Origin of the sequence: Brevibacillus sp. RS1.1 (genome assembly GCF_013284365.1) — a bacterium.
In the GTDB taxonomy this organism is placed as follows: Bacteria; Bacillota; Bacilli; order Brevibacillales; family Brevibacillaceae; genus Brevibacillus; species Brevibacillus brevis_D.
This window is the reverse complement of the sequence record NZ_JABSVA010000015.1, coordinates 1-54,672: the sequence shown is the minus strand read 5'-3', so window position 1 is coordinate 54,672 and position 54,672 is coordinate 1. Positions and strand designations below refer to the sequence as shown.

73 protein-coding genes and 2 other annotated features (1 of these 75 only partly in view) are annotated in these 54,672 nt (G+C 47.5%); of the genes, 69 read left to right on the top strand and 4 right to left on the bottom strand.

Annotation, left to right across the window (positions count from 1 at the left end; genetic code table 11):
- Both disA and pssA read left to right on the top strand, forming a co-directional pair.
- Window positions 1-597, top strand: the 3' portion of a protein-coding gene (gene disA, locus HP570_RS27255) for a DNA integrity scanning diadenylate cyclase DisA (RefSeq protein ID WP_012683959.1). It extends 480 nt beyond the left edge of the window; 597 of the gene's 1,077 nt are visible here — the last part of the coding sequence; the start codon falls outside the window, past its left edge; the stop codon is at window positions 595-597.
- A 114-nt stretch (window positions 598-711) separates the two neighbouring features.
- Window positions 712-1,440 carry a CDP-diacylglycerol--serine O-phosphatidyltransferase gene (gene pssA / locus HP570_RS27250; RefSeq protein ID WP_016742861.1) on the top strand — a complete coding sequence of 243 codons (729 nt, stop codon included), beginning with the start codon at window positions 712-714 and terminating at the stop codon, window positions 1,438-1,440.
- A gap of 95 nt (window positions 1,441-1,535) precedes the next feature.
- On the opposite strand, the gene HP570_RS27245 is transcribed toward pssA, so the two are convergent.
- Complete coding sequence (locus HP570_RS27245) at window positions 1,536-1,931, bottom strand: nucleoside triphosphate pyrophosphohydrolase family protein (protein WP_173627753.1); 396 nt, start codon at window positions 1,929-1,931, stop codon at window positions 1,536-1,538.
- Between the two features lie 286 nt (window positions 1,932-2,217).
- Between HP570_RS27245 and HP570_RS27240 the strand changes: the two genes are divergently transcribed.
- From HP570_RS27240 to HP570_RS27120, 26 genes are all read left to right on the top strand, one after another.
- Entirely contained in the window at window positions 2,218-3,306 is a 1,089-nt protein-coding gene (locus HP570_RS27240) for a PIN/TRAM domain-containing protein (RefSeq protein ID WP_012683961.1), read from the top strand.
- A 27-nt stretch (window positions 3,307-3,333) separates the two neighbouring features.
- Window positions 3,334-4,020 (top strand): 2-C-methyl-D-erythritol 4-phosphate cytidylyltransferase, encoded by a 687-nt coding sequence (gene ispD, locus HP570_RS29380; RefSeq protein WP_234126151.1) that lies wholly within the window; start codon window positions 3,334-3,336, stop codon window positions 4,018-4,020.
- A gap of 3 nt (window positions 4,021-4,023) precedes the next feature.
- Window positions 4,024-4,497 (top strand): 2-C-methyl-D-erythritol 2,4-cyclodiphosphate synthase, encoded by a 474-nt coding sequence (ispF, locus tag HP570_RS29375; RefSeq protein WP_048035642.1) that lies wholly within the window; start codon window positions 4,024-4,026, stop codon window positions 4,495-4,497.
- Between the two features lie 87 nt (window positions 4,498-4,584).
- A complete protein-coding gene (gltX, locus tag HP570_RS27230; RefSeq protein WP_012683964.1) occupies window positions 4,585-6,051 on the top strand; it encodes a glutamate--tRNA ligase in 1,467 nt (488 codons plus the stop codon).
- Window positions 6,052-6,078: 27 nt separating this feature from the next.
- Window positions 6,079-6,338 (top strand) — a binding site (T-box leader).
- Between the two features lie 90 nt (window positions 6,339-6,428).
- Window positions 6,429-7,094, top strand: coding sequence for a serine O-acetyltransferase (cysE, locus tag HP570_RS27225; protein WP_064202937.1), 666 nt, complete (start codon window positions 6,429-6,431; stop codon window positions 7,092-7,094).
- A complete protein-coding gene (cysS, locus tag HP570_RS27220) occupies window positions 7,075-8,481 on the top strand; it encodes a cysteine--tRNA ligase (RefSeq protein ID WP_173627752.1) in 1,407 nt (468 codons plus the stop codon). The genes cysE and cysS overlap by 20 nt, the downstream gene beginning before the upstream one ends.
- Before the next feature lie 17 nt (window positions 8,482-8,498).
- Window positions 8,499-8,903, top strand: coding sequence for a Mini-ribonuclease 3 (locus tag HP570_RS27215; RefSeq protein ID WP_007716204.1), 405 nt, complete (start codon window positions 8,499-8,501; stop codon window positions 8,901-8,903).
- 1 nt (window position 8,904) lies between these two features.
- The gene (gene rlmB / locus HP570_RS27210) at window positions 8,905-9,660 is read left to right on the top strand and encodes a 23S rRNA (guanosine(2251)-2'-O)-methyltransferase RlmB (RefSeq protein ID WP_012683967.1); all 756 of its coding nucleotides are present in this window, start codon (window positions 8,905-8,907) and stop codon (window positions 9,658-9,660) included.
- A gap of 1 nt (window position 9,661) precedes the next feature.
- Complete coding sequence (locus HP570_RS27205) at window positions 9,662-10,186, top strand: NYN domain-containing protein (protein ID WP_173627751.1); 525 nt, start codon at window positions 9,662-9,664, stop codon at window positions 10,184-10,186.
- A gap of 83 nt (window positions 10,187-10,269) precedes the next feature.
- A complete protein-coding gene (gene sigH / locus HP570_RS27200; RefSeq protein WP_005828894.1) occupies window positions 10,270-10,920 on the top strand; it encodes an RNA polymerase sporulation sigma factor SigH in 651 nt (216 codons plus the stop codon).
- A gap of 237 nt (window positions 10,921-11,157) precedes the next feature.
- Window positions 11,158-11,307 carry a 50S ribosomal protein L33 gene (gene rpmG / locus HP570_RS27195; protein ID WP_003392018.1) on the top strand — a complete coding sequence of 50 codons (150 nt, stop codon included), beginning with the start codon at window positions 11,158-11,160 and terminating at the stop codon, window positions 11,305-11,307.
- The gene (secE, locus tag HP570_RS27190) at window positions 11,307-11,555 is read left to right on the top strand and encodes a preprotein translocase subunit SecE (RefSeq protein WP_012683970.1); all 249 of its coding nucleotides are present in this window, start codon (window positions 11,307-11,309) and stop codon (window positions 11,553-11,555) included. The genes rpmG and secE overlap by 1 nt, the downstream gene beginning before the upstream one ends.
- A gap of 45 nt (window positions 11,556-11,600) precedes the next feature.
- A complete protein-coding gene (nusG, locus tag HP570_RS27185) occupies window positions 11,601-12,137 on the top strand; it encodes a transcription termination/antitermination protein NusG (protein ID WP_012683971.1) in 537 nt (178 codons plus the stop codon).
- A 187-nt stretch (window positions 12,138-12,324) separates the two neighbouring features.
- The gene (gene rplK, locus HP570_RS27180; RefSeq protein ID WP_005828886.1) at window positions 12,325-12,750 is read left to right on the top strand and encodes a 50S ribosomal protein L11; all 426 of its coding nucleotides are present in this window, start codon (window positions 12,325-12,327) and stop codon (window positions 12,748-12,750) included.
- 89 nt (window positions 12,751-12,839) lie between these two features.
- Window positions 12,840-13,523 carry a 50S ribosomal protein L1 gene (rplA, locus tag HP570_RS27175; RefSeq protein WP_012683972.1) on the top strand — a complete coding sequence of 228 codons (684 nt, stop codon included), beginning with the start codon at window positions 12,840-12,842 and terminating at the stop codon, window positions 13,521-13,523.
- A gap of 42 nt (window positions 13,524-13,565) precedes the next feature.
- Window positions 13,566-13,729 (top strand) — a sequence feature (ribosomal protein L10 leader region).
- Window positions 13,730-13,753: 24 nt separating this feature from the next.
- Window positions 13,754-14,269, top strand: a complete 516-nt coding sequence (gene rplJ / locus HP570_RS27170; protein WP_012683973.1) for a 50S ribosomal protein L10 — start codon at window positions 13,754-13,756, stop codon at window positions 14,267-14,269.
- 55 nt (window positions 14,270-14,324) lie between these two features.
- The gene (rplL, locus tag HP570_RS27165; protein ID WP_007716218.1) at window positions 14,325-14,687 is read left to right on the top strand and encodes a 50S ribosomal protein L7/L12; all 363 of its coding nucleotides are present in this window, start codon (window positions 14,325-14,327) and stop codon (window positions 14,685-14,687) included.
- 102 nt (window positions 14,688-14,789) lie between these two features.
- A complete protein-coding gene (locus HP570_RS27160; RefSeq protein ID WP_173606576.1) occupies window positions 14,790-15,386 on the top strand; it encodes a class I SAM-dependent methyltransferase in 597 nt (198 codons plus the stop codon).
- Window positions 15,387-15,695: 309 nt separating this feature from the next.
- Complete coding sequence (rpoB, locus tag HP570_RS27155) at window positions 15,696-19,235, top strand: DNA-directed RNA polymerase subunit beta (RefSeq protein WP_172143225.1); 3,540 nt, start codon at window positions 15,696-15,698, stop codon at window positions 19,233-19,235.
- 29 nt (window positions 19,236-19,264) lie between these two features.
- Entirely contained in the window at window positions 19,265-22,891 is a 3,627-nt protein-coding gene (rpoC, locus tag HP570_RS27150) for a DNA-directed RNA polymerase subunit beta' (protein ID WP_173606575.1), read from the top strand.
- A 138-nt stretch (window positions 22,892-23,029) separates the two neighbouring features.
- Window positions 23,030-23,284, top strand: coding sequence for a 50S ribosomal protein L7ae-like protein (locus tag HP570_RS27145; RefSeq protein ID WP_012683977.1), 255 nt, complete (start codon window positions 23,030-23,032; stop codon window positions 23,282-23,284).
- Window positions 23,285-23,407: 123 nt separating this feature from the next.
- On the top strand, window positions 23,408-23,842 hold the full coding sequence (rpsL, locus tag HP570_RS27140; protein WP_012683978.1) for a 30S ribosomal protein S12: 435 nt from the start codon (window positions 23,408-23,410) through the stop codon (window positions 23,840-23,842).
- 56 nt (window positions 23,843-23,898) lie between these two features.
- Window positions 23,899-24,369 (top strand): 30S ribosomal protein S7, encoded by a 471-nt coding sequence (gene rpsG, locus HP570_RS27135; RefSeq protein WP_007716226.1) that lies wholly within the window; start codon window positions 23,899-23,901, stop codon window positions 24,367-24,369.
- 69 nt (window positions 24,370-24,438) lie between these two features.
- Window positions 24,439-26,517: an elongation factor G gene (gene fusA / locus HP570_RS27130; protein ID WP_012683979.1), complete on the top strand. Its 2,079-nt coding sequence runs from the start codon at window positions 24,439-24,441 to the stop codon at window positions 26,515-26,517.
- 120 nt (window positions 26,518-26,637) lie between these two features.
- Window positions 26,638-27,828, top strand: coding sequence for an elongation factor Tu (tuf, locus tag HP570_RS27125; protein WP_012683980.1), 1,191 nt, complete (start codon window positions 26,638-26,640; stop codon window positions 27,826-27,828).
- A gap of 153 nt (window positions 27,829-27,981) precedes the next feature.
- Window positions 27,982-28,917: a DMT family transporter gene (locus HP570_RS27120; protein ID WP_012683981.1), complete on the top strand. Its 936-nt coding sequence runs from the start codon at window positions 27,982-27,984 to the stop codon at window positions 28,915-28,917.
- A gap of 26 nt (window positions 28,918-28,943) precedes the next feature.
- Here the strand turns inward: HP570_RS27120 and HP570_RS27115 are convergent, their stop codons facing one another.
- Window positions 28,944-29,330 (bottom strand): globin domain-containing protein, encoded by a 387-nt coding sequence (locus HP570_RS27115; protein WP_173627750.1) that lies wholly within the window; start codon window positions 29,328-29,330, stop codon window positions 28,944-28,946.
- Window positions 29,331-29,686: 356 nt separating this feature from the next.
- On the opposite strand from HP570_RS27115, the gene rpsJ reads away from it, so the two are divergent.
- The 38 genes from rpsJ to HP570_RS26925 all read left to right on the top strand — a co-directional run bounded on the left by rpsJ (window position 29,687) and on the right by HP570_RS26925 (window position 51,123).
- The gene (gene rpsJ, locus HP570_RS27110) at window positions 29,687-29,995 is read left to right on the top strand and encodes a 30S ribosomal protein S10 (RefSeq protein ID WP_005828858.1); all 309 of its coding nucleotides are present in this window, start codon (window positions 29,687-29,689) and stop codon (window positions 29,993-29,995) included.
- A gap of 150 nt (window positions 29,996-30,145) precedes the next feature.
- The gene (gene rplC / locus HP570_RS27105; RefSeq protein ID WP_012683983.1) at window positions 30,146-30,775 is read left to right on the top strand and encodes a 50S ribosomal protein L3; all 630 of its coding nucleotides are present in this window, start codon (window positions 30,146-30,148) and stop codon (window positions 30,773-30,775) included.
- Window positions 30,776-30,795: 20 nt separating this feature from the next.
- Window positions 30,796-31,419, top strand: coding sequence for a 50S ribosomal protein L4 (gene rplD, locus HP570_RS27100; RefSeq protein WP_173627749.1), 624 nt, complete (start codon window positions 30,796-30,798; stop codon window positions 31,417-31,419).
- Window positions 31,419-31,709 carry a 50S ribosomal protein L23 gene (gene rplW, locus HP570_RS27095; protein WP_007716243.1) on the top strand — a complete coding sequence of 97 codons (291 nt, stop codon included), beginning with the start codon at window positions 31,419-31,421 and terminating at the stop codon, window positions 31,707-31,709. The genes rplD and rplW overlap by 1 nt, the downstream gene beginning before the upstream one ends.
- A 32-nt stretch (window positions 31,710-31,741) precedes the next feature.
- On the top strand, window positions 31,742-32,572 hold the full coding sequence (rplB, locus tag HP570_RS27090) for a 50S ribosomal protein L2 (RefSeq protein ID WP_012683985.1): 831 nt from the start codon (window positions 31,742-31,744) through the stop codon (window positions 32,570-32,572).
- Between the two features lie 49 nt (window positions 32,573-32,621).
- Window positions 32,622-32,903 (top strand): 30S ribosomal protein S19, encoded by a 282-nt coding sequence (gene rpsS, locus HP570_RS27085; RefSeq protein ID WP_007716246.1) that lies wholly within the window; start codon window positions 32,622-32,624, stop codon window positions 32,901-32,903.
- A gap of 29 nt (window positions 32,904-32,932) precedes the next feature.
- On the top strand, window positions 32,933-33,265 hold the full coding sequence (gene rplV, locus HP570_RS27080; protein ID WP_012683986.1) for a 50S ribosomal protein L22: 333 nt from the start codon (window positions 32,933-32,935) through the stop codon (window positions 33,263-33,265).
- Window positions 33,266-33,278: 13 nt separating this feature from the next.
- A complete protein-coding gene (gene rpsC, locus HP570_RS27075) occupies window positions 33,279-33,941 on the top strand; it encodes a 30S ribosomal protein S3 (RefSeq protein ID WP_012683987.1) in 663 nt (220 codons plus the stop codon).
- 2 nt (window positions 33,942-33,943) lie between these two features.
- Window positions 33,944-34,378, top strand: coding sequence for a 50S ribosomal protein L16 (gene rplP, locus HP570_RS27070; protein ID WP_007716249.1), 435 nt, complete (start codon window positions 33,944-33,946; stop codon window positions 34,376-34,378).
- Window positions 34,368-34,565, top strand: a complete 198-nt coding sequence (gene rpmC / locus HP570_RS27065; RefSeq protein ID WP_012683988.1) for a 50S ribosomal protein L29 — start codon at window positions 34,368-34,370, stop codon at window positions 34,563-34,565. Before rplP ends, rpmC begins: the two co-directional genes overlap by 11 nt.
- A 22-nt stretch (window positions 34,566-34,587) precedes the next feature.
- Window positions 34,588-34,854, top strand: coding sequence for a 30S ribosomal protein S17 (gene rpsQ / locus HP570_RS27060; protein ID WP_012683989.1), 267 nt, complete (start codon window positions 34,588-34,590; stop codon window positions 34,852-34,854).
- Window positions 34,855-34,895: 41 nt separating this feature from the next.
- The gene (gene rplN, locus HP570_RS27055) at window positions 34,896-35,264 is read left to right on the top strand and encodes a 50S ribosomal protein L14 (protein ID WP_012683990.1); all 369 of its coding nucleotides are present in this window, start codon (window positions 34,896-34,898) and stop codon (window positions 35,262-35,264) included.
- Between the two features lie 49 nt (window positions 35,265-35,313).
- Window positions 35,314-35,628: a 50S ribosomal protein L24 gene (gene rplX / locus HP570_RS27050; RefSeq protein WP_007716253.1), complete on the top strand. Its 315-nt coding sequence runs from the start codon at window positions 35,314-35,316 to the stop codon at window positions 35,626-35,628.
- Between the two features lie 26 nt (window positions 35,629-35,654).
- Window positions 35,655-36,197 carry a 50S ribosomal protein L5 gene (rplE, locus tag HP570_RS27045; protein WP_047074703.1) on the top strand — a complete coding sequence of 181 codons (543 nt, stop codon included), beginning with the start codon at window positions 35,655-35,657 and terminating at the stop codon, window positions 36,195-36,197.
- A 24-nt stretch (window positions 36,198-36,221) separates the two neighbouring features.
- Window positions 36,222-36,407: a type Z 30S ribosomal protein S14 gene (locus tag HP570_RS27040; RefSeq protein WP_007716256.1), complete on the top strand. Its 186-nt coding sequence runs from the start codon at window positions 36,222-36,224 to the stop codon at window positions 36,405-36,407.
- A 27-nt stretch (window positions 36,408-36,434) separates the two neighbouring features.
- Window positions 36,435-36,833 (top strand): 30S ribosomal protein S8, encoded by a 399-nt coding sequence (gene rpsH, locus HP570_RS27035; RefSeq protein ID WP_012683992.1) that lies wholly within the window; start codon window positions 36,435-36,437, stop codon window positions 36,831-36,833.
- Window positions 36,834-36,868: 35 nt separating this feature from the next.
- Window positions 36,869-37,405 (top strand): 50S ribosomal protein L6, encoded by a 537-nt coding sequence (gene rplF / locus HP570_RS27030; RefSeq protein WP_012683993.1) that lies wholly within the window; start codon window positions 36,869-36,871, stop codon window positions 37,403-37,405.
- Between the two features lie 32 nt (window positions 37,406-37,437).
- Window positions 37,438-37,800: a 50S ribosomal protein L18 gene (gene rplR, locus HP570_RS27025; protein ID WP_017247053.1), complete on the top strand. Its 363-nt coding sequence runs from the start codon at window positions 37,438-37,440 to the stop codon at window positions 37,798-37,800.
- An 18-nt stretch (window positions 37,801-37,818) separates the two neighbouring features.
- The gene (rpsE, locus tag HP570_RS27020) at window positions 37,819-38,316 is read left to right on the top strand and encodes a 30S ribosomal protein S5 (RefSeq protein WP_007716268.1); all 498 of its coding nucleotides are present in this window, start codon (window positions 37,819-37,821) and stop codon (window positions 38,314-38,316) included.
- A 16-nt stretch (window positions 38,317-38,332) separates the two neighbouring features.
- On the top strand, window positions 38,333-38,518 hold the full coding sequence (gene rpmD / locus HP570_RS27015) for a 50S ribosomal protein L30 (protein ID WP_012683995.1): 186 nt from the start codon (window positions 38,333-38,335) through the stop codon (window positions 38,516-38,518).
- Between the two features lie 33 nt (window positions 38,519-38,551).
- Window positions 38,552-38,992 (top strand): 50S ribosomal protein L15, encoded by a 441-nt coding sequence (rplO, locus tag HP570_RS27010; RefSeq protein WP_007716272.1) that lies wholly within the window; start codon window positions 38,552-38,554, stop codon window positions 38,990-38,992.
- Window positions 38,992-40,287, top strand: a complete 1,296-nt coding sequence (gene secY, locus HP570_RS27005; RefSeq protein ID WP_012683996.1) for a preprotein translocase subunit SecY — start codon at window positions 38,992-38,994, stop codon at window positions 40,285-40,287. The genes rplO and secY overlap by 1 nt, the downstream gene beginning before the upstream one ends.
- A 60-nt stretch (window positions 40,288-40,347) precedes the next feature.
- Window positions 40,348-40,992 carry an adenylate kinase gene (locus HP570_RS27000; protein WP_012683997.1) on the top strand — a complete coding sequence of 215 codons (645 nt, stop codon included), beginning with the start codon at window positions 40,348-40,350 and terminating at the stop codon, window positions 40,990-40,992.
- Between the two features lie 6 nt (window positions 40,993-40,998).
- Entirely contained in the window at window positions 40,999-41,745 is a 747-nt protein-coding gene (map, locus tag HP570_RS26995) for a type I methionyl aminopeptidase (protein ID WP_012683998.1), read from the top strand.
- 118 nt (window positions 41,746-41,863) lie between these two features.
- Window positions 41,864-42,082, top strand: a complete 219-nt coding sequence (infA, locus tag HP570_RS26990; protein ID WP_003333772.1) for a translation initiation factor IF-1 — start codon at window positions 41,864-41,866, stop codon at window positions 42,080-42,082.
- Window positions 42,083-42,116: 34 nt separating this feature from the next.
- Complete coding sequence (gene rpmJ, locus HP570_RS26985; RefSeq protein ID WP_003333770.1) at window positions 42,117-42,230, top strand: 50S ribosomal protein L36; 114 nt, start codon at window positions 42,117-42,119, stop codon at window positions 42,228-42,230.
- Window positions 42,231-42,251: 21 nt separating this feature from the next.
- A complete protein-coding gene (gene rpsM, locus HP570_RS26980; RefSeq protein WP_012683999.1) occupies window positions 42,252-42,620 on the top strand; it encodes a 30S ribosomal protein S13 in 369 nt (122 codons plus the stop codon).
- Between the two features lie 16 nt (window positions 42,621-42,636).
- Window positions 42,637-43,038 (top strand): 30S ribosomal protein S11, encoded by a 402-nt coding sequence (gene rpsK, locus HP570_RS26975; RefSeq protein WP_005828803.1) that lies wholly within the window; start codon window positions 42,637-42,639, stop codon window positions 43,036-43,038.
- 156 nt (window positions 43,039-43,194) lie between these two features.
- On the top strand, window positions 43,195-44,139 hold the full coding sequence (locus HP570_RS26970; protein WP_005828801.1) for a DNA-directed RNA polymerase subunit alpha: 945 nt from the start codon (window positions 43,195-43,197) through the stop codon (window positions 44,137-44,139).
- Between the two features lie 56 nt (window positions 44,140-44,195).
- Window positions 44,196-44,555: a 50S ribosomal protein L17 gene (gene rplQ / locus HP570_RS26965; RefSeq protein WP_012684000.1), complete on the top strand. Its 360-nt coding sequence runs from the start codon at window positions 44,196-44,198 to the stop codon at window positions 44,553-44,555.
- A 168-nt stretch (window positions 44,556-44,723) separates the two neighbouring features.
- Window positions 44,724-45,575: an energy-coupling factor transporter ATPase gene (locus tag HP570_RS26960; RefSeq protein ID WP_173627748.1), complete on the top strand. Its 852-nt coding sequence runs from the start codon at window positions 44,724-44,726 to the stop codon at window positions 45,573-45,575.
- Window positions 45,551-46,423, top strand: a complete 873-nt coding sequence (locus tag HP570_RS26955; RefSeq protein WP_173627747.1) for an energy-coupling factor transporter ATPase — start codon at window positions 45,551-45,553, stop codon at window positions 46,421-46,423. The genes HP570_RS26960 and HP570_RS26955 overlap by 25 nt, the downstream gene beginning before the upstream one ends.
- 2 nt (window positions 46,424-46,425) lie before the next feature.
- Window positions 46,426-47,223, top strand: coding sequence for an energy-coupling factor transporter transmembrane component T family protein (locus HP570_RS26950; protein ID WP_012684003.1), 798 nt, complete (start codon window positions 46,426-46,428; stop codon window positions 47,221-47,223).
- Window positions 47,220-47,954, top strand: coding sequence for a tRNA pseudouridine(38-40) synthase TruA (truA, locus tag HP570_RS26945; RefSeq protein WP_172143219.1), 735 nt, complete (start codon window positions 47,220-47,222; stop codon window positions 47,952-47,954). Before HP570_RS26950 ends, truA begins: the two co-directional genes overlap by 4 nt.
- Window positions 47,955-48,206: 252 nt before the next feature.
- Window positions 48,207-48,644 (top strand): 50S ribosomal protein L13, encoded by a 438-nt coding sequence (gene rplM / locus HP570_RS26940; protein WP_012684005.1) that lies wholly within the window; start codon window positions 48,207-48,209, stop codon window positions 48,642-48,644.
- A gap of 20 nt (window positions 48,645-48,664) precedes the next feature.
- Window positions 48,665-49,057: a 30S ribosomal protein S9 gene (gene rpsI / locus HP570_RS26935; RefSeq protein WP_005828788.1), complete on the top strand. Its 393-nt coding sequence runs from the start codon at window positions 48,665-48,667 to the stop codon at window positions 49,055-49,057.
- Window positions 49,058-49,182: 125 nt separating this feature from the next.
- On the top strand, window positions 49,183-49,899 hold the full coding sequence (gene cwlD / locus HP570_RS26930) for an N-acetylmuramoyl-L-alanine amidase CwlD (protein ID WP_137031380.1): 717 nt from the start codon (window positions 49,183-49,185) through the stop codon (window positions 49,897-49,899).
- A 111-nt stretch (window positions 49,900-50,010) separates the two neighbouring features.
- Window positions 50,011-51,123: a P-loop NTPase gene (locus HP570_RS26925; RefSeq protein WP_173627746.1), complete on the top strand. Its 1,113-nt coding sequence runs from the start codon at window positions 50,011-50,013 to the stop codon at window positions 51,121-51,123.
- A gap of 52 nt (window positions 51,124-51,175) precedes the next feature.
- Here the strand turns inward: HP570_RS26925 and gerD are convergent, their stop codons facing one another.
- Window positions 51,176-51,832: a spore germination lipoprotein GerD gene (gene gerD, locus HP570_RS26920; protein WP_012684008.1), complete on the bottom strand. Its 657-nt coding sequence runs from the start codon at window positions 51,830-51,832 to the stop codon at window positions 51,176-51,178.
- A 125-nt stretch (window positions 51,833-51,957) separates the two neighbouring features.
- On the opposite strand from gerD, the gene HP570_RS26915 reads away from it, so the two are divergent.
- Window positions 51,958-52,545 (top strand): KinB-signaling pathway activation protein, encoded by a 588-nt coding sequence (locus tag HP570_RS26915; RefSeq protein ID WP_172143217.1) that lies wholly within the window; start codon window positions 51,958-51,960, stop codon window positions 52,543-52,545.
- Between the two features lie 26 nt (window positions 52,546-52,571).
- Here HP570_RS26915 and pdaB read toward each other — a convergent pair whose 3' ends face one another.
- Window positions 52,572-53,342 carry a polysaccharide deacetylase family sporulation protein PdaB gene (pdaB, locus tag HP570_RS26910; protein WP_173627745.1) on the bottom strand — a complete coding sequence of 257 codons (771 nt, stop codon included), beginning with the start codon at window positions 53,340-53,342 and terminating at the stop codon, window positions 52,572-52,574.
- Between the two features lie 124 nt (window positions 53,343-53,466).
- Between pdaB and HP570_RS26905 the strand changes: the two genes are divergently transcribed.
- Entirely contained in the window at window positions 53,467-54,120 is a 654-nt protein-coding gene (locus HP570_RS26905) for a stage II sporulation protein M (RefSeq protein WP_087351544.1), read from the top strand.
- 115 nt (window positions 54,121-54,235) lie between these two features.
- The gene (locus tag HP570_RS26900; protein WP_012684012.1) at window positions 54,236-54,469 is read left to right on the top strand and encodes a hypothetical protein; all 234 of its coding nucleotides are present in this window, start codon (window positions 54,236-54,238) and stop codon (window positions 54,467-54,469) included.
- Window positions 54,470-54,672: the final 203 nt, after the last annotated feature.

Sequence of the window (54,672 nt, the reverse complement as noted above, 5' to 3'; positions counted from 1 at the left end):
GAGAAATACAAGGCCGTCCTTGATCAAACTTTGACGAATCTCGGTGCGTTAGAATTTGAGGAGCTCGTTACTTTGCATGAGGTTGCCTCGGTTTTGCAACGGATTGAGATGGTGTTACGTATTAAGACAGAGGTCTCCAAGTACATATGTGAGCTAGGGGTAGAAGGAAGGCTCGTCAGTATGCAGTTGGAGGAGCTGGTTTCAAACATTGAGGAAGAGGCCCATATGCTTATTCGGGATTATTCCCGAGATCCATCCTATTCACCTGATCTTGTACTGCGGGACATGAAAAAATTGAACTCGGAGGAAATGCTGGAGCTCACTTCTTTTTTGCGAACGCTGGGGTATTCCTCCAATGCCAGTATGCTCGATGAATCCGTTTCCCCTAGAGGTTATCGGATCCTGTACAAGATCAGGCGTCTGCCCGTTACAATCATCTCGAATCTGGTAGAGCATTTTCATCATCTGCCACGAATCATGATGGCAACGATTCAGGAATTAGACGAAGTGGAAGGCATTGGTGAGGTTCGAGCGAGAGCGATTAAAGAGGGATTGAAACGGATTCAAGAACAAGTGTTCATTGACAGGCACATTTAAAGTAGAATAGGATAAAGGCATTATTTGTATTCAGCATTTGCCTAAGGGACTTGGATAATAACAAGGTCAACAGGATAACCTGCTCCTTACGCAAAAGAAATCAGGAGGTAGTCTATGTTCGTGAAATCGTTACCGAACATACTAACCGTAAGCAACTTGTTTCTGGGAGTTTTAGCAATTATTCTTGCGTTTCGAGGCGATCAATACGTCGAATATGCAGCGATCACAGTGATCATTGGTATGCTGGCAGACGGGCTGGATGGACGTGTAGCTCGTATGTTGAACGCCCAAAGTGAGTTCGGGAAGGAATTGGATTCCCTTTCTGACGTTATTACTTTTGGGATTGCGCCGGCGTTCATTATGTATGTTGTCGTCTTGCAACACTTTGATTTGCTTGGGATTCTCATTACAGCCATTTTTCCGATCTGTGGTGCGCTTCGTTTGGCGCGTTTTAACGTACAGGCCGGGGTTCCGGGGTATTTCATCGGTTTGCCGATTACGGCAGCGGGGGGCGTACTGGCTACGCTCGCACTCTATCACCAAGTATTCACTCCGGTATTGCTTGCCGTAAGTATGTTGCTGCTTGCCTTTTTGATGGTATCAAAGGTCAAGTATCCTAACTTTAAAAAAGTGGGGATTCCAAAGTCTGCTTACTGGATCACACCCATTATCATCGCGATTGTGGTTATTGTAGCGATTAAGTATCCGCAGCAGTTTCCAAAAATTGTCTTCTTGCCACTTGCTTTTTATGCACTGTACGGAATAAAAAAAAACGTTGACTTTCTCGTCAAAAAATTACGTAAGCGTAAAAACAAAGAGGAAGAATCCGTTCCGTTTGAATAGTTTTGGCATAAAAAAACCCACACTTCAATGTGCGGGTTTTTCTTTTTTGTATGCAACTTTTTTTAGGGTTCATTCGTAATACGAGTAGCGGACTTTTAAGACAGATTGAAGACACCCAAAGTATTTAATCGGTTGGATTCCTTCTGAAGGACATCTTCTAGCTTAATGTCAGTAATATTGCACAAGGCAGTGAGGTAAAAGAGGTTCTTGCCAAGCTCAGCAGTAACTACATCGCGACAATGCTCGCACAGCGGTCCGTTAAAGTGGGTGTCCAAATGGGACTTGTTGTCCTCCAGGTTCTTGTTTGAATCGTATGTCTGTTTTTTGGCAACCACTTCGACACAGCCGCATTCGGTGATGGCTTTTGTCAGTGAACGGTTAATGCGGGATGCCGTTTCCTGAACTTTGGACATGACGTCCAGTACGCTACGATGTCTGATCAAAAGCTCGGATACTTGCGTTTGAAAGTCGTCTATGCTTCGATTGTCCATCTGGTTCACCTCTGCTTTAGGCTGTTGGTATCGTCATAATTTTCTCTCATTACGATACTGACATTATAAGAAGGGAGTCAGCTCCCTGTCAATTTAACATCGAAGGAAACTAGTGTTCCCGGGTTGACGAGAAAATGACAACTATGTTAAAATTTTTGGCTATTTGACATGGCAAAATCTTTTTTGCTATAGTGAGGGAAAGTAAGATGAAGCATTATAATGATTTGGAAAAAAATAGGTTTTTACTCTTGGGCTTCTGTCTATATTAGTAAAAGGAGGTGAAGGCATGTTACGCCGAGTAGGAAAATTCATTTTTGTTTTGATTGGTGCCGGATTGGGGTATCGATTTGGTGACGAATTGTTCTCGTTGCTCGACCCACTGTTAAACTTTGGTGTAGTAGCCGGATCGCAATATATTGGGGCTGTACTAGGTGCCATCTTGTTTTTCTTTTTAGCGAATTGGGTTGTGGATTATGTTCTGCGCATCGTTCGATGGGGTGAAGAGACACTCGTCAAAATGCCGGTTGTCGATGTGATGTTCGGAGCGATGGGGTTGATTAGTGGTCTTATTGTTGCATTCTTATTATTCCTGCCCATCAGTAAAATTCCGATTCCATTTGTAGGAGATCTTTTGCCGTTAATTGTTTCCGGGTTGCTCGGTTATTTGGGCTTCCAGGTAGGGTTTCGCAAGCGGGACGAGATTATGTCGGTATTTTCGATTGGACGTAAGGATAAGAAAAAGGATAGCGCAACAACTACCGTTAACCTGGAAAATAAAATCCTCGATACCAGTGTCATTATTGACGGACGCATCGCAGATATTTGCCGTACCGGCTTTCTGGAAGGGGTTCTGGTCATTCCGGGATTTGTGTTAGAGGAGTTGCAGCATATCGCCGATTCCTCCGATGTACTGAAGAGAAACCGCGGTCGTCGGGGTCTGGATATCTTGAACAAGATTCAAAAAGAAATGAAGGTAAAGGTTCAGATTTGGGAAGGCGATTTTGAAGAAGTATCCGAGGTGGACAGCAAGCTGATCAAGCTCGCAAAGCTCATTAACGGAAAGGTCGTAACAAACGACTTCAACCTGAACAAGGTATGTGAGCTGCAAGGTGTTGCGGTATTGAACATCAATGATTTAGCGAATGCAGTCAAGCCCGTAGTTTTACCTGGAGAAGAGATGAACGTCCAAGTCATCAAGGATGGGAAAGAGCACGGTCAGGGTGTCGCTTACCTGGACGATGGCACGATGATTGTTGTAGAGGGCGGACGAGAATACATCGGAAACGACGTCGATGTTCTCGTAACGAGTGTGCTACAAACTTCAGCAGGACGAATGATCTTCGCCAAACCAAAGTTGCTGGAACGAGCGTTATAGAAAAGACAACAGGAGAGGGATGAATCAGTGAGTACGGGTGTCGTGATCGTTGCAGCCGGTTCGGGTAAACGAATGGGTGGGCAACGGAACAAGTTGTGGTTACCGCTTGCGGGCGAGCCGATCCTGGCTCATACGGTACGTCTATTTGCTACTCATCCCGACATTGATGAAGTCGTGCTGGTGGTGAGTGAAGCAGACCACGCAGAAGTAATGACCTTGATCTCGGCTGAAAAGCTGACGGTTGTGGTTACTATGGGTGGAGCAGAGCGACAGGACAGTGTGAGAAATGGCTTGGCTTCCCTATCCGCAAATTGCGATTACGTACTGGTTCACGATGCTGCCCGTCCTTTCGTCACTCGCAAACAGATCAGTGACATGATCAAACAGGTGCAACAAGATCAGGCAACGATCATGGCAGTACCTGTCAAAGATACGATTAAAGTGGTGGGGGTAAATGGACTTGTAGAGTCAACCCCGGCACGGGAAAGCTTGTGGGCGGTTCAAACCCCACAAGCTTTTCGTATGTCTTTACTGCGAGAGGCACATCAGGCAGCAGGGGAAGCAGGGAAGCTGGGTACGGATGATGCGATGCTGGTTGAGTGGCTGGGTCATCCGGTATCGATTATGCAGGGAAGCTATGAGAACATTAAGATTACGACGCCAGACGATCTGTGGTTTGGTGAAGAGATATTGCGGAAACGAAAGGGAGAGTAGCTCATGCGTATTGGACAAGGTTTTGACGTGCATCAATTAGTAGAGGGGCGCCCATGCATTATTGGAGGCGTCACCATCCCGTATGAAAAAGGCTTGCTAGGGCATTCTGACGCGGATGTTCTCCTCCATGCGATTAGTGACGCGATTCTTGGAGCGATTGGTGAGGGGGATATTGGCCGTCATTTTCCGGATACAGACCCGGCTTTTAAGGATGCCGATAGCGTAAAGCTGCTGGAGCATGTATGGAAGTTGGTTCGGGAGCGCGGCTACCGATTAGGTAACGTAGATGCAACGATCATTGCTCAAGCGCCGAAAATGGCACCGTACATTCCGCAAATGTGTGAAGTCATTGCACGCGTGCTGGAGGCAGACGATCTCTCGCAAGTGAATGTGAAGGCGACGACATCCGAGAAACTCGGTTTTACAGGCAGAGGGGAAGGAATCGCTGCGCAGGCGGTATGCTTGCTTGTCAAGTAGAGGGGCAAGGTGTAACATAAAGCCTTAGATACGTTTTTACTTAGGTCAAGGTTATAGCCTTTTACATTCATAAGGATGGTGCTACCAATGGCGAAAGAAATTCGCACTCGTTACGCGCCGAGTCCTACGGGGCATTTACACATCGGCGGTGCGCGAACAGCGCTCTTTAATTATCTTTTTGCGAAACATCACGGTGGTTCGTTCATCGTTCGGATTGAAGATACGGACCAAACGCGCAATAAGGAAAATGCGGACGAAGAGCAAATGAAAAACCTGAAATGGCTCGGCGTAACATGGGAAGAAGGTACAGACGTTGGGGGACCATATGGACCGTACCGTCAAACAGAGCGCCTGGACATTTATCGGAAATATATCGATCAACTGCTAGCAGAAGGCAAAGCATACTACTGCTACGCGACAAAAGAAGAGCTGGATGCAGAACGTGAAGAACAGCTCGCGCGTGGAGAAACACCACGCATTCTGGAAAAGCACCGCCATGTAACGGACGAGCAGCGGGCTCAGTACGAAGCAGAAGGTCGAGTGCCATCCATTCACTTCCTCGTTCAGGATGATCGCGAATATGTCGTGAACGACCTGATTCGCGGCCAGGTAACATTCAACTCCAACGAGATGGGCGATTTCGTTATTTGCCGACCGGATGGGATTCCTACATACAACTTCGCTGTTGTAGTGGACGACTATTTGATGAAAATTAGCCACGTCATTCGTGGAGAAGAGCATCTGTCCAACACGCCTCGTCAATTGATGATTTACGAAGCGTTTGGGTGGGAAGCGCCTGACTTTGCTCACTTGGCACTGATCCTCAACCAAGATGGCAAAAAGATGTCCAAGCGCGATGAGAGCATTCTTCAGTTCATTGAACAGTACCGTGACCTGGGCTTCTTGCCAGAAGCAATCGTGAACTTCCTTGTTCTCTTGGGATGGTCTCCAGGTGGCGAAGAAGAGATTTTCTTAATGGAAGATCTGATCAAGCTGTTCTCAATGGATCGCGTGAACAAGTCTCCAGCTGTGTTTGATGCAACGAAGATGAACTGGATGAACAACTTCTATTTGAAGCGTCAACCGCTGGATATGATTACAGACATGTGTATCCCGCATCTGCAAAAAGCTGGCTTCATCGAAGAGACTTTGTCTGCTGAGAAGCGCGAATGGGTTCGCAGTATCGTAGGTCTGTACCAAGAGCAAATGTCCTACTGTGCGCAAATCGTTCCGTTGGCAGCCCTTTTCTTCCTCGACGAAGTGGTGTACGATGAAGAAGCAACTCTGGTGCTGAAAGAACCGCAATTGCCGGAAGTACTTGCTTCCTTTGTGAAACACCTTTCTGCCCAGGATGCATATAATGTGGATGTTATTAAAGCGGTACTCAAGGACGTGCAAAAGGAAACGGGTCACAAAGGCAAGGCGTTGTTTATGCCGGTTCGCGTAGGAGCAACTGGCCAGGCGCATGGTCGTGATTTGGCAGAGACGTTGTATCTGCTTGGACGCGACAAGGTGATTGCACGTGCACAACAAGTAATTGCAAACGGTCAGTAAGTATTGGCTGGCTATCTTTTATAAATAAGGAATGCGACGATCAGGAGAAGTACAACAGTCTGCACATCTACAGAGAGGATGGATAGGTGAGAGCCATCTGATGTGTCCTGTATGGAAATGCCCCTGTGAGCAATGAGCTGAACCTATCTTTTTGAAAAGATATCAGTAGGCGTCATCGGCCTCCCGCCGTTATCGGGATATGAGCGAGATCGTTCGAGGTTGTTTGTTATGTCTTTGCAGCCAAGACGATCTAAGCAGAGTGGAACCACGGTAAACCCGTCTCTGTCCCTTCGAATTGGAGGGGATAGGGACGTTTTTTTATTTTAGAGGAAGTTGAACACTCGGCAGGTAAATCAGGCAGGAGGTGCCACCCAAAAATGTTAGCACAGATGAGAGATGACATTCATGCTGTTTTTGAACGAGACCCGGCTGCGCGCAGTACGCTGGAAGTCGTCATGACCTATTCCGGATTGCACGCGATATGGGGGCACCGGATTGCCCACAGGCTCTGGAAAGCTGAGCTGTGTACACTCGCCCGAATTGTCTCTCAACTATCCCGCTTTTTCACGGGAATTGAGATTCACCCGGGCGCGACAATTGGCCGCGGCCTGTTTATTGACCATGGCATGGGTGTTGTGATCGGAGAGACGTGCGAAATCGGAGACAATGTAACGATTTATCAAGGGGTTACACTCGGGGGAACAGGTAAAGAAAAAGGAAAGCGTCACCCTACGATCGGCAATGATGTCATTATTGCAACGGGAGCAAAGGTGTTGGGCTCCTTCAAAATTGGCGATAATTCAAAGATAGGGGCTGGTGCCGTTGTTTTGCAAGAGGTACCGCCGAACTCGACCGTAGTAGGAATCAAGGGGCGTATCGTGATCCAGGATGGCAAGCGGGTCAAAAACGATCTGGACCATGTAAACATGCCAGACCCGGTAGCGGATACGATTCGTATGATGCAAAAGGAAATTGATCAATTACGCAAAGAATTGGAGCTTTTGAGGGAGGATAAAAAGAACGATGGGCATTCAGCTAACTAACACGATGACGCGGCGAAAGGAACCGTTTCACACATTGGAGCCAGGAAAGGTAAAAATGTACGTGTGCGGCCCGACCGTGTACAATTACATTCACATTGGAAATGCGCGCCCTGCCATTGTATTTGATACACTGCGTCGTTACTTGAAATATCGTGGCTACGAAGTGACATTCGTGCAAAACATTACGGACGTAGATGACAAACTGATTCGTGTGGCGAATCAGGAAGGTGTCACCGTCAAAGAAGTGGCGGATCGATACACAGATGCGTACAATGCTGATCTGAAATCACTGAACGTATCGCCTCCAGATATTCAACCGCGAGTGATGCAGACCATTCCGGAGATCATTGAATTCGTGCAAGGGCTGATTGAAAAAGGCTTTGCCTACGAGAGTGAAGGTGACGTCTATTTCCGCACGGGGCGTTTTCAGGAATACGGAAAGCTTTCGCATCAACCGTTGGATGATTTGCAGGCAGGTGCTCGTGTAGAAATCAACGAGAAAAAGGAACATCCCCTGGACTTTGTGCTTTGGAAAGCGGCCAAGACTAGAGAAGTTACTTGGGATAGTCCGTGGGGCGAAGGAAGACCGGGGTGGCATATTGAGTGCTCGGCAATGGCCCTGAAGTTTTTAGGGGAGGAAATCGATATTCATGCGGGCGGAACAGACCTTGTGTTCCCTCACCACGAGAACGAAATTGCCCAGTCGGAGTGCTTTACGGGTAAAGTTTTTGCTCGCTACTGGCTGCACAACGGCATGCTAAATATCGATAACGAAAAAATGTCAAAATCCCTCGGGAATTTCTTGCTTGCACGCGATCTTTCGGAGAAATTCGGCGGTCAATTAATTCGCTTCTTTATGCTTCAGGGACACTATCGCAACCCGATCAATTTTAGCGAAGAGTTGATCGAACAAGCGGCCAATGGTTTGGATCGAATCACGACGGCGTATACGAATCTTTCCCATCGTCTGGATACCGCCCGAGCAGAAGAGCCGAATGATCAGGCACAGGAGCAGGCACGAATCATTGGAGAGCTTCGAGAGCGCTTCATTGCCGAGATGGATGATGATATCAATACAGCGAATGCTATTACCGTTATTTTTGATGTGGTGAAGGAAGCCAACCTTTATTTGCGTCATCAAAATGTAGGCGAAACCGAAGTTCGTGCATACATGGATTTGTTGGTGGAGTTGACGGAGGTTCTTGGTCTTGACATTGCAGAAGAGCAGGAGCTGTTGGATAGTGAGATTGATGCGTTGATCGAAGAGCGCACAGAAGCTCGCAAAGCAAGAAACTTTGCGCGTTCTGACGAAATCCGCGATCTGCTCGCTGCAAAAGGAATCGTGCTTGAGGACACGCCACAAGGTGTTCGCTGGCGTCGAAAATAAGGGGCCGAAGAAAATAAATGCAAAAAGAAGAACTGACCCGAGATCCTAATCTGACAAATCCACTCGTGCTTGCCTTCCTCGGGGATGCTACCTATTCGCATTGTGTCAGGTATCATTTGATCGCCAAGGGGCTGGTTAAACCAAACCAGCTCCACAAGGCGGCCAACCGCTATGTTTCAGCGAAAGCACAGGCCAATGTGTTGTTGACGTTAATGCCCACATTGCCGGAGGAAGAATTGAATGTAGTGAAGCGGGGGCGGAATGCCAAATCCGGCTCCAGTGCCAAAAACGCCGATATTATCGACTACCGTCATGCAACGGCTTTTGAAGCATTGATCGGGTACCTGTACTTGAGTGGAAAAGAAGAGCGGATCGCTGAAATTGTGCAGCAGGCTTTTGCCATAGTGGAAGGAGAATCTTGAAATGAGTGAAGAATGGATTCTGGGGAAAAACCCCGTCATCGAGGCTTTGCGATCAGGCCGTACGATCAATAAGATTTGGGTTGCAGAGGGAACGAATAAAAATCTGATGGGACCTGTCTTTGCCTTGGCAAAAGAACAGGGTGTCATTGTGACGACAGCGAACCGCAAAAAGCTGGATCAGCTTGTTTCGACGGACAACCACCAGGGTGTAGTGGCTTCTGTTGCTGCTTACGATTACGTAGAAGTAGACGATATTTTGAAGCGGGCAGAGGAGAAAAACGAGGCGCCGTTTATTTTGCTGCTGGACGAGCTGGAGGATCCGCATAACCTCGGTTCCATCATGCGGACAGCCGATGCAGTCGGGGCTCATGGTGTCATCATTCCAAAACGACGTTCAGTCAGTCTTACAGCAACAGTGGCAAAAGCTTCGGCAGGGGCAATCAACTACGTACCGGTAGCACGAGTGACGAACTTGGTTCGTACCATGGAAGAGCTCAAAGAACGCGGTGTTTGGATCGCGGGAACAGACGCGAGTGCCAAGCAAGATTTCCGCCAGGGTGATTATACGATGCCGCTTGCAATTGTCATTGGCAGCGAAGGAAAAGGCATGAGTCGTCTCGTCCGGGAAAACTGTGATTTTCTGTACAGCCTTCCGATGGCGGGCAATGTTACCTCTCTCAATGCTTCTGTAGCAGCTGCCTTGTTGATGTATGAAGTCTATCGCTCCAGGAGTCCAATTCCGACGCGGGTGAAATGACATGTCGAAACGAAAAGCCAAGCAGCTGTTGATCGTAGATGGATACAATATCATCGGCGCCTGGCCCGATCTGCGCCTGCTGAAGGATCAAGAGCGGATGGACGAGGCGCGTGATCAATTAATCGCAAAAATGGCTGAATACCAGAGCTACACTGGTGTGAAGGTCATCATTGTCTTTGATGCGTACAACGTACCTGGTATTGGCCGTCAAATGGAAGACTTCCAGGTTGAAGTTTATTTCACGAAAAAAAAGGAGACGGCAGACGAGAAAATTGAGCAATTAGTCTCCCAATTTCACAATAAAAATCGACAAATTTATGTAGCAACTTCTGACTATACCTCTCAACGTGTCATATTTGGGCAGGGGGCTTTGCGCAAATCAGCGCGGGAGTTGTTGCTCGATATGGAAAATGCGGGCAAGGAAATCAAGAAACAAGTCGAAAAAACGCAAGAAGAACGCTTCTCCACGCGGATTACGCTGAATGATGAAATAGCGAAAATATTCGAAAAATGGAGAAGGGAATAACTTGGATTCGGTTGACGCTTTTTTACGGCATCATGTATAATAGCGCTATCTATTGGAGAAACCGGTTGGCGGAGGGATCATTTGTGAGTGTTGACCTCAAGGAGTTAAAACATGCCCAATATGAACTAATGACCGACGAAGAAGTAGTCGACCTGGTTCGCGATAATGACGCCGAAGCTTTGGAGTATTTGATCAACAAATACAAGAACTTCGTTCGTGCCAAAGCGAGATCCTATTTTCTTATTGGGGCTGACCGCGAAGACATCGTGCAGGAAGGGATGATCGGACTGTACAAGTCTATTCGCGACTTCCGAGGAGACAAGCTCACGTCGTTCAAGGCATTTGCAGAGCTATGTATTACCCGTCAGATCATTACCGCGATCAAGACAGCGACACGCCAAAAGCACATCCCGCTCAATTCTTACGTCTCACTGGACAAGCCTATCTACGATGAAGATTCTGACCGCACACTCCTCGATGTGATCTCGGGAACAAAAGTGACCGATCCAGAGGAATTGTTTATCAATCGGGAAGAGTTCGATGATATCGAGGGCAAAATGAGTGAAATTTTGAGTGACTTGGAGCGTCAGGTTCTCATGCTCTATTTGGATGGGCGATCCTATCAGCAGATTGCCGTCGAGCTGAAGCGTCACGTCAAGTCTATTGATAATGCATTGCAGCGAGTAAAGCGCAAGCTAGAGCGCTATTTGGAAGGAAGAGAGATTCATCTATAGAGAATCTCTCTTTTTATTTTGGAAGCAAAAGGACTATCTCTTGTCAAGTCATTTTGTTTGACATGAGTATTTCGGTATGATAAATTTATTTAGGTAGCCATAGACTCTTATCTCTCTGTTCTATGGTTACTTAGGTGAATGAAATGGTCTGGAAAAAGTAGCGGTTTTCCCGTACTATTTATCATCGGGGTACTTTTAACTAATAGCAGGTTTGAAATGAGATGGAGGTGGCAATAAATGCGAGTAAACATCACGTTGGCGTGCACCGAGTGTGGCGAGCGTAACTATATCTCCACAAAGAACAAGCGCACCACTACTGAACGTGTTGAACTGAAAAAGTATTGCTCCCGTGACAAGAAGCAAACCCTTCATCGCGAGACGAAGTAATGGTTGATGCGACGAAGTCAGGGGGTGGCAAAGTGGGTTTTTTATCACGAATTGGAGCCAGTTTTCGCCGTACCGGTGGTTTTTTTAGTGACGTAATGTCCGAGCTAAAGAAAGTCCGTTGGCCCAACCGTAAAGAATTGACGACCTATACGCTCGTTGTTCTCGTCACGGTTGTGCTCCTGGCAATATTCTTCTTCGTCGTTGATTTGGGTATCTCGCGCTTGATCGATTTGATTCTAGGAACGTAATTATGCAAGTCTTAGGAGGGACGGACGGTTATCGTCCTGTTGGATATGGAAAAAGCATGGTATGTACTTCATACGTACTCAGGTTACGAAAACAAGGTAAAAACAAATCTGGAGAAGCGACTCGAGTCGATGGGCATGGAAGACAAGATCTTTCGCGTTCTTGTTCCCACTGAAGAAGAGGTGGAAACCAAGGATGGTAAAAAGCGCACCGTCACGAAAAAAGTGTTTCCTGGATACGTCCTTGTTGAAATGGTGATGACGGACGACTCTTGGTATGTCGTGCGCAACACCCCTGGGGTTACCGGCTTTGTCGGATCCACGGGTGCTGGCTCTAAACCGACAGCGCTGCGTCCTGAAGAGGCCGATACGATTCTCAAGCAAATGGGAATCGAAATTCCCAAGATCAGAGTCGATTTTGCTCTCCGCGATATGGTGCGCGTCACAGATGGTCCGTTTTCCAATCGCACCGGGGAGATTATCGAGATTTACCCGGACAGGCAGAAGGTTCGCGTGTTGGTGGACATCTTCGGTCGCGAAACACCGGTAGAGCTAGACTTTACACAAGTTCAACAATTGGATTAGGATTCAACTTGAAAAGTATCGCGCTATGTGGTACATTTCATTTTGTTTTAACAATCCCACAAAACTAATTTGGGGTTTCTTGCACTCTCACTATAGATCGAAAGTCTGTTACATACAGACTTTCAAAAAACGGTGGGAGGGGGCATTCCCCCGTAATAACCACATGTGAAGTAAGGAGGTGTGTTACGTGGCTAAGAAGGTTATCCGCGTAATTAAATTACAAATCCCAGCAGGTAAAGCGAATCCTGCACCTCCAGTAGGTCCGGCTCTCGGTCAAGCTGGTGTAAACATCATGGGATTCTGTAAAGAATTCAATGCTCGCACTGAAAGCGAAGTAGGTATGATCATTCCGGTGGAAATCACCGTGTTTGAAGACCGTTCTTTCACTTTTATCACAAAAACTCCTCCAGCTGCAGTTCTGTTGAAGAAAGCTGCTGGTATTGAGTCCGGTTCTGGCGTACCAAACAAAACAAAGGTTGCTACGCTGAAGCGTGATAAAGTTCGTGAAATCGCAGAACTGAAGCGTCCTGACCTGAATGCTGCATCCGTTGAAGCGGCTATGCGCATGGTAGAAGGTACAGCTCGTTCTATGGGTATCGTAATCGAAGACTAATTGTCTTGAGTGCAAGGGGGCACAGACGTTGTGCCCCCCTGTCTGTGGGAGGATCAACCGCTACGACCACATTGAAGGGAGATTTAATCATGGCGAAAAAAGGTAAGAAATATCAAGATGCTGTAAAGCTCGTTGATAAAAACAAAGTATACGAAGTAGTTGAAGGCGTTGAGCTGGTTAAAAAAGCAGCTACAGCTAAATTCGACGAAACTGTTGAAGTAGCTTTCCGTTTGGGCGTAGATCCTAAGCGTGCTGACCAACAAATTCGTGGCGCAGTTGTATTGCCACATGGTACTGGTAAAGTACAACGTGTTCTCGTATTCGCAAAAGGCGAAAAAGCAAAAGATGCGGAAGCAGCTGGCGCAGACTTCGTAGGCGATGCAGACATGATCGCAAAAATTCAAGGTGGCTGGTTCGACTTTGACGTTGTAGTAGCTACTCCTGATATGATGGGTGAAGTAGGTAAATTGGGTCGTGTACTCGGTCCAAAAGGCCTGATGCCAAACCCTAAGACCGGTACAGTTACTTTCGATGTAACAAAAGCGGTTAACGAAATCAAAGCAGGTAAAATTGAGTATCGTGTAGACAAAGCGGGTAACATCCACGCTCCTATCGGAAAAGCATCCTTCGATGCTGACAAACTGGTAGAAAACCTGGCTGCTCTGACTGAAGCACTGAACCGTGCGAAACCAGCTGCTGCTAAAGGTGTTTACATGAGAAACGTAACCCTGAGCTCCACTATGGGCCCTGGCGTACGTGTAGCTGTAAAATAATGACACTTGACTTCCTTTACGGGAGTTGTTAAGATAGTCCCTGTTGATGAAAAGAATATGCCGTAGACAGAAGGTGCGGTGCTTGTGAGAGTAACGCTTAATACCCCTCCGAGGCGTGTAATGTACGAATGAGGAAACGCTGTTTTCCTTTGACGATATAGCATTATGCCCTCGTGAGTCTGCGAGGGCATTCTTCATTTTCTAGGATTAGAGCACGGGAGGTGTAATCAATGGCAGAAATTCGTCCAACCGTTATTCGTGAAGAAAAGGTACAAGCGATCAACGAAATCGCAGCTAAGCTTCGCGAAAGCCAAACTACAGTGGTAGCTGACTACCGCGGTCTGACAGTAGCACAAGTAACTGAGCTCCGTAAGCAATTGCGTGAAGCTGGTGTTGAGTTCCAGGTGTTGAAAAACTCCCTGACTCGTTTGGCTACTGAGAAGGAAAGCCTGACTGAACTGGATCAATATCTGACTGGACCAAACGCTCTGGCGTTCTCCAAAGACGATATCATCGCTCCAGCGAAAGTTATCGCTGAATTCGCTAAGAAAAACGACAAGCTGGAAATCAAGGGTGGCGTTATCGAGGGTAAAGTAGTTGATGCTGAGCAAATTAAAGCTCTGGCTTCCCTGCCGAACCGCGAAGGTCTCTTGTCCATGCTTCTTTCCGTCCTGCAAGCTCCAATGCGCAACGTTGCACTGGCAGTCAAAGCAGTGGCAGAACAAAAAGAAGGTCAAGGCGCGTAATCGTCTGATCGGTTAATGTTTTACAAATACTATTCCTTGAATGGAGGATTTACAAATGTCTAAAGACCAAATCTTGGAAGCCATTAAAGGCATGTCCGTTCTCGAACTGAACGATCTGGTAAAAGCAATTGAAGAAGAATTCGGTGTAACTGCTGCTGCTCCTGTAGCTGTAGTTGCTGGTGGCGGAGCAGAAGCTGCTGCTGAGCAAACTGAGTTCACTGTTAACCTGGTAAGCGGCGGCGCTTCCAAAATCAACGTAATCAAAGTTGTTCGCGAGCTGACTGGCTTGGGTCTGAAAGAAGCAAAAGACCTGGTAGACAACGCTCCAAAAACACTCAAAGAGGGCGTTTCCAAAGACGAAGCAGAAGCCCTCAAAGCAAAACTCGAAGAAGCTGGCGCACAAGTAGAAGTAAAGTAAGTTAGCTTCCTTTAGGATATCCCCTTGCCTGCGGCAGGGGGATTTTCTGTAAGCTTTTGATGTTAGAGGTTTTCTTAAACGATGAGGAAGGGTGAATCACACGTGGCAGACCATTACTATACCAATCAACCGGGCGCTGCACATGATGAACAGCAATTTACGTTCAAGCTCCGTGGTAATGAATTTCGTTTCATAACGGATGCTGGCGTTTTTTCCCGAGACCGGATTGACTTTGGAAGTGTATTGCTCATCGAGAACATGGAAATTAACAGTCATGCACGTGTACTCGATGTGGGATGCGGGTATGGTCCGATGGGATTGACGGCTGCCAAGCTTGCTGATCATGGTCGGGTGACGATGATCGACGTGAACGAGCGTGCGGTTAACCTGGCTCGTCGTAATGCAGAAGCAAATGGAATAAAAAATGTTGAGGTTCGAGTGAGTGATGTCTACAGCGGCGTGCAAGGCGAGCAGTTTGATGTCATTCTAACCAATCCGCCGATTCGTGCGGGTAAGGAAATCGTTCATCGCATTTTTGTTGAGGGATACGACCTGTTGGTAGAAGGTGGAGAAATGTGGGTTGTCATTCAGAAGAAGCAAGGCGCCCCATCTGCATTAAAGAAGCTGCAGGAAGTGTACCGCGAAGTAATAGAGGTAGATCGGGAAAAAGGCTATCACATATTCAGGGCTATCAAATAAGCAAGAAGAAATCATTAGAAAAGTTTTCTTGACGTGAATAATTGAATGTGATAGTATTATAAAATGTCAATATGGGATAAATGTCTATTTTTCAGCAATTCCCTGTCCATCAAGCGTTTCTACTTTTTTCCTAAGATAGGAATGTTTGGGTGAAAACATGGGAATTCTTTTAAAATAGAGTTTCTCTGGGTTAAAAATGGTTGAAGCTGCTTTAACCCATTTTTATTTTTAGGCATTCGAATGCGACTGAAAGAAGTTGCCGAATGCCGAGTTTCTATGTGTGAAAACACAACCTGAGGGGTGAATAAGTTGGCAGGTAAAGTGATTCAAAGTGGCCGACACCGCCAGCGTCGTACGTATTCACGTATTAACGAAGTGCTGGGCCTTCCAAATCTCATCGAGATTCAACAAAAGTCCTACCAATGGTTCCTTGATGAGGGGCTCCGTGAGATGTTCCAAGACATTTCGCCAATCCAGGACTTCACAGGTAATCTCGTGCTGGAGTTTATCGACTACAGCTTGGGAGAGCCGAAGTACGATGTTGACGAGTCGAAAGAACGTGACGTCACCTATGCGGCGCCTCTGCGTGTGAAGGTACGTTTGTTGAACAAAGAGACGGGTGAAGTGAAGGAACAAGAAGTATTCATGGGGGATTTCCCGCTCATGACTGAAACGGGAACCTTCATTATTAATGGTGCTGAGCGCGTAATTGTCAGCCAGCTTGTTCGTTCCCCCAGTGTATATTACAACACCAAAGTGGACAAAAACGGCAAGCAGACGTTTACAGCTACAGTAATCCCGAACCGGGGTGCTTGGCTGGAGCTGGAGACCGATGCGAAGGACGTTATTTATGTCCGCATCGACCGTACGCGAAAAATCCCGGTAACGGTTCTTTTGCGTGCGTTGGGCTTTGGTTCCGACATTGAGATTCTCAACTTGCTGGGTGAAGATGAATACATCAAGAACACGCTGGAAAAAGACAATACGGATTCTACGGAAAAAGCGCTCATCGAAATCTACGAGCGTCTTCGTCCGGGTGAGCCACCAACAGTCGAAAATGCGAAGAGCCTCTTGATCTCTCGTTTCTTCGACCCTAAGCGCTATGATTTGGCTTCTGTTGGTCGCTATAAAATGAACAAAAAGCTTCATTTGAAAAACCGTCTGTACAACCAACGTCTGGCTGAAACGTTGATCGATACGACAACAGGTGAAATTTTTGCCGAAGCAGGTCAAATGATTGACCGTCGTGTGTTGGAACGTATTGTGCCAGCTCTGGAAGGCAGCATCGGATTTATCGACGTTCGCACGCATGGCGGCGTTCTGGAAGATGAAGCAATCCATCTACAATCTATCAATATTTTTTCTCCGATCGAAGATGGCAAGATCATCAAAGTAATCGGAAACGGAAATGTAGATAAGTCCTTCAAACATATTACGCCGGCGGACATCGTATCGGCGATCAACTATTTCATGAACCTGCTGCACAGTGTAGGCTCCACAGATGATATCGACCACTTGGGTAACCGTCGTCTGCGTTCCGTAGGTGAACTGTTGCAGAACCAGTTCCGTATTGGTCTGTCCCGTATGGAGCGTGTGGTTCGTGAGCGCATGTCCATCCAGGATCAAAACCAAATTACACCGCAAGCTCTCATTAACATCCGTCCAGTGATTGCCTCGCTGAAGGAGTTCTTTGGTAGCTCGCAGTTGTCCCAGTTCATGGATCAAACGAATCCATTGGCTGAGCTGACGCACAAACGCCGTTTGTCCGCACTCGGACCTGGTGGTTTGACGCGTGAGCGCGCGGGCTTCGAAGTGCGCGACGTTCACCATTCCCACTACGGTCGTATGTGTCCAATTGAGACGCCAGAGGGACCAAACATTGGTTTGATCAACTCCCTGTCGTCCTTTGCACGCATTAACGATTACGGATTCATCGAAACGCCGCGTCGTAAAGTAGATCCAGAAACAGGCTTCGTGTTGACTGATATCAGCTACTTGACTGCTGATGAGGAAGACGTGTTCAACGTGGCACAGGCGAATCAGCCACTTGATGAAGATGGTCGTTTCGTAAACGACATGGTAATCTGCCGTCGTAAAGGTGAGATCTTGAGCGTACCGCGCGACAAGGTAGACTTCATGGACGTATCGCCGAAGCAGGTTGTATCCGTTGCGACAGCGCTGATTCCGTTCCTCGAGAACGATGACGCCAACCGCGCACTGATGGGTTCAAACATGCAGCGGCAGGCCGTTCCGCTTTTGATTCCACAAGCACCGTTTGTCGGTACGGGTATGGAACATAAAGCAGCGCAAGACTCCGGTGTGGCGATCGTTGCCAAGCATCCGGGTCAAGTTGAGCGCGTAACGGCTCGCGAAATCTGGATTCGTCGTTACCAAGAAATCGACGGCAGAAAAGTTGCTGGCGATCTCGATAAATACAAAATGCACAAGTTTATCCGTTCCAACCAAGGTACCTGCATCAACCAGCGTCCAATTGTAAGCACTGGAGACTGGATTGAAAAAGGCGATATCGTTGGGGACGGCCCATCCACTGAAAAAGGTGAATTGGCTCTCGGTCGTAACGTAATCGTTGCGTTTATGACGTGGGAAGGATACAACTACGAAGACGCGATTCTTCTAAGTGAAAAACTTGTAAAAGATGACGTGTATACGTCTATTCATATTGAAGAATACGAGTCCGAAGCTCGCGACACCAAGCTGGGTCCAGAGGAAATCACTCGCGATATTCCAAACGTCGGGGAAGATGCTCTGAAAAACCTGGACGAACGCGGTATCATCCGTGTTGGTGCGGAGATTCAGGACGGCGACATTCTCGTTGGTAAGGTTACACCTAAAGGGGTTACTGAGCTGACAGCAGAAGAACGCCTCCTGCATGCCATCTTCGGTGAAAAAGCTCGTGAAGTTCGTGATACATCCCTGCGCGTACCGCATGGTGGTTCCGGTATCATCGTAGACGTAAAAGTATTTACGCGTGAGAATGGCGACGAATTGCCACCAGGCGTAAACCAACTCGTTCGCGTTTACATCGCCCAAAAACGGAAAATCTCCGTGGGTGACAAAATGGCCGGTCGACATGGTAACAAAGGGGTTATCGCCCGCATCATGGCGGAAGAAGATATGCCGTTCCTGCCAGATGGTTCTCCAGTAGAGATCGTACTTAACCCGTTGGGCGTACCTTCGCGTATGAACATCGGTCAGGTATTGGAGACTCACTTGGGTATGGCAGCGAAGCTTCTGGGTATCCACGTAGCAACGCCGGTATTCGACGGTGCACGTCAGGCAGAAGTATTCGAAACGTTGGAAGAAGCAGGTCTGGATCGTGACGGAAAAACGATCTTGTTTGATGGTCGTACTGGTGAACCGTTTGATCGCCGTGTAACAGTTGGTTGTGTATACATGCTGAAACTGGCTCACTTGGTTGACGATAAAATCCATGCTCGTTCTACTGGTCCTTACTCTCTTGTTACGCAGCAGCCATTGGGTGGTAAAGCTCAATTCGGTGGACAGCGTTTCGGGGAGATGGAGGTTTGGGCATTGGAAGCATACGGTGCTGCCTACACCTTGCAAGAAATTCTTACTGTCAAGTCGGATGACGTCGTGGGCCGCGTGAAAACGTACGAAGCGATCGTTAAGGGCGAAAACGTTCCAGAACCAGGTGTTCCAGAGTCCTTCAAGGTATTGATCAAGGAACTGCAGAGCTTGGGTATGGACGTGAAAATTCTGTCCGGTGACGAGCAGGAGATTGAAATGCGTGAAATGGAAGATGAGGATGAAGGTAACGGTGAAAAACTGAACCTCGTTCTCGAAGGCGGAAGCTTGAACGAAGAGTAAGATTCCGGTACCAAGGGAGGTAACGCCCTGTGATTGACGTGAACAACTTCGAATATATGAAGATCGGCTTGGCTTCCCCCGATAAGATCCGTTCGTGGTCTTTCGGGGAAGTGAAGAAGCCAGAGACGATCAACTACCGCACACTGAAACCGGAAAAAGACGGCTTGTTCTGTGAACGCATCTTTGGACCAACCAAGGACTGGGAATGCCATTGCGGTAAATACAAGCGTGTTCGTTATAAAGGTGTAGTGTGCGACCGTTGTGGCGTGGAAGTAACCCGCGCCAAAGTACGGCGTGAGCGTATGGGGCACATTGAACTGGCTGCCCCAGTTTCTCACATCTGGTACTTCAAAGGGATTCCAAGCCGTATGGGCTTGGTGCTCGACATGTCCCCTCGTTCCCTGGAGGAAGTAATCTACTTTGCTTCTTACGTAGTTACCGATCCAGGTGACACTCCTCTCGATAAAAAGCAATTGCTCTCCGAAAAAGAGTATCGCAATTATCGTGAGAAATACGGCCACTCCTTCCAAGCGATGATGGGAGCAGAAGCGATCAAACGCCTGCTTGCAGAAATCGATTTGGATAAAGACGTGGAAACGTTAAAAGAAGATTTGAAAACGGCACAAGGCCAGCGTCGCAACCGTGCGATCAAGCGTCTGGAAGTGCTCGAGGCATTCCGCAACTCCGGTAACCACCCGGATTGGATGGTTCTCGACGTATTACCGGTTATCCCGCCAGAGCTTCGTCCAATGGTTCAGTTGGATGGTGGACGTTTTGCCACTTCCGACCTGAATGACCTGTACCGCCGTGTAATCAACCGTAATAACCGTCTGAAGCGCCTGCTCGAACTGGGTGCGCCTGACATTATCGTACAAAACGAGAAACGCATGCTGCAGGAAGCAGTAGACGCGCTCATCGACAACGGTCGTCGTGGACGTCCGGTAACAGGACCAGGTAACCGTCCTTTGAAATCTCTCAGCCACATGCTGAAAGGTAAACAAGGTCGTTTCCGTCAAAACCTGCTCGGTAAGCGTGTTGACTACTCCGGTCGTTCCGTTATCGTTGTAGGACCTAACCTGAAGATGTATCAGTGCGGTTTGCCTAAAGAAATGGCACTGGAGCTCTTCAAGCCGTTCGTGATGAAAGAGCTGGTTTCCAAAGGCCTCGCTCACAACATCAAGAGCGCAAAGCGCAAGGTTGAGCGCGTTCAGCCAGAGGTATGGGACGTTCTCGAGGACGTTATTCGTGAGCACCCGGTACTGTTGAACCGTGCCCCCACCTTGCACCGTTTGGGTATCCAGGCGTTCGAACCAGTTCTGGTTGAAGGCCGTGCGATCCGTCTGCATCCGCTCGTTTGTACAGCGTACAACGCGGACTTCGACGGTGACCAAATGGCGGTTCACGTTCCGTTGTCTGCTGAAGCACAGGCAGAAGCCCGTATCCTCATGCTGGCAGCGCAGAACATCTTGAACCCGAAAGACGGTAAACCTGTAGTAACACCATCCCAGGATATGGTGCTTGGTTCTTACTACCTGACGCTAGAGCGCGAAGGCGACAAAGGCGAGGGTACGATTTATCGCGATCCTCACGATGCGATTGCCGCTTATCAGCAAGGCTTTATCAGCTTGCATACGCGTATCGTTCTGCCAGCGAAACGCCTGAACAAAATCAGCTTTACTGAGCGTCAAGAGAACGCACTGATCGTAACGACAGTTGGGAAAGTGATTTTCAACGAGATTTTCCCTGCTGATTTGCCGTTCATTAATGCGCCAACTCGAGCTAACCTGCAAACGATGGTTCCAGATGAGTGCTTTATTTTTGATAAAGGTACGAATGTTTCTGAGTTCATTAAGAACCTCCCTGATCCAGGGGCTGTAAAAAAAGGCTTCCTAGGTACCATTATTTCCGAGTGCTTCCGCCGCTTCGGTACGATGAAAACGTCCATGATTCTCGACAGAATCAAGGAACTGGGCTTCACGTACTCGACGAAAGCAGGTATCACGATTGCCGTAGCGGACATCGCGGTACCAGGAAAGAAAAAAGACATCCTTGACGCTGCAGATGAGAAGGTAGCAACTGTTATGACGCAATTCCGTCGCGGTTTGATCACCGAGGACGAGCGCTATGACCGCGTTATTTCCATCTGGTCCAAAGCGAAGGATGAGGTAACAGAAGTTTTGATGAAGTCCATGGATAAGTTTAACGCGATCTTCATGATGGCGAACTCCGGTGCCCGTGGTAACGTATCCCAGATCACTCAGCTGGCTGGTATGCGCGGTCTGATGGCGAACCCATCCGGTCGAATCATCGAGTTGCCGATTAAATCCAACTTCCGTGAAGGTCTGACGGTATTGGAGTACTTTATCTCTACGCACGGTGCGCGTAAAGGTCTCGCCGATACGGCCTTGCGTACAGCGGACTCGGGTTACCTGACTCGTCGTCTGGTGGACGTTGCTCAAGACGTGATTGTACGCGAAACCGATTGTGGAACAGATAAAGGTATCCGTGTAACAGCGATCAAGGATGGTAAAGAAGAAATCGAGAAGCTATCTGACCGTCTGACAGGACGTACTTGCTTCGAGACTTTACGCCACCCTGAGACAAAAGAAATCATCGTGCACCGCAATGAGGAGATCTCTGAAGAGGTTGCCGAGTATATCGAAAAAGTTGGAATCACTGACGTTTACATCCGTAACGTACTTGCTTGCCGCACCAGCCACGGTGTCTGCAAACTGTGCTACGGACGCAACCTGGCTACAGGAGCCGAGGTGGAAGTGGGAGAAGCAGTCGGTATTATCGCTGCACAATCCATTGGTGAGCCGGGTACCCAGCTGACCATGCGTACCTTCCATACCGGTGGGGTTGCGGGAGACGATATTACCCAAGGTTTGCCGCGTATTCAAGAGTTGTTTGAGGCGCGCAATCCGAAAGGGCAAGCAGTCATCTCCGAAATCGATGGTGAAGTTATTGATATTCGCGAAGGGAAAGATCGTCGCGAGATCGAAGTACGTGGAGAAGCGGAGAACAAAGTGTATGCAGCACCGTATGGCTCGCGCATCAAGGTTTCTGTTGGTGTCAAGCTGAATGCTGGTGACGAGCTCACAGAGGGTTCCGTAGACCCGAAAGAAATGCTCAAAGTTCGCGGTATGCGCGGCGTTTCGAACTACATCTTGCAAGAGGTACAAAAAGTTTACCGTATGCAAGGGGTAGAAATTAACGACAAGCACGTAGAGGTTATGATTCGTCAGATGCTGCGCAAACTGCGCGTTATCGACAGCGGAGATACAGACCTCTTGCCAGGTTCCTATGTTGAGGTTCCTGAATTTGAGCAAGCGAACGCAAAAGTTCTCATGGAAGGCAGAAATCCAGCAGTGGGTCGTCCGGTTCTTTTGGGGATCACCAAAGCATCCCTCGAAACCGACTCCTTCCTGTCGGCAGCATCCTTCCAGGAAACGACTCGTGTTCTTACCGATGCAGCAATCAAAGGAAAAGTCGATCGCTTGCTAGGTTTGAAAGAGAACGTTATTATCGGGAAGCTGGTTCCAGCAGGTACCGGTATGTCACGTTACCGCAATGTAAAAGTTGCTAGTCAAGTAGATTACGAAGCAGAGCTGGAAGCAGCGAAAGCTGAGCAAGAAGCAGTTTCTGTAGAGTAATGGCGGGAAAAGCGCCCATCACCGATTGGTGGGCGCTTTCCTAAATAAAAAATATCAAAAGGGCGTTGACAATAACTAGCCCACCTGATATTATATTCAAGTGTGCCTGACATCTGTACTTTGGAGGATATGAGAATCATGTCTTATGAAAAAGTCGAGCGGGCCAAGGACTTGACAATCGGCATTAAGCAGACGATCAAAGCTGTTGAAAGCCAACAGGTAGAAGCAGTGTATATCGCTGTTGATGCAGATAAGCGTTTGACCCAAAAAGTCGAGCTCCTTTGCAAAGAGAAGGGTGTTCCAGTCATCCATGTAGATTCCATGTATCGCTTAGGCAAAGCGTGCGGAATTGAAGTGGGAGCGGCTACTGCTGCGATTAAAAAAAGTGGTTAACGATGTTTTTGTCCGTGGCTTACACGTTGCGTAATGATGGACAAGGACTTTCTATTTGACCTAAAAATGACTCACCTGGATCTGTGGTCTTGAAGATTGGGTATTAAGAAGGGAGGTAACATCATGCCTACAATTAACCAATTGGTGCGTAAAGGTCGCGAGGATAAGGTAGTGAAGTCGAAGTCCCCAGCTCTTCAAAAGGGGTACAACAGCTTCAAGAAAAGCCAAACTAACCAAAGCTCTCCTCAAAAACGTGGTGTTTGCACTCGTGTAGGTACCATGACTCCGAAAAAACCGAACTCCGCGTTGCGTAAATACGCTCGTGTGCGTTTGACTAACGGAATCGAGGTAACAGCTTACATCGGTGGTATTGGCCACAACCTGCAAGAGCATAGCGTCGTGCTGGTGCGCGGCGGTCGTGTAAAAGACTTGCCAGGGGTACGCTACCATATCGTTCGTGGTGCTCTTGACACTGCTGGTGTGAACAACCGTAAACAAGGTCGTTCCAAATACGGTACTAAGCGTCCGAAGCCAGGTCAAGCAGCAGCGAAGAAGTAATAAAAAAACGCCTGTGAAGTGGCGTGAATTTATAACGAAAAGAAGGAGGGAATACGATGCCTCGTAAAGGTCCTGTAACCCGTCGTGACGTGCTGCCTGATCCTATTCACAACAGCAAGTTGGTTACTCGCTTGATTAACCGCCTGATGTTGGATGGTAAGCGTGGTGTAGCTCAGAACATTCTCTACAACGCATTTGACATCATCCAGGAGCGCACAGGTCGCAACCCGATGGAAGTGTTTGAAGAAGCACTGAAAAACGTAATGCCAGTACTGGAAGTTAAAGCTCGCCGTGTAGGTGGTGCTAACTACCAAGTACCAATCGAAGTAAAACCGGAGCGCCGTACCACTCTTGGCCTGCGTTGGATGGTTAACTACTCCCGTAACCGTGGAGAGAAAACCATGGAACAACGTCTTGCTAACGAGATCATGGACGCTGCTAACAACACCGGTGCAGCAGTTAAAAAGCGTGAAGACACGCACAAGATGGCTGAAGCGAACAAAGCGTTTGCTCACTATCGCTGGTAGGAATTGAATCGGGTGTCCGTATTGGATACCCGTTTATTCTCAAACTCGAGTATGGAAGGAGCATACCTAATGGCTCGCGAGTTCTCTTTGCCGAATACGCGTAATATCGGTATCATGGCTCACATCGATGCTGGTAAGACGACGACTACTGAGCGTATTCTGTTCTACACTGGTCGCGTTCATAAAATTGGTGAGGTGCACGAAGGTGCAGCAACCATGGACTGGATGGAACAAGAGCAAGAGCGTGGTATCACGATCACTTCGGCTGCTACTACTGCTCAATGGAATGGCCATCGAATCAACATTATCGATACGCCAGGCCACGTAGACTTCACTGTTGAAGTTGAGCGCTCCCTCCGCGTTCTTGACGGTGCTGTAACCGTTTTTGACGCAAAAGGTGGCGTTGAGCCGCAAACCGAAACCGTATGGCGCCAAGCTGACCGCTATGGCGTACCACGCATGTGCTACATCAACAAAATGGATATCATGGGTGCTAACTTTGATATGTGCTTGGGTCAGATCAAATCTCGCCTGGGTGCAAATCCAGTAGCGATCCAATATCCAATCGGTGCAGAAGATCAATTCAAAGGTATGGTTGACCTGATTGAAATGAAGGCAATCGTATATACTGATGACTTGGGTAAAACTTCTGACTCCGCTGAAATCCCTGCTGACCTGCTCGCTCGTTGCGAAGAACTTCGTATGGCGATGGTTGAGGCAGCTGCAGAACAAGACGAAGAGCTCATGATGAAGTACTTGGAAGGCGAAGAGCTGACCAACGACGAAATCCGTGCTGCTCTGCGTAAGGGTACTATCGACTGCAAACTGACGCCGGTAATGTGCGGTTCTTCTTATAAGAACAAAGGTGTTCAGCCTATGCTGGACAACGTAGTTGCTTACCTGCCGTCTCCAGTAGATATCCCTGCAATTAAAGGTACATTGCCAGATACTGAAGATGAAGTTGATCGTCCAGCTGACGACAACGGTCCGTTCTCTGCTCTTGCGTTCAAGATCATGACTGACCCGTATGTTGGTCGTTTGACTTTCTTCCGCGTATACTCCGGTGTACTGAACTCCGGTTCTTACGTTCTCAACTCTACCAAGGGTAAACGTGAGCGCGTAGGCCGTATCCTGCAAATGCACGCAAACCACCGTGAAGAGATCACAACGGTTTACTCCGGGGACATTGCTGCAGCTGTAGGTTTGAAAGATACAACAACTGGTGATACTCTGTGTGATGAAAAGGCTCCAGTAATCCTTGAGTCTATGGACTTCCCAGAGCCAGTTATTTCTGTTGCGATCGAACCAAAATCCAAAGCAGACCAAGACAAGATGGGTATCGGCCTGTCCAAGCTTGCTGAAGAGGATCCAACGTTCAGAACTCGCACGGATGAAGAGACTGGTCAAACAATCATCTCCGGTATGGGTGAGCTTCACCTGGAGATTATCGTAGACCGTCTGAAACGCGAATTTAAAGTCGAGTCGAACGTAGGTGCTCCACAGGTTGCTTACCGTGAAACATTCCGTAACGCAGCAAAAGTGGAAGGTAAATTCGTTCGTCAGTCCGGTGGTCGTGGTCAATACGGTCACGTTTGGGTGGAATTCGCTCCACTCGAAGCTGGTCAAGGCTTCCAATTCGAAAACAAAATCGTTGGTGGTGTAGTACCACGCGAATACATCCCTGCTGTTCAAGCGGGTATCGAAGAGTCCATGAAAAATGGTGTTATCGCCGGCTTCCCGCTGGTTGATATCAAAGCTACTATCGTAGACGGTAGCTACCATGATGTTGACTCCAACGAGATGGCATTTAAAGTAGCAGGTTCCCTCGCATTGAAGGAAGCTGCGAAAAAATGTGGCGCTGTACTGCTCGAGCCAATCATGAAAGTAGAAGTTACAATGCCAGAAGAGTACATGGGCGACGTTATGGGCGACCTGAACTCCCGCCGCGGTCGTATCGAAGGTATGGAAGCTCGTGCAAATGCACAAGTAATCCGTGCAATGGTACCACTGTCCGAGATGTTTGGTTACTCCACAATTCTTCGTTCCCGTACCCAAGGCCGTGGCGTTTACTCCATGGTGATCGACCACTACGAAGAAGTACCTAAATTTATCGCTGAAGAGATCATCAAGAAATCTAAAGGCGAATAATTACAGGTTACAGCTTTATCTTGCAATCAGAAAGGTTTACAATATGGAAGGGACAACCATTCGTAAGGTAAACCTTTCTTCAAACCATAAAACCCTTATCTATAAGGAGGCTTTTCTCTCATGGCAAAAGCGAAATTCGAGCGTAATAAACCACACGTTAACATTGGTACCATCGGTCACGTTGACCATGGTAAAACTACCCTGACTGCTGCTATCACAACCGTTTTGGCACAAACAGGTCAAGCACAAGCAATGAACTATGCATCTATCGACGCTGCTCCAGAAGAAAAAGAGCGCGGTATCACTATCAACACTGCTCACGTTGAGTATGAAACTGAAAACCGTCACTATGCTCACGTTGACTGCCCTGGTCACGCGGACTATGTGAAAAACATGATTACTGGTGCTGCTCAAATGGACGGCGCAATCCTGGTTGTATCCGCAGCTGATGGCCCTATGCCACAAACTCGCGAGCACATCCTGCTCTCCAAACAAGTAGGCGTACCTTACATCGTAGTATTCATGAACAAATGCGACATGGTAGACGATGAAGAGTTGTTGGAACTGGTTGAAATGGAAATCCGTGACCTGTTGTCTCAATATGAGTTCCCAGGTGACGACACTCCAGTAATCAAAGGTTCTGCTAAAGAAGCTTTGGATAACCCAACTGGTGAGTGGGCTAAGAAAATTGGCGAACTGATGGAAGCTGTTGACAGCTACATCCCAACTCCTGAGCGTGCAACTGACAAGCCGTTCCTGATGCCTGTAGAGGACGTGTTCACGATCACTGGTCGTGGTACTGTTGCTACTGGTCGTGTAGAGCGCGGTATCGTTAAAGTTGGTGACCAAGTAGAAATCATTGGTCTGGCTGAAGAAACTAAAAACACAACTGTAACTGGTGTTGAGATGTTCCGCAAATTGCTGGATCAAGCTCAAGCTGGTGACAACATCGGTGCTCTGCTGCGCGGTGTAGACCGTAACGACATCGAGCGTGGACAATGCTTGGCGAAACCAGGTTCCGTTAAGCCTTACACTAAGTTCAAAGCAGAAGTTTACGTTCTGTCCAAAGAAGAAGGCGGACGTCACACTCCTTTCTTTGCTAACTACCGTCCACAATTCTACTTCCGTACAACTGACGTAACAGGTATCATCCAACTGCCAGAAGGCGTTGAAATGATCATGCCTGGCGACAACACTGAGTTCACTGTAGAACTGATCGCTCCAGTAGCGATGGAACAAGGTACTCGCTTCGCGATCCGCGAAGGTGGCCGTACAGTAGGCGCTGGCGTTGTAGCTTCTATCGACGCGTAAGATATACGGATACACAAAACCCGACAACTTTGGTTGTCGGGTTTTTTTATGTGCATTTATCGAACTTTTAAATAACTCCCATCAAAATCATTCAATTTGGCTCTCGTAGCAATATGCTACAATACCATCAGGATTGGATGGGGGATAGTAGAGATGAAAAATAATGAGCGATTATTGTTTCTTATGCTTGCGGGTGTTGTCACGCTGTGGGGCTTGAATGTCGTCATGGTCAAGTATTTAACCACGTTTCCTCCATTATATGTCGCGGCTATACGCATGACTGTTGGTGGAATCTGTTTATCACCACTCATTTTCTTATACAGAAAGAGTTTGCGATTTAGCAAAACGGATTGGTTCTTGTTAGCTGGAGTCGGAGCTAGTTCTATCGCACTTCATCAAATAACGCTTGCAGCAGGTGTTCAATACACGACAGCAGGAAATGCATCGCTTATACTTGGATTAAATCCGTTGGCAACTGCTCTCTTGGCGATGTTATTCTTAGGGGAAGGCATGTCTTTGAAAAAAGGGCTTGGCATTGGAATGGGGTTTGCAGGAGTGTTGATTGTCGTCATCTCTCAGCACGGTGGCCTTCATATGAATGGCTGGGGAGATGCCATTATGTTTTTCTCCATGCTCATGTATGTAACGGGTGGTTTACTCATTCGAAAGTTGGTCGTAAGAGGTGTACCAGTACTCTTAATTACGGCTTTATCGCAAACGTTTGGGGTCATCTTCTTGTGGGGAGTCGCATTGACTGTTCAACCAGCTTCCTATTATTTTTCTTTGGACGTTTCCTCCTTCCAGTGGCTTGTGATTTTTGCTTCAGGTGCGCTGTCAACTGCGCTCGGCTCAGTCGGCTGGAATTATGGGATACGTCAGCTCGGGGCGAGTCGAACAGCTGTATTCCTAAATGGAATGCCAATGGCCAGTTTGGTATTTGCGGCGATATTCCTGGGAGAAAGCCTTCAACTCGTACACCTACTTGCACTGTGCATGATTGTAGGGGGTGTATACTTGGGATCGCGTAGCTTGGTGAGACCGAAAGCTACCTGTGCTGCAGCACCCTCTGATATAACAACAAAAGCGTAGGACGGTAAATTGTCCTACGCTTTTTCTTATTGAGCCCACTTATTGACCATATGGTGAGCAGTTAAACGCAAGCGATCAAAGATTTGCTTCCGAATTTCGCCCTCTAGTCCAGTCAGGTTCATGGCTTTATCCATACAAGATAGCCAAGCCTCTGCCTGTACAGGTCCAATGGGGAAAGGCATGTGTCGTGCTCGCAGCATCGGATGACCATGGGCGTCCGAATAAAGGCTTGGACCACCGAGAAACTGCGTCAAAAACTGATATTGACGCTCCTTCACGTGGGTTAAATCTTCAGGGAAGAGGTCGTTAATATCGGGATGCTGTTTTACCAGATCGTAAAAGGTATCGACAAGACGGGTCAAAGTATCTGCCCCGCCAATGATTTCATAAGGGGTTTGATTCACATCAGACATTGAGGAAAACCTCCATTTCATAACGATTACAATCCTAAGTATAACGTCATCCTTCTATTATAGATAGATGACTTGGCAGGTTGGCAGGTAATCCCGCTTGCCTTTCTTCCTTGAAATCTGTATGATGGTCAAGGTGAGCCATTCAGTAGGCACACCCTGTACAAAAAAATATACGGAAACCCAAGAAAAAACTTGCGTTGCCCAAATCTTTTTAGTACAATATTGAATGTTGGTCATGGACTTGCGATGATGTGGGAGGTTGCTGACACACCCGGCCCCTTTGCCATGACCGGGGTGCAGGATATTTCCACGGAGAAATGTCTGTTTAAAAAATGGGCGAAAAAGGAGGGACTTCAATGGCAAAGCAAAAGATTCGTATTCGTTTGAAGGCGTATGATCACAAAATCCTGGATCAGTCCGCAGAAAAAATTGTAGACACTGCGAAGCGTTCCGGTGCTAACGTATCCGGTCCAATTCCACTCCCAACGGAGAAAGCAGTTTACACGATCCTGCGTGCGGTTCATAAGTACAAAGATTCTCGCGAGCAATTCGAGATGCGTACACACAAACGTTTGATCGACATCTTGAACCCAACACCACAAACAGTAGATGCTTTGATGCGTCTGGATCTGCCATCTGGTGTGGATATCGAGATTAAACTGTAAGGTCCCAAAAAGCGATACACGCGCAGACGTTGTCTTGATAAGCGTGTTACACCAAGCAACAAACCCTTAAAATGGCACCCCTGCGCATCGATGGGGACTTGATACAACATAAAAAGCGTTTTACTGAAATAAGCACAGGAGGTGGCACAAATGACCAAAGGAATCTTAGGGAAAAAACTTGGTATGACTCAAGTTTTTGGTCCAAACGGAACAGCGACTGCTGTAACGGTCATCGAGGTTGGTTCCAACGTAGTTCTTCAGAAGAAAGACGTTGAGACTGACGGTTATGAAGCGATTCAAATCGGCTTCGAAGACAAAAAAGAACAGCGCGCTAACAAGCCGGAAAAAGGACATGCAGCGAAAGCTAACACTGCTCCTAAGCGCTTCATTCGCGAAATTCGCGGAGTTAACCTCGCTGATTACGAGGTTGGTCAAGAGTTGAAGGCTGACATTTTTGCCGAGGGAGAAATGGTGGACGTAGCTGGCGTATCCAAGGGTAAAGGTTTCCAAGGTGCGATCAAACGTCACAATCAATCCCGCGGTCCTATGGCTCACGGTTCGCGTTACCATCGCGGTCCAGGTTCCATGGGTGCTGTAGCTCCGAACCGCGTATTTAAAGGTCAAACACTGCCAGGTCAAATGGGTGGCGACAACGTTACCATTCAAAACCTGGAAGTAATTAAAGTAGATACAGAACGTAACCTGGTTCTCGTAAAAGGCTCCGTGCCTGGTCCGAAAAACAGCTGCGTACTGGTATCCACGGCAGTCAAGAAGAACTAGTAAGGAAAGGAGGAACTGACATGCCGAAAGTAGCTCTTTATAACCAAACCGGTTCTCAAGTTGGCGAAATCGATCTGGCAGACAGCGTATTTGGTATTGAGCCTAACAGCGCAGTTCTGTACGATGCGATCGTGATGCAACAAGCATCCCAACGCCAAGGTACACATGATGTAAAGAACCGTTCTGAAGTACGTGGTGGTGGCCGCAAGCCATGGCGCCAAAAAGGTACAGGTCGTGCACGCCAAGGTTCCATTCGCTCTCCGCAATGGAAAGGTGGCGGTGTTGTATTCGGTCCAACTCCGCGCAAATACGGTTACAAACTGAACCGTAAAGTTCGCCGTTTGGCTCTGAAATCTGCACTTTCCACGAAAGTACAAAACAACGAACTCCTGGTATTGGAAGCTTTGAACTTCACAGCTCCAAAAACTAAGGAAATGACAGCTGTTCTGAGCAGCTTGAAAGTAGATCGCAAAGTTCTGATCGTTACTTCCGAGTACGACCAAAACGTAGCGCTCGCTTCCCGCAATATCCCAGGTACAAAAATCGTAGATGCTGCAGGCATTAACGTTCTTGATCTGGTAGCGCATGACAAAGTAATCGTGACGAAAGAAGCGGTTGCGAAAGTAGAGGAGGTGCTCGCATAATGAAGAGCCTTCATGATGTCCTTAAACGCCCTGTCATTACCGAGCGCACCACTGATATGATGGCTGAGAAGAAGTACGTTTTCGAAGTACCTCTCAAAGCTAACAAGACAGAAATCAAACAAGCTGTTGAAAAAGTATTTGGCGTAAAAGTAGAAGCAGTTAACACAGTTCGTGTACCTGCGAAACCAAAACGCTACGGAAAATACTCCGGTTACACGTCCGAGTGGAAGAAAGCAATCGTTAAGCTGACTGATGACAGCAAAGAATTGGCCTTCTACGAGGGAGTATAACCTCGACGACTACCGAAAAGGAGGGTATTAACATGGGTATCAAAAAGTTTAAACCGACTTCTCCTGGTCGTCGCCAAATGACGGTTTCTACTTTCGAGGAGATCACCACGTCGACTCCCGAAAAATCCTTGTTGGCGCCTCTCAGCAAAAAAGCTGGTCGCAACAACCAAGGTAGAATTACCGTTCGTCATCAAGGTGGCGGTCATAAACGTAAATACCGTATTATCGACTTCAAACGTAACAAAGATGGTATCATTGGTCGCGTAGCAACCATTGAATACGATCCAAACCGTTCCGCTAACATCGCGCTGATCAACTATGCAGACGGTGAAAAGCGTTACATTATCGCTCCACACAACCTGAAAGTGGGCGACCAGATCGTATCCGGAGCAGATGCCGACATCAAAATCGGTAACGCACTGCCAATGGAGAAAATCCCGGTAGGTACTACCATCCACAACATCGAGCTGAAACCTGGTAAAGGCGGCCAATTGGTGCGCGCTGCTGGTACATCTGCTCAATTGCTTGGTCGTGATGGTGAGTTCGTAATCGTTCGCCTGTCTTCCGGTGAAACTCGCCGCATCCACAACGTATGCCGCGCTACTATCGGTCAAGTAGGTAACCTGGATCACGAACTGCTGAACATCGGTAAAGCAGGACGTTCCCGCTGGTTGGGTATCCGTCCAACTGTTCGCGGTAGCGTAATGAACCCTAACGATCACCCACACGGTGGTGGTGAAGGTCGCGCTCCAATCGGTCGTAAGGCTCCTGTTACTCCTTGGGGTAAACCAACCCTGGGTCTCAAGACTCGTAAGAAGAAGAACAAGTCCGACCAATACATCATCCGCCGCCGCAAGAAGTAAGGTAGGCTGATACTATAACCGAACGCCTTTGGCGAAGGGAGGTTCACTAATGGGACGTAGTTTAAAAAAGGGTCCTTTCGTGGATGACCACTTGATGAAAAAAGTTGACGAGCAAAATGAAAAGAACGAGAAACGCGTGATCAAAACTTGGTCTCGCCGTTCCACCATCTTCCCTGATTTCGTAGGACACACGTTTGCAGTTTACGATGGTCGCAAACATGTACCAGTATACGTATCGGAAGACATGGTTGGTCATAAATTGGGTGAATTCGCACCAACTCGTACCTTCAAGGGTCACGTCGACAACGACAAGAAGTCCAAGAAGCGCTAATTTTCTCTTGACAGAGAGGAGGTACAAAGATGGAAGCAAAAGCAGTTGCACGCAACATTCGCATCGCGTCTCGTAAAGTCCGCCTGGTGGTAGACTTGATCAGAGGCAAGCAAGTAGGTGAAGCTTTGGCGATCTTGAAACACACGCCAAAGGCAGCTTCTCCAGTTGTTGAAAAACTCCTGAAGTCGGCTATTGCAAACGCTGAGCACAACTATGAGATGGATCCAAACAGCCTCGTAGTGGGTAAAGTCTTCGTAGACCAAGGTCCTACGTTGAAGCGTTTCCGTCCGCGCGCTATGGGTCGCGCTAGCCGCATCCATAAACGCACGAGCCACATCACAGTGGTACTAAACGAGAAATAAGGAGGGATTACGTGTGGGTCAAAAGGTAAGCCCGGTAGGTCTTCGGATCGGTGTCATTCGTGACTGGGAGTCCAAATGGTACGCTGACAAGGACTTCGCAACTCTGTTGCACGAAGACTTGAAAATCCGCAAGTATGTAAAAGGGCGTCTGAAAGATGCTGCTGTATCCACGATCGAAATCGAGCGCGCAGCTAATCGCGTGAACGTTACGATTCACACCGCTAAGCCTGGTATGGTAATTGGTAAAGGTGGTTCAGAGGTTGAAACTCTGCGCAAAACCCTGACTGATCTGACTGGCAAACGCGTTCATATCAATATCAACGAAATCAAACGTCCGGATCTGGATGCTACTCTGGTAGCTGAAAATATTGCACGCCAATTGGAAAACCGCATTTCTTTCCGCCGTGCGCAAAAGCAATCGATCACTCGTACGCTGCGCTCTGGTGCTAAAGGTATCAAAACCTTGGTAAGCGGTCGTCTTGGCGGCGCGGACATCGCACGTTCTGAAGGTTACAGCGAAGGTACTGTTCCACTTCACACATTGCGCGCTGACATCGACTACGGTACTGCTGAAGCACATACCACTTATGGTCGCATCGGTGTTAAAGTGTGGATCTATCGTGGAGAAGTCCTTCCAGCGAGAAAGAACGTCGCTACTGAGGAAGGAGGCAAGTAATCATGTTGACGCCAAAACGCGTGAAACACCGTAAACAACACCGCGGGAAAATGGCTGGTAACGCAAAAGGCGGTACTACTGTTGCGTTCGGTGAATACGGATTGCAAGCAATGGAACCATCTTGGGTAACTAACCGTCAGATCGAGGCAGCTCGTATCGCGATGACTCGTTACATCAAACGTGGTGGTAAAGTTTGGATCAAAATTTTCCCAGATAAACCAGTAACACAAAAACCGCTCGAAGTCCGCATGGGTTCCGGTAAAGGTTCTCCTGAGAAATGGGTAGCGGTAGTGAAGCCAGGCAAGATCATGTTCGAGCTTGCTGGTGTTCCTGAAGAAGTCGCTCGCGAAGCTATGCGTCTGGCTATGCACAAACTGCCAATCAAGTGCAAGTTCGTGAAGCGTGAAGAAGTGGGTGGTGACGCACATGAAGGCTAATGAGTACCGTAATTTGACCACTGCCGAGATCGAACAAAACGTTACTTCTTTGAAAGAAGAGTTGTTCAACCTTCGTTTCCAGCTGGCTACGGGTCAACTCGAAACCACATCTCGTATTAAACAAGTGCGTAAGGATATTGCTCGTGCGAAAACCGTCCTGCGCCAGAGAGAATTGGGAATCGGCTAATTATAGGAAGGAGGTTTGAACGATGACCGCAGATCGCAATATGCGTCGAACAGTTGTAGGTCGCGTTGTTTCCGACAAAATGGATAAAACCATTGTTGTTCTTGTTGAAACTTACAAGACACATCCTTTGTACGGCAAACGCATGAAATTCTCGAAAAAGTTCAAGGCTCACGACGAGAACAACACGGCAAAAGTGGGCGACATCGTAGAAATCATGGAAACTCGTCCATTGTCTAAAGACAAGCGTTTCCGTTTGGTACGTATCGTCGAAGAGGCAGTAATCGTATAAGTCAGATTTTCGGATATTAATTCCGAAAGGAGGAACAGTAAATGATCCAAACTCAGACGAGATTGGCTGTTGCTGACAACTCCGGTGCAAAGGAACTCATGTGCATCAAGGTTCTGGGTGGTTCCGGTCGTAAAACGGCGAACATCGGTGATGTTATCGTGTGCTCCGTAAAATCCGCTACACCCGGCGGCGTTGTCAAGAAAGGTCAAGTAGTTAAAGCGGTAGTAGTACGCACAGTAAGTGGCGTTCGTCGTAACGATGGTTCTTACATCCGTTTCGATGAAAATGCAGCTGTAGTTATCAAAGACGATCAATCCCCACGTGGTACTCGTATCTTTGGACCTGTGGCTCGTGAGCTCCGCGATAAGGATTTCATGAAGATCATCTCTCTGGCTCCAGAGGTTATCTAATTGAACGGCAAAACTCAGGCAGTTTGTTCGATAGGAGGTGCACCAAGCGATGCACGTTAAAAAAGGCGACACTGTTATCGTAAATGCGGGCAAAGATAAAGGCAAAAAAGGTCGCGTTCTCGCTGCTTATCCAAAGAAAGAACGCGTTCTGGTTGAAGGTATCAACCTCGTGAAGAAACATAGCCGTCCGTCCCAAGCTAACCCGCAAGGTGGCATTGTGACTCAAGAAGCAGCTATTCACGTATCCAACGTATCTTTGATCGATCCGAAGTCCGGAAAAGCTACTCGCATCGGTTACAAAGTTTTGGATAACGGCAAGAAAGTTCGGTACGCGAAAAAGTCTGGCGAAGTACTCGACAAGTAGTCAGGTTGGAAAGGAGGATATCCTAGATGGCAACAAGATTGAAAGAAAAGTATACGAGCGAAATCGTACCTAGCTTGATGAGCAAGTTCAACTACACTTCCATCATGCAAGTGCCGAAAGTAGAAAAGATCATCATCAATATGGGTGTTGGCGAAGCGGTAGCGAACGCTAAGTCCTTGGATACTGCAATTGAAGACCTGCAAATCATCGCTGGTCAAAAGCCTGTAGTAACAAAGGCTAAGAAATCCATCGCGGGTTTCAAATTGCGTGAAGGTATGCCGATCGGTGCGAAGGTTACTCTGCGCGGCGAGCGTATGTACCACTTCCTCGACAAATTGATGAACGTATCTCTCCCACGTGTTCGTGACTTCCGTGGAATTTCTTCCAAGGCTTTTGACGGTCGCGGTAACTACACACTTGGTCTGAAGGAACAACTGATCTTCCCTGAGATCGAGTACGATAAAATTGATAAAGTTCGTGGTATGGACATCGTTATTGTTACTTCCGCGAAAACGGATGAGGAAGCTCGTGAGTTGCTGACTCAAATGGGTATGCCATTCCGTAAATAAACCCACTCGTAAGGAGGGAAGAATGTGGCAAAGAAATCAATGATCATCAAGCAACAGCGGGAGCCGAAGTTTGCAGTACGCGCGTACACACGTTGCGAGCGTTGCGGACGTCCTCACTCCGTATTGCGCAAATTTAAACTCTGCCGTATTTGCTTCCGTGAACTTGCTTATAAAGGTCAAATTCCAGGCGTGAAAAAAGCAAGCTGGTAATTTGAAACGGGAAGGAGGTTTTCTCTCATGGTTATGACTGATCCAATCGCAGATATGTTGACACGAATTCGTAACGCCAACATGGTTCGCCACGAGAAAGTGGAAATCCCGGCGTCCACCATCAAGAAGGAAATCGCGCGCATTCTGAAAGAAGAAGGCTTCATCCGCGATGCGGAGTTTGTTGAAGACAACAAACAAGGAATCATCCGCGTATTCCTGAAATATGGTGCAGGCAACGAGCGTGTTATCACAGGTCTGAAACGTATCTCCAAGCCAGGACTTCGTGTTTATGCAAAGAACAATGAAGTACCTAAGGTTTTGGGTGGTCTCGGTTGCGCGATCATCTCTACATCCACTGGTGTAATGACTGACAAGCAAGCTCGTCAAGCTCACGTAGGTGGAGAGGTTCTCGCATACATTTGGTAATTAACAGATTGTAAATAGCACAGGAGGTGCACCACATGTCTCGTGTCGGTAGAAAACCGATCGTGGTCCCTGCAGGCGTTACCCTCACTCTGAACGGTACTGAGCTGACGGTAAAAGGCCCTAAGGGTCAACTCGTTCGTAGCTTCCATGAAGATATCAAAATCAACATCGCTGAAAACGAAGTAATCGTTGAGCGTCCAAGCGATAACAAACTTCACCGTTCCCTGCATGGTACGACTCGTGCGCTGGTATCCAACATGGTAACTGGCGTATCTGAAGGCTTCACTCGTACCCTGGAACTGGTCGGTGTAGGTTACCGTGCTGCTAAGTCCGGCAACGGTGTTACTCTCTCTCTTGGTTTCTCCCACCCAGTGGAAGTTACTCCAGAAGAGGGTATCGAAATTGATGTACCAAACCAAACCACTTTGGTGGTAAAAGGTATCAACAAAGAGCGCGTAGGCCAAATTGCTGCTGAAATCCGTTCTCTGCGTAAACCTGAGCCATACAAAGGTAAAGGTATCAAGTACAGCAATGAAGTTGTTCGTCGTAAAGAAGGTAAAAAAGGTAAATAAGCTTCTAGCTTCATGAGAAAGGAGGCCGCTTAATGTTTACGAAAGCTGATAAAAACAAAGCTCGGAAAAAACGTCACCTGCGAATCCGCAAACGTGTGATTGGTTCTACCATTCGCCCACGTCTGAACGTATTCCGTTCTTCTAAGCACATCTACGCTCAATTGATCGACGATGCAACTGGCGTAACACTGGTATCTGCATCTTCTTTGGATAAAGAGCTGGGCCTGAATAATGGCGCAAACGTGGAAGCTGCTACAGCTGTTGGCACACTGATCGCTAAGCGTGCACAAGAAAAAGGTGCGACTGAAGTGATTTTTGACCGCGGTGGTTACATCTATCATGGACGTATTAAAGCACTGGCAGAAGCAGCTCGTGAAGCTGGTCTGCAATTCTAACAACAAGGAGGGTAAGGAATGCGTATCGACCCTAGCAAATTAGAGCTCGAAGAAAAAGTAGTCGCAGTTAACCGTGTAGCAAAAACGGTTAAAGGTGGACGTCGTATGAGCTTCAGCGCCTTGGTTGTTGTGGGAGACCGTAACGGCCACGTAGGTGCTGGTATGGGTAAAGCTCAAGAAGTTCCAGACGCCATTCGCAAAGCGATTGACGATGCTAAGAAAAAATTGATCCGTGTACCGATGAGAGGAACAACTGTTCCGCACCAAGTACTGTGCCAATTCGGCGCTGGTAAGGTTCTCATCAAGCCTGCTGCCCCTGGTACAGGTGTTATCGCTGGTGGACCTGTTCGTGCCGTACTCGAACTGGCTGGTGTAGGCGATATTTTGAGTAAGTCTCTTGGTTCCAACAATCCTATCAACATGGTCAACGCTACGCTGGAAGGCCTCGGTCGTCTGAAAACAGCGGAAGATGTCGCGAAATTGCGCGGTAAGACTGTTGACGAGTTGTTGGGTTAATAAGGAGGGAATGAACATGGCAAAATTGCAAATCACCCTCAAACGCAGCCTGATCGGTCGTACTGTAGATCAGCAAGACACTGTAAAAGCTCTGGGTCTTCGCAAAATCAACTCCACTGTAGTGAAGGAAGATAATCCTGCAATTCGTGGAATGGTTTTCAAAGTGAAGCACTTGGTAGAAGTGAAAGAAGTAGAAGCTTAATTGAACATCTCAATTAGTTAGGAGGTGCAACGTATGAAATTGCATGAACTGCAACCTGCAGAAGGATCCCGTCACACTCGTAAGCGCATCGGTCGCGGTATTGGTAGCGGTACTGGCAAAACTGCTGGTAAAGGTCACAAAGGTCAAAACGCTCGTTCCGGTGGCGGCGTACGCCCTGGTTTCGAGGGTGGTCAAAACCCATTGTACCGTCGTCTGCCTAAGCGTGGTTTCACTAACATCAGCCGCAAAGAATTTGCGATTGTTAGCTTGGACGCGCTGAACCGTTTCGAAGAGGGCACTGTAGTAACACCTGAGCTGTTGAAAGAAACTGGTGTTATCAGCGCGCTGCGCGACGGTGTTAAGGTTCTTGCTAACGGTGAACTGACTGTGAAGCTGACTGTAAAAGCTCACAAGTTCTCCGGAGCTGCTGCTGAGAAGATCGCACAAGTCGGTGGAACAACCGAGGTGATCTAATGTTAGCGTCCTTAACTAACATTTTCAAAATTAGCGACCTTCGTCGCAAAATCCTTTTTACGCTCATGATGCTGGTCGTTTTCCGGATCGGAAGCTATGTGCCAGTTCCTAACGTAAATGTCGCGTTGTTTCAGCAGAATACAAACCAATTACTGGGCTTGTTGAACACCTTCTCAGGTGGTGCACTGCATAACTTCTCGATTTTTGCCATGGGTATCATGCCGTACATTACGGCATCGATTATCATGCAGCTGATGTCCATGGATGTTGTGCCTAAGCTTACGCAATGGGCTCGTGAAGGGGAAGTTGGTCGTCGCAAGATTGCCACCGTTACCCGTTACGCTACAATTATCCTTGGTTTGATTCAGTCTGTAGGGATGACGATTGGATTCAACAATATGGCGCCTGGTTTACTAAACGACACGTCGGTTAGCAGCTATGCACTCATTGCGTTGACTTTGACAGCTGGGACTGCATTCATGATGTGGATGGGGGAACAGATTACGGAGAAGGGTATCGGTAACGGGATTTCGATCCTGATCGTTGGTGGGATCGTCGCTAACATTCCGCAAGGGATTACGACGATTTACACAACACAGTTCGCTGACCCATCTCAAAACGTATTCTTCAGCGTCGTCAAAGTTCTGCTTATCCTATTGGTGATCCTCGCCATCATTGTCGGGGTTATCTTTATGCAGCAAGGCCTTCGTAAGATTCCAGTGCAATATGCGAAACGAGTGGTTGGACGCAAAATGTACGGTGGTCAATCTACCCACATTCCACTGAAAATCAACTCTGCTGGTGTTATTCCTGTTATCTTTGCGGTATCGCTGGTAATGTTCCCGTCAACGATTGCTCAGTTCTGGGTGGATGCATCTGGACAAGGATTTGCTAACTGGATTTATCAGAACTTCCAAGTCAACAAACCATTAGGAATGACGCTTTACGCTATCTTGATTCTCGGATTCACCTACTTCTACACATTCGTACAGATCAACCCTGTACAAATGGCAGAAAACATGAGAAAAAATGGCGGTTACATTCCTGGTATCCGACCTGGTAAAAACACTGAGGTATTCATTACTCGTACATTAAACCGGTTAACATTGGCGGGCGCTTTGTTCTTGATGATTATTGCGATATTGCCATTCTTCTTCGGTAGTCTTGCAAACTTGCCACAATCCATTTACATCGGTGGTACATCGCTGTTGATCGTGGTTGGGGTAAGCTTGGATACAATGAAGCAGATTGAAAGTCAAATGATCAAACGCCACTACCAAGGGTTTATCAAGTAATGACTTAGATGTTTACAGAAAAGCTTCAGTAGCTTTTTTGATGGGACGGAGGGAATGGACGTGAATATAATTCTGATGGGACTGCCTGGAGCCGGTAAAGGGACACAGGCAGAACGTATCGTAAAAGAGTTTGACATCCCGCACATTTCGACTGGCGACATGTTCCGAGCTGCGGTCAAAAACGAAACGCCGCTCGGACTAGAGGCAAAATCCTACATGGATAAAGGTCATCTCGTCCCAGACGAGGTTGTCATTGGTATTGTGCGGGAGCGCCTTTCGATGGATGACTGCGCTAAGGGATTCCTCTTAGATGGTTTTCCGCGCACAGTTCCTCAGGCGGAAGCGTTGACAGCTACAGTAAAAGAGCTGGGACGCGAAATTGACCATGTAATTAACATCAACGTTCAACGCGAGCAATTGATTGAACGTCTGACCGGTCGCTGGATCTGCCCTGTTTGCGGTGCTAGCTATCACACGATGTTCAATCCTCCAAAAGAGGCTGGCGTATGTGATAAAGACGGTGGTAAGCTGTATCAGCGTGAAGACGACAAGATCGAAGTGGTAACACAACGCCTTGACGTGAATATCGCTCAAACACAGCCACTTATCGACTACTACTCCGCACAGGAACTTCTGCGAGATATCGATGGAGAACAAGATATCCAGGTAGTGTTTGCGGAAATTAAGTCTTTGTTGCGAGGGTAATTGCGAATGATTATCCTAAAGTCGAAAGCAGAACTTGAGGTTATGCGCGAAGCTGGTCGTATCGTCGCACTCACCCATCAAGAACTGGCCAAGGCGATCAAGCCTGGTGTCACGACGAAGCAGCTAGACGAAATTGCCGAGACCTTTATTCGAAGCATGGGAGCAATTCCATCGTTTAAAGGCTATGGTGGCTTTCCAGGAAGTATCTGTGCTTCAGTCAATGAAGAACTCGTACACGGGATCCCAGGTAAACGGGCGTTACAAGAAGGAGACATTATCAGTATCGACATTGGTGCCCAGTTTCAGGGTTATCATGGCGACTCCGCTTGGACGTATCCGGTCGGTAAGATTTCAACAGAAAACCAGAAGCTACTCAGAGTAACGGAAGAGTCCTTGTACAAGGGGCTTGAAAAAGCTGTTCCAGGTGGACGCTTATCCGATATCTCTCATGCGATTCAGGTTCATGCAGAAGCTGCCGACTTCACACTCGTTCGCGAGTATGTGGGGCATGGGATCGGGCAAAACTTGCACGAAGATCCGCAGGTTCCTAACTACGGCCCTCCTGATCGAGGACCACGGTTAAAACCAGGCATGGTGTTGGCAATTGAGCCAATGGTAAATGCCGGCGAACGTTATGTCCGCACATTGGAGGACAATTGGACGGTAGTAACAGTGGATCGGAAAACTTGTGCTCATTTTGAACACACCATCGCGATTACGGAAGATGGCTATGAGATTTTTACACGGACATAAAAACGGTAGTTCCGAACGATTCGGGATTGTCGTCCAACGTGTCGACGATAAGTTCGTTGTGTGATCATTTCGCAAAACTCATGGTCCGACTGAAGAGCAGAAGAAAGGAGAGTTTACCATGGCAAAAGATGATGTAATTGAGGTGGAAGGTACGGTAATCGAACCTTTGCCAAATGCTATGTTTCGAGTAGAATTAGAGAATGGACATAAAGTCCTTGCTCACGTCTCTGGAAAAATCCGCATGCACTTTATCCGTATCCTGCCGGGGGATAAAGTAACTGTTGAACTGTCGCCGTACGACTTAACCCGCGGACGTATTACGTACCGCTATAAATAGTAAGCAAAACCCCTAGAAAAGGGAGGCAAGAACCATGAAAGTGAGACCTTCGGTTAAACCGATCTGCGAGAAATGCAAGGTTATCCGTCGCAAAGGTAACGTAATGGTTATTTGTGAAAATCCGAAGCATAAGCAAAAACAAGGGTAAACAAGGAGGTGCTTTTGACACATGGCACGTATTGCAGGCGTAGACTTGCCGCGCGAAAAACGCGTTGAAGTTGCTCTTACCTACATTTTTGGTATTGGCCGCCCCACGTCTCAAAAAATTCTGTCCGCTACTGGCGTAGATATGAACACTCGTGTTCGCGATCTGACAGAAGATGAAGTGAACAAACTTCGTGAGTACATCGACAAAACTGTGAAGGTAGAAGGTGACCTCCGTCGTGAGATCTCCCTCAACATCAAGCGTCTGATGGAAATCGGTTGCTTCCGTGGCATCCGCCATCGTCGTGGACTTCCAGTTCGCGGTCAACGTTCTAAAACAAATGCTCGTACGCGTAAAGGTCCACGCCGTACAGTAGCAAACAAGAAGAAGTAAAGGAGGGTAATCTGACATGGCGAAAAGAAAACAAGCTACAGCAACACGTACCCGTCGTCGTGACCGTAAGAATGTTGAAGTCGGCGTAGCACACATCCGTTCTACTTTCAACAATACGATCGTCACAATCACGGATCCACACGGTAACGCGATCTCTTGGTCCAGTGCTGGTTCCCTCGGCTTCAAAGGCTCCCGTAAAAGCACTCCATTTGCTGCGCAAATGGCTGCTGAAGCGGCTGCACGCGTTGCTATGGAACACGGCATGCGTTCCCTTGAAGTATCGGTAAAAGGCCCAGGTGCAGGTCGTGAAGCTGCGATCCGTTCCCTGCAAGCAACTGGTCTTGAAGTGAACATGATTAAAGACGTGACGCCAATTCCGCACAACGGTTGCCGTCCACCAAAACGTCGCCGCGTGTAACTGGTTTATATCGTTCAGAACATGTCCATACTAGAATGGTAAATTCTGATTTATAGCTTGTCATGCACGCAAACGGTAAACCGCCGGGGAAATTCCTGAGTGGGCACGTATGCGGCCCACCCAAGGATTTCGACGTTTTGAAGGAGGGTTTGTTTAATGATAGAAATAGAAAAACCAAAAATCGAGGTTGTGGAAGTTAGCGACGACAACTCGTATGGAAAGTTTGTTGTAGAACCTCTAGAGCGCGGATACGGAACTACCCTTGGCAACTCGCTGAGACGAATTCTTCTTTCGTCCTTGCCAGGCGCGGCAGTTCGTACTGTTCAAATCGATGGGGTTCTTCACGAATTCTCTACGGTTGAAGGCGTCGTTGAAGATGTAACCGAGATCATCCTGAACATCAAAGGCTTGGCGCTGAAGATCCATTCCGATGAAGAAAAAGTAATCGAGATCGATGCAGAAGGCGAAGGCGTTGTCAAAGCGGGAGATATCCGTGCTGACAGTGATGTGGAGGTCTTAAACCCTGATCTTCATATTGCAACGTTGGCCAATGGCGGTCGTCTGCATATCCGCATGACAGCTGGACGTGGTCGTGGTTATGTTCAATCTGATGGAAACAAATCTGAGGATCTGCCTATTGGTGTGATTCCGATTGATTCGATCTACACGCCGATCAAGCGCGTTAACTATCAAGTGGAAAATACCCGTGTAGGGCAAATGACCAACTATGACAAGTTAACACTTGAGGTTTGGACTAACGGTAGCATCAGTCCGGAAGAAGCCGTGAGTCTCGGCGCAAAAATCATGACGGAGCACCTGAACCTGTTCGTCGGTCTGACTGACGAGGCGAAGGATGCAGAAATCATGGTAGAGAAGGAAGAGGACAAGAAAGAGAAAGTCTTGGAGATGACTATCGAAGAGCTCGATCTTTCTGTTCGTTCCTACAACTGCTTGAAGCGTGCCGGTATTAATACCGTGCAAGAGCTGACGCAGAAGACCGAAGAGGACATGATGAAAGTACGCAATCTGGGGCGCAAATCTCTTGAAGAAGTTCAAGAAAAGTTAGCTGAACTGGGCCTGTCCCTGCGCAGCGACGACTAGAGTAGCAAACCAAGAAGCAAACTTTTGTTCTCTCGATTAAGAGGGAGGTAAACCACATGGCACAACGTAAATTGGGTCGTCGTAGCTCAGCTCGTAAAGCGCTGTTCCGCGACTTGGTAACAGACCTGATCATCAACGAGCGCATCGAAACTACAGAGATGAAGGCGAAAGAATTGCGCCCAATCGCTGAAAAAATGATCACGCTCGCTAAACGTGGCGATCTGCATGCTCGCCGTCAAGTTGCTGCTTTCGTTCGTAAAGAAGTTGCGAATGCTGAAGGCCGCGATGCTGTTCAAAAACTGTTCGATGAAATCGCTCCTCGCTTCAAAGAGCGCAACGGTGGATACACTCGTATCCTGAAAGCCGGCCCTCGCCGTGGCGACGCTGCTCCAATGGCGTACATCGAATTCGTTTAATACATGTAAACTGGTCATTTACTCAGGTTGTAAGCCTGGTAGATTACCGCGAAAAGGGTGGGGGCAGATCTGGTCATAGGCTGGACTCTGATTCAACCCTTTTTTCCTTTCTCTTCGAAATCCTGCTAGTCAGTTCCCTGTGAAGGTTGGGGAGGTTGTGAATGCCTCATGAATGAAGATAACCTGCTGGCATTGCGAGATGTTTCTTATACCTACGATGGTGAGGATGGCCAACGGGTTCCGGTATTACAAAGTGTTGAGCTTACCATTCAAAAAGGTTCCTTTGTATCCGTATTGGGTCACAACGGTTCCGGCAAATCAACGATGGCAAAGCTGATGAATGCTCTGTTGCTTCCAGAAGGCGGCACAGTACTTATCAGTGGAATGGATACGAAAAATGGGGAGCAGCTTTGGGAAATTCGACGACATGTTGGCATGGTCTTTCAGAATCCGGACAATCAGATTGTTGGGGCCACTGTGGAAGATGATGTCGCCTTTGGCCTAGAGAACATGGGTGTGGACCCCAAAGAGATGCGAGATCGTATTGATGAGGCGCTCGTTTCTGTAGGGATGGAGTCTTATTTACAGGCACAACCACATCGTCTGTCTGGTGGTCAAAAGCAACGAGTGGCGATTGCAGGGATTATGGCGATGCGTCCTTCTGTCATCATTTTGGATGAAGCGACAGCGATGCTTGATCCACAAGGGAGAATGGAAGTGCTGAACCTGGCTCGTCAACTGAACCGTGATGAGGGACTTACGATCATAAACATTACCCACTTTCCGGAAGAAGCCATCTATTCGGATAAGGTCATCGTCATGAATGCGGGTGAAGTCCTGATGGAAGGTAAGCCGAGTGAAGTGTTTAATGAGGTAGATCGTTTGAAACAGGTGGGACTGGATGTGCCATTTGCCGTACGACTGCGACACGCACTTCAGTCCAAAGGGATTGATTTACCGTTTGTCCTGCATCAAGAGGAGCTGGTGGAGCACGTATGCAAATTACTTTTGACCAAGTAAGCCATATCTACGCAAAGGGAACACCGTTCGAGCGAGTTGCCTTACACAATATTTCGCTGACGATTCCATCCGGTTCGTTTGTCGGAATTATTGGCCACACGGGCTCAGGTAAGTCAACGCTGATTCAGCACTTGAACGGGTTGCTGATGCCTAGTTCAGGGCAGATTACCCTGGGTGATGCGGTCATTACTCCAAAGCGACGATTACCCCATGCTCAGAGGCGCGATATTGGGCTCGTCTTTCAATATCCTGAACATCAGTTGTTTGAAGAAACGGTTGCGAAGGATGTTGCTTTTGGACCGTTCAATTTTGACTTGCCAACGGAAATGGTGGAAGCGCGCATAAAGGAGTCCCTTGAAATTGTTGGCCTGGATTATGCCACGATCAAGGATCGTTCGCCATTTCATTTGAGCGGCGGACAAATGCGACGTGTTGCTTTGGCTGGTGTTCTTGCCATGCAGCCGAAGGTTCTGGTATTGGATGAACCAACTGCGGGTCTTGATCCTGCGGGACGAGTCACGATTCTTGAAGGGATCTACCGGATTCATCGGGAACAAAACCTCACGACACTATTGGTTACGCACAGCATGGAAGAGGCAGCCCGCTATGCAGACTATTTGCTTGTGATGGCACAAGGTCAAGTAGCTTTGCAGGGGAAGCCGGAGGAAGTATTCATGCATGTGGATCGTCTCCGAGAGCTGTCTTTGGATGTACCGGAAACGGTGGCTCTCGTATCGCAAATGAATCAAATGCTGCCGGACAAGGCTAGTCTGCCGAGCTCCCTTTATCGGGAGGAAGAGCTGATTGCCCATCTGCTGGAACGACTGTCCGTACCAAAGGAGGGCTAGGCATGCTGCAGAATATCGCAATTGGTCAATACGTACCAGGGCAATCTTTTTTACATCGTGCAGATCCGCGAAGCAAGCTTCTCTTCATCATTCTTTTTGCTACCTTGATTTTTCTGGCTAACAATACAGTTACGTACGCCATACTCATTGGTTTTACCTTGTATGCTGCACTTCTTTCTAGGCTTTCCTTGTCCTATATATTAAAAAGCTTAAAACCTGTCTGGATCCTGATTTTGTTTACCGTAGTCTTGCATATTTTTATCACAAAAGGCGGAACGGTTTACTTTCAGTGGGGATGGTTTACAGTAGAAGAACAGGGAGTTCGCCAGGCGATCTTCATTTCTTTGCGGTTGGGACTTTTGATTCTCATTAGCTCCCTACTAACACTGACAACCTCTCCAATCGATTTGACGGAAGGTTTGGAGCGTTTACTAGGACCACTAGGGAAGATCGGCATACCGGTTCATGATATAGCCCTGATGATGTCTATTGCACTCCGGTTCATTCCGACCCTGATGGAAGAAACGGATAAAATCATCAAGGCGCAGACCGCCAGAGGAGCCAATTTCACCAGTGGAAGTCTCGTACGTAGAGCCAAGAACCTGATTCCGATCGCTATCCCATTGTTCGTCAGTGCGTTTCGGCGTGCTGAAGAACTGGCTTTGGCGATGGAAGCGCGTGGCTATCGCGGGGGAGTGGGGAGAACGAGGCTGAATAAGCTGACGTTCACTTGGCGTGATGGAATCGTAGCTGTTGTGAGTGTGATCTTGGTAATCGTGATTGGATGGTGGCGTACATGAAGCGACTGCGATGTGTATTGGCATATGACGGAACTGACTTCAGCGGTTTTCAGGTACAGCCAGATCAAGTAACGGTCCAGGGGGAAATTGAAGCCGCATTGAATCGGGTTACCGGAGAGGATATCCAAGTCTTCGGTTCAGGCCGGACAGATGCGGGTGTTCATGCACGCGGTCAAGTGATTCACTTTGACACGTCCAGCAACATTCCGATGGATAAATGGCGGTTTGTGTTGAACAATCAATTGCCTGATTCTATTGTCATTCGGACAGTCGAAGAGGTCGATGCCTCTTTTCATGCGCGTTTTGACGTGCAAGTAAAAGAATATCGATATTGTATCGACAACAATCCAGTGGCAGATGTATTCCGGCATCGTTACGCCGACCATGTCCGGTTTCCGTTAGATGTAGACGCAATGCAGCAGGCTGCTCATTATTTGGTGGGTGAACATGATTTTACTTCCTTTTGCTCGGCAAAGACATACGTCGAGGACAAGGTTCGGACTGTGTACGGGCTCTCCGTGGAAAAAATCGGAGACGAGGTTTGGGTGACATGCCGAGGCAACGGTTTTTTGTACAACATGGTTCGAATTATTGTGGGGACTTTGGTTGAAGTAGGGCAAGGAAAAAGAAACCCTGCTGAACTGAGGGAAATCCTCGCCGCATGTGATCGGGAAAAGGCAGGTAAGACAGCACCAGCCAAGGGTCTGACCATGTGGGAAGTTGTCTACTAGTTTTCAGATTTCCAACTATTAGACGAACGAGCAGCACTTGACTATGGGGCGTCTATGTAGTACGATATTCCTTGGTATTTTAACCCCGCCTAGCCCCACTCTAGCCCCGGGATTGAAACAAGATCGTGATTACATGGAACACCTGGAAGAGTTGCTCACCCGTAACAGCAATTATCTTCCATTGCAAGTTTCGGTTGTTTTGGTTATAAGTAGATGGAAATGTGTTAGGTAAGATATTTAGGAGGGACAAAAATGCGTACCACATATATGGCGAAACCGCTCGAAGTTGAGCGTAAATGGTACATCGTTGACGCTGAAGGCCAAACGCTGGGTCGTCTGGCGAGCGAAGTAGCTTCTATCCTGCGCGGAAAATTGAAACCAGAATTCACTCCTCACGTTGACGCTGGCGATTTCGTAATTGTAATCAACGCTGACAAAGTGAAATTGACTGGTAACAAACTGAACGACAAAATTTACTACACTCACTCCCTGTATCCAGGTGGTTTGAAAAAGACCACTGCTGGCGCAATGCTGAACAAGCGACCAGATCGTATGTTCGAACTGGCGGTAAAAGGCATGCTGCCTAAAAACAGCCTGGGACGTCAAATGTTCACCAAGCTGAAAGTATACGCTGGAACTGAGCATCCACACGCAGCACAAAAACCAGAAGTTTGGCAAATTCGCGGTTAAGGTAAAGGGAGGAAATATACGTGGCACAAGTACAATACTACGGTACAGGTCGTCGTAAGCACTCCGTTGCACGCGTTCGCCTGGTTCCAGGTGAAGGTCGCATCGTGATCAACAAGCGTGAAATGGATACTTACTTTGGTTTGGAAACACTGAAATTGATCGTAAAACAACCACTCGTTCTGACTGAAACTCTTGGTCGTTACGATGTATTGGTTAACGTAAACGGCGGCGGAACCACTGGTCAAGCTGGTGCAATCCGTCACGGTGTTGCTCGCGCTCTGCTGAAAGCAGATCCGGAACTGCGCGGCGCTCTGAAACGCGCTGGCTTCCTGACTCGCGACCCTCGTATGAAAGAGCGTAAGAAATACGGCTTGAAAGCAGCTCGTCGCGCACCTCAGTTCTCCAAGCGCTAATTGCTGTTCGATACAACCCCCTTGTCTGTTCGCAGGCAGGGGGTTTTTCCTTTTCACAAACGGGTATATTTGTCCATGTTTGTCCATATGATGGAACGAGAATGGGACAAAGGGGACGATACACTGTGACACGAAAAGGAGTAGGCTGGATATTAGCTTTTGCCGTGCTTATGCTGTTGTTCACCTACGAAGCGCCTGATCGTTCTTCCTGGCAGGCATGGTCGCTGCCGCTGACGGGAACGGTCATAGCCATTGACCCTGGGCATGGGGGAATAGACGGCGGTGCCGTTTCCAAAGCCGGGGATGTAGTTGAGAAAGAAGTGACTTTGGCCATTAGCATGTACTTGCGGGATTTCCTTCAGCAGTCAGGAGCGTTTGTTGTTATGACGAGGGAGGAAGACAAGGATTTGGCGAGTCCAGATGCGGCGCAGGCACGCAAACGAAAATCTGAGGATATTCGAAACCGAGTAAGGCTGGTCAATGATAGTACACCGGATTTTTTGGTCAGCATACACGTTAATTCCATCCCTTCTCCGAAATGGTCAGGAGCACAGACTTTTTATTCCCCTAGCTTCAAAAAGAGTGCAGAAGTTTCTTATTTGATACAAGATGAAATCAAACGGGTGATCGGTCATACAGATCGGGTTCCGAGTAAGACGAACAATGTGTTTTTGATTCGGGAAGTTAACTGCCCGGCCGTTTTGGTAGAAGTAGGCTTTGTCAGCAATACGGAGGAGGCAAAGCGACTTCAGAGCGTTGAATACCAAAAGGCTATGGCAAATGCCATTTATCAAGGGATACTGCGTCAGTACTCGGGAGAAAAAGCGCCAATTACACCTTAAGAGGGCGGTGGTCGTGTTCCGCCCGCCCGAATATGCTATAATGAACGCGCATACGCTGTTGTTATACCAGCATGGAAATGTTTGAAAAGATCATAGATGAGGTGAACCAGAATGTTGACCAGAGAACAGGTTCTCGAAGCACTACGCGATGTAAAAGACCCCGAAATTAATCGTAGCTTGGTCGAGCTCAACATGATTCGGGATATCCATATTGAAGGCAAGACAGTAAGTCTCACGGTCGTTCTGACGATTTCGGGTTGTCCGCTCAAAGCCAAGATCGAGGATGATGTCATCGCAGCTGTGAAAGCGTTAGGAGCCGAAGAAGTCCACCTGCAATTCGGTTCAATGACAGATGAGGAACGTGCGGCTCTGTCTGCCCAATTACGTAAGAACCAAGGTGGGCAAACACATAACATGACACCGGGACAAGCTCCCGTCTTAAATCCGATCTTGGCGAAGGATTCGAATACGACCTTTATCGCGGTCACTTCCGGAAAAGGTGGCGTCGGAAAATCGACGGTGACAGTGAACCTGGCTGTTGCGCTCGCGCGTTTAGGAAAAAAAGTGGGCATTATCGACGCAGACATTTACGGCTTTAGCGTGCCCGATATGATGAATATTGAACAACGTCCAACCGTGATTGGCGAAACCATTCTGCCTGTTGAAAAGCAAAACGTAAAAGTTATGTCCATGGGTTTTTTTGTGGAGGACAACTCTCCGATCATTTGGCGTGGCCCTATGTTGGGGAAAATGCTGCGTAACTTTTTCACGGAAGTACACTGGGGCGAAGAATTGGACTACCTCTTGCTGGATTTGCCTCCAGGAACGGGGGACATGGCTCTTGACGTGCACACCATGATTCCGCAAAGCATGGAGATTGTGGTAACGACTCCTCATGCTACCGCGGCGTTTGTAGCAGCACGGGCAGGCGCTATGGCAAAGCGGACCGGTCATGAAATCCTCGGTATTGTAGAAAATATGGCATGGTACGAAGCAAAGGATGGTTCGAAAGAATACGTATTCGGGCGTGGTGGAGGAGCTAAGCTTGCCGAGACATTGACATGTGAGCTGCTCGCTCAAATTCCGCTGGGACAACCGGATAATCATCCATCTGAACCTGATTATTCCCCATCCATCTATGGAGGAAAGACCGAAATTGGTCAGCTTTACATCGATATGGCCAAACGTGTCATAGAAAAATGCGGGGAAGCCGTCAAACAGTAAGATCCAAGAAGATGAAAAAGGTGGGCTCTACAATAGAGCTCACCTTTTCGTTTTAAGAAGATTTACCGCTGCCTCCGCCAGAAGAACCTCCGCCGGAACCTCCACCTTTACCTTCTTTTCCTTTTCCTTTTTTCTTCGGCTTCAGTTCCTTTGGCTTTGTCAGGTCCTCGGATACTTTGGTCATGATCTTCATGAGTTCAGCCTGGAACAAAGGACTTTGCAAGGAATCCTTCATCACTTGCATGGTTTGCTGTCGATAAGCAGAGCTTTTCATCAGGTCCATCAAATTTTTCTCAAACTCAGGGTCTTTCATTACGCTTATGAGCTCTTTTTGGTATTCAGGGTCCTTCATTAGGTCCTTCATTAGCGTTTTTTGTTCGTTTTTCATTGATTTTGCCATGGCGCTTGCGAACTTAGGGTCTTTAAACGCTTCTTTGATGTGCGTGTTATTGGGATTCGTCATGCTTTGAATCAAAGTTGTCCGCACTGTCGACTCGTCCAGCATCAGGTTTTGTTTGAACTTATCATCCTTCATCATTTTCCCTACAGATTGCTTCGCTTCGTCCGTCTGCAATATGTCCAGCACCATGTCTTTGACGCTTTTATAATCAGGCTGAGACGAACTTTGCGCTTGTCCGCCACCCCCGCAACTGGTAAGAACCAGACAGACAAGAGCGGTTAACCAAAAAGACATCGTCTTTTTTCTCATGGGGTGGACACCTCCTTCTTTACTCTGCCTACAAGTAACGTGTGCATTTTGTTTTGTTCTTACGCTAGTATTTTCTTGTATCCATTGGTACAATCATATTCGATGTGGATGGGAGGGAATACTTGGTGAGTTTGCGTAAGTATGGATGGCTTTTTATTACCACACTCTTGCTTGGGGGATTAGGTGGGATCCTGGTTGCCCTTATTTTTGATCTGGACAAGCTGCTTGGAGGAAGCACCGGTAACTTTTTTGTCGGCTTGTTCATGTACCTACTGTATGGAATGACCATTAGCATTGTGGCTCAGATGGGTTTTTTTGCGTATATGACGATTAATTATTTCGCCAAAACAATATTCAAAACCGCTTCCCTATGGAAAAGCGTCCAAGTATTTCTTATTTTGTTTGTCTTTTTCGATATGATTTATCTTCGCTATACGTCCTTCGGTGAAGGAAAAGGATTTGGCCTATACTTTATTGAGCCAACGCTATTATTGATTGTTGCTATTGTTACCGCATATGGAAAAGTAAGTCTGACCAATAAATCTGCATGGATACCGACGACCTTCTTTATGTTTGTTGTTACGGCACTGGAATGGATTCCAGCATTGAAGGAAGATAATGTGCGTGCAACACTGTCCATGCTAGTCCCACTATTGTTTTGTAACGTCTGGCAAGTCATGCAATTGCATCGTCTGGTAAAAAGAGAAAGCTGACCCAATGAAGGTCAGCTTTTTTGGTTTTAGTGAACTTCTTTGCTTTCTACACTTGTACCCGAAATGAGTTCAGATACTGTAACGAATTCATAGCCATCCTTGCGAAGTTGATCAATGATCACTGGGAGGGCAAGATGTGTATCTTTTGCAGAATCGCTCGCGTGCATCAGGACGATGTCGCCTGGATGAGCTTTGGATAATACATTATTGATGATCACATCTGTTCCCGGATTGGTCCAATCTTTTGAGTCCGTATCCCATTGGATGACGGAATACCCCATACGATTCGCGATTTCCAGCACTCGTTTGTCAAAATCACCATTGGGCATCCGAATGAGCGTTGGTTTTTTTCCAGTCATTTCAGTTAAAATGGAGTCCGCTTTGCCCATTTGGGAGCGAATTTCTTCATCGGAGTATTTGGTGTAGTTATCATGCTTGTGACCGTGCGAACCAATTTCTAGACCATCCTCTTTGATTCGTTTCAAGATGTCCGGATGTCGTTGACTCCAAGGAGAGGAGAGGAAAAAGGTCGCTTTGTTTACCTTTTTTTCTTTCAGCACATCCAGTATAGGTAATGCTCGTGTCTCTCCCCAGCTGATATCAAAGGTAAGGGCGATTCTCTTTTCTTTGGTGTCGACCTTATAAATAGCTTGGGGGGCTTGCGTGCTGGCACCTTCAGCAAAGGCAGCAATTGAATCGCGTTCCGCATAACCAAATCCGGCTGTTAGCACGATGGCCACGACAATAATTAAGATTTGCTTTAATCGTTTCGCGCTGATCACGTAAATGAATTTCATGGATAGTACCTCCTTTGTCCGATAACAGTTTATGCAGGGAAGACAAGGATATTCTTTGGCCTGTTGGCTATTGTTGAGGTACAATGCATATAGTGAATTATGAGGCAGTAAAGGGGTGTGGTGCATGGGCAATCGATTGCGGCATTTATGGCTTGATAACCGAAACTATTTCTTCGCCGCATGCTTACTATTTTTGGGTGGGGCCTTGATTGGGTATTTTCAAGCACCGCTCGTTGAAGAGATGGTCGGTAAAATGATGGGTCAATTGAAGGAAATTGCTGAACGGATAAAGGATAACGGCGGCGGACCTTTAGCGGTATTCTGGACGATTTTTTCCAATAATGTTTTTAGTGCATTGATGATGATGGCGCTAGGAATATTGTTTGCGTTATTTCCTATAATTGGAATGCTCACGAATGGAGTGCTGCTTGGATTTATCTTTTTCAAATACAGCGGCGTCGGAGTAAGTCCATGGCTTATTTTTAGTGCAGGAATTTTGCCACATGGAATTTTTGAGCTCCCAGCTATCCTGTTTGCAGCAGGAGTGGGTATTCGTTTAGGGGTGCTGAGTTTACGCTCAGTGGGAGTTCTAATCCAACCGCAAAAGCTGGCAAGATTGAAAAATGACTGGTACGATACACTCAAGCAATTTCCATTAGCGGTTCTTACTGTGGTCGTTTTGTTATTCGTCGCTGCCATTGTGGAGAGCACGATAACTCCAACCCTTCTCAAGGAAACGGTGGGCCAACAACTGCAGCAATTGAACTTACTGAAATAATTCAGATTTGCAAACAAATTGAAGCCTTCCTAAACGGAGGGCTTTTTATTTTGAATAGGGCTGAATTTTGATGGAAAGGATAGAGGAGAGACTCGTAAGGCGGAGGGCGATATCGTTGCTAGGGTTTTTGTTTAATACGAAAGAAGTACAGGAACTTGAATACTTGTTAAAACGTGAGCTGGAAGAGATGCTCCTTGATTTTAGCGATAAACGAATTGATCATCTAGTGAAGCGGGCCATGGAGGAGAGGTACTCGATCATGTTTCGCATGTACGCAAGAATCGCTTCTCCCAATGAGTTATCCAAGTATGTCAGACGCAGAAAACTCGGGGAGGAGCATTATACTTAAAATCTTTTTTAAAAAACATATTGACTCAAAGATAGGTCACGTGATAGATTAGTTCTTGTCCTTAAGACGCCATCACAAATAACGATGAACACTGAGGACAGGAAATTGCTCCTTGAAAACTGAACAGCGAAAGCGTTAATGAGTCTATCATTAAACGATTTGCCAGCTTTGAACCAGTAACAAACTTTATTGGAGAGTTTGAT

Bases quoted from the DNA above. Each gene is read 5' to 3' on its own strand.
- nusG (WP_012683971.1), top strand. From the start codon at position 11,601: ATGGAAAAAGCATGGTATGTACTTCATACGTACTCAGGTTACGAAAAC.
- rlmB (WP_012683967.1), top strand. From the start codon at position 8,905: ATGAGTGAAGAATGGATTCTGGGGAAAAACCCCGTCATCGAGGCTTTG.
- cysS (WP_173627752.1), top strand. From the start codon at position 7,075: ATGGGCATTCAGCTAACTAACACGATGACGCGGCGAAAGGAACCGTTT.
- rplA (WP_012683972.1), top strand. From the start codon at position 12,840: ATGGCGAAAAAAGGTAAGAAATATCAAGATGCTGTAAAGCTCGTTGAT.
- rplX (WP_007716253.1), top strand. From the start codon at position 35,314: ATGCACGTTAAAAAAGGCGACACTGTTATCGTAAATGCGGGCAAAGAT.
- pssA (WP_016742861.1), top strand. From the start codon at position 712: ATGTTCGTGAAATCGTTACCGAACATACTAACCGTAAGCAACTTGTTT.
- HP570_RS26925 (WP_173627746.1), top strand. From the start codon at position 50,011: ATGTTGACCAGAGAACAGGTTCTCGAAGCACTACGCGATGTAAAAGAC.
- HP570_RS27205 (WP_173627751.1), top strand. From the start codon at position 9,662: ATGTCGAAACGAAAAGCCAAGCAGCTGTTGATCGTAGATGGATACAAT.
- gerD (WP_012684008.1), bottom strand. From the start codon at position 51,832: ATGAGAAAAAAGACGATGTCTTTTTGGTTAACCGCTCTTGTCTGTCTG.
- rpmJ (WP_003333770.1), top strand. From the start codon at position 42,117: ATGAAAGTGAGACCTTCGGTTAAACCGATCTGCGAGAAATGCAAGGTT.
- HP570_RS26950 (WP_012684003.1), top strand. From the start codon at position 46,426: ATGCTGCAGAATATCGCAATTGGTCAATACGTACCAGGGCAATCTTTT.
- HP570_RS27145 (WP_012683977.1), top strand. From the start codon at position 23,030: ATGTCTTATGAAAAAGTCGAGCGGGCCAAGGACTTGACAATCGGCATT.
- rplF (WP_012683993.1), top strand. From the start codon at position 36,869: ATGTCTCGTGTCGGTAGAAAACCGATCGTGGTCCCTGCAGGCGTTACC.
- rplR (WP_017247053.1), top strand. From the start codon at position 37,438: ATGTTTACGAAAGCTGATAAAAACAAAGCTCGGAAAAAACGTCACCTG.
- rplL (WP_007716218.1), top strand. From the start codon at position 14,325: ATGTCTAAAGACCAAATCTTGGAAGCCATTAAAGGCATGTCCGTTCTC.
- secE (WP_012683970.1), top strand. From the start codon at position 11,307: ATGGTTGATGCGACGAAGTCAGGGGGTGGCAAAGTGGGTTTTTTATCA.
- secY (WP_012683996.1), top strand. From the start codon at position 38,992: ATGTTAGCGTCCTTAACTAACATTTTCAAAATTAGCGACCTTCGTCGC.
- HP570_RS27245 (WP_173627753.1), bottom strand. From the start codon at position 1,931: ATGGACAATCGAAGCATAGACGACTTTCAAACGCAAGTATCCGAGCTT.
- rplQ (WP_012684000.1), top strand. From the start codon at position 44,196: ATGGCACAACGTAAATTGGGTCGTCGTAGCTCAGCTCGTAAAGCGCTG.
- rpsQ (WP_012683989.1), top strand. From the start codon at position 34,588: ATGACCGCAGATCGCAATATGCGTCGAACAGTTGTAGGTCGCGTTGTT.
- fusA (WP_012683979.1), top strand. From the start codon at position 24,439: ATGGCTCGCGAGTTCTCTTTGCCGAATACGCGTAATATCGGTATCATG.
- HP570_RS26955 (WP_173627747.1), top strand. From the start codon at position 45,551: ATGCAAATTACTTTTGACCAAGTAAGCCATATCTACGCAAAGGGAACA.
- rplV (WP_012683986.1), top strand. From the start codon at position 32,933: ATGGAAGCAAAAGCAGTTGCACGCAACATTCGCATCGCGTCTCGTAAA.
- tuf (WP_012683980.1), top strand. From the start codon at position 26,638: ATGGCAAAAGCGAAATTCGAGCGTAATAAACCACACGTTAACATTGGT.
- rplC (WP_012683983.1), top strand. From the start codon at position 30,146: ATGACCAAAGGAATCTTAGGGAAAAAACTTGGTATGACTCAAGTTTTT.
- rpmG (WP_003392018.1), top strand. From the start codon at position 11,158: ATGCGAGTAAACATCACGTTGGCGTGCACCGAGTGTGGCGAGCGTAAC.
- rpsG (WP_007716226.1), top strand. From the start codon at position 23,899: ATGCCTCGTAAAGGTCCTGTAACCCGTCGTGACGTGCTGCCTGATCCT.
- cysE (WP_064202937.1), top strand. From the start codon at position 6,429: ATGTTAGCACAGATGAGAGATGACATTCATGCTGTTTTTGAACGAGAC.
- rplD (WP_173627749.1), top strand. From the start codon at position 30,796: ATGCCGAAAGTAGCTCTTTATAACCAAACCGGTTCTCAAGTTGGCGAA.
- infA (WP_003333772.1), top strand. From the start codon at position 41,864: ATGGCAAAAGATGATGTAATTGAGGTGGAAGGTACGGTAATCGAACCT.
- gltX (WP_012683964.1), top strand. From the start codon at position 4,585: ATGGCGAAAGAAATTCGCACTCGTTACGCGCCGAGTCCTACGGGGCAT.
- rpmD (WP_012683995.1), top strand. From the start codon at position 38,333: ATGGCAAAATTGCAAATCACCCTCAAACGCAGCCTGATCGGTCGTACT.
- rplP (WP_007716249.1), top strand. From the start codon at position 33,944: ATGTTGACGCCAAAACGCGTGAAACACCGTAAACAACACCGCGGGAAA.
- rpsL (WP_012683978.1), top strand. From the start codon at position 23,408: ATGCCTACAATTAACCAATTGGTGCGTAAAGGTCGCGAGGATAAGGTA.
- rpsK (WP_005828803.1), top strand. From the start codon at position 42,637: ATGGCGAAAAGAAAACAAGCTACAGCAACACGTACCCGTCGTCGTGAC.
- rpsH (WP_012683992.1), top strand. From the start codon at position 36,435: ATGGTTATGACTGATCCAATCGCAGATATGTTGACACGAATTCGTAAC.
- HP570_RS27120 (WP_012683981.1), top strand. From the start codon at position 27,982: ATGAAAAATAATGAGCGATTATTGTTTCTTATGCTTGCGGGTGTTGTC.
- HP570_RS27115 (WP_173627750.1), bottom strand. From the start codon at position 29,330: ATGTCTGATGTGAATCAAACCCCTTATGAAATCATTGGCGGGGCAGAT.
- HP570_RS26960 (WP_173627748.1), top strand. From the start codon at position 44,724: ATGAATGAAGATAACCTGCTGGCATTGCGAGATGTTTCTTATACCTAC.
- rpsS (WP_007716246.1), top strand. From the start codon at position 32,622: ATGGGACGTAGTTTAAAAAAGGGTCCTTTCGTGGATGACCACTTGATG.
- HP570_RS26970 (WP_005828801.1), top strand. From the start codon at position 43,195: ATGATAGAAATAGAAAAACCAAAAATCGAGGTTGTGGAAGTTAGCGAC.
- map (WP_012683998.1), top strand. From the start codon at position 40,999: ATGATTATCCTAAAGTCGAAAGCAGAACTTGAGGTTATGCGCGAAGCT.
- truA (WP_172143219.1), top strand. From the start codon at position 47,220: ATGAAGCGACTGCGATGTGTATTGGCATATGACGGAACTGACTTCAGC.
- HP570_RS27215 (WP_007716204.1), top strand. From the start codon at position 8,499: ATGCAAAAAGAAGAACTGACCCGAGATCCTAATCTGACAAATCCACTC.
- HP570_RS27240 (WP_012683961.1), top strand. From the start codon at position 2,218: ATGTTACGCCGAGTAGGAAAATTCATTTTTGTTTTGATTGGTGCCGGA.
- rplJ (WP_012683973.1), top strand. From the start codon at position 13,754: ATGGCAGAAATTCGTCCAACCGTTATTCGTGAAGAAAAGGTACAAGCG.
- rpsJ (WP_005828858.1), top strand. From the start codon at position 29,687: ATGGCAAAGCAAAAGATTCGTATTCGTTTGAAGGCGTATGATCACAAA.
- rplO (WP_007716272.1), top strand. From the start codon at position 38,552: ATGAAATTGCATGAACTGCAACCTGCAGAAGGATCCCGTCACACTCGT.
- HP570_RS26905 (WP_087351544.1), top strand. From the start codon at position 53,467: ATGGGCAATCGATTGCGGCATTTATGGCTTGATAACCGAAACTATTTC.
- rpsM (WP_012683999.1), top strand. From the start codon at position 42,252: ATGGCACGTATTGCAGGCGTAGACTTGCCGCGCGAAAAACGCGTTGAA.
- rplE (WP_047074703.1), top strand. From the start codon at position 35,655: ATGGCAACAAGATTGAAAGAAAAGTATACGAGCGAAATCGTACCTAGC.
- rpmC (WP_012683988.1), top strand. From the start codon at position 34,368: ATGAAGGCTAATGAGTACCGTAATTTGACCACTGCCGAGATCGAACAA.
- rplW (WP_007716243.1), top strand. From the start codon at position 31,419: ATGAAGAGCCTTCATGATGTCCTTAAACGCCCTGTCATTACCGAGCGC.
- pdaB (WP_173627745.1), bottom strand. From the start codon at position 53,342: ATGAAATTCATTTACGTGATCAGCGCGAAACGATTAAAGCAAATCTTA.
- rplB (WP_012683985.1), top strand. From the start codon at position 31,742: ATGGGTATCAAAAAGTTTAAACCGACTTCTCCTGGTCGTCGCCAAATG.
- rplN (WP_012683990.1), top strand. From the start codon at position 34,896: ATGATCCAAACTCAGACGAGATTGGCTGTTGCTGACAACTCCGGTGCA.
- rpsE (WP_007716268.1), top strand. From the start codon at position 37,819: ATGCGTATCGACCCTAGCAAATTAGAGCTCGAAGAAAAAGTAGTCGCA.
- ispF (WP_048035642.1), top strand. From the start codon at position 4,024: ATGCGTATTGGACAAGGTTTTGACGTGCATCAATTAGTAGAGGGGCGC.
- rplM (WP_012684005.1), top strand. From the start codon at position 48,207: ATGCGTACCACATATATGGCGAAACCGCTCGAAGTTGAGCGTAAATGG.